A 57,671-nucleotide genomic window follows, 5' to 3' on the forward strand; every position below is an offset into this window, starting at 1 on the left:
CGAAAGACCGGCCGAAGTGGAAGACCGCGCGGTGCCCGGGCATTGGGAAGGCGATCTGCTGGCGGGCTCGAACAACACCTACATAGCCACACTGGTGGAGCGGCACTCGCGTTATGTGATGCTGGTCAAGGTGGCAGGCAAGGACACGGCAAGTGTGGTGTCCGCGCTGATAAAACAGGTGAATAAACTGCCGAAACAACTGCGTGGCTCACTGACATGGGACCGGGGTACCGAGATGGCGAGCCATCGGAACTTCACGATTGCCACGGACGTGCAGGTGTATTTCTGCGACCCGCGAAGTCCATGGCAACGCGGCAGCAACGAGAACACGAATGGGCTGCTGCGTCAGTATTTCCCCAAAGGCAAGCCAGTGGACGGCTATTCGCAGGCAGACCTGAACAAGGTCGCTGCGCAACTGAATGGTCGACCCCGTCAGACCTTGCAATTTATGAACCCTGCTGAAAAACTGGCAGAAACGTTGGGTGTTGCAATGACCGGTTGAATCCGCCGCTTTACACCGCTAGCTCATAAGCGGGTCCCCCGCGCAGTCGCGGTAGTGGTGCATCTGGAATCTGTGCCCCCGCACACTCCGCGCTAGTGACAAAGGGTTCGTTCGCTCCCACTCCGCACTGCGTGCGTCGCGGATGGGTCTGCATGGGAAACCTGGCGTGTGGGTGTGGGTATGCCGTGTTTTTGCTTACCGCCTTCTTCCTTCTTCTTTCTGACTCTCCTAGTCGAGTTGGCCGTGTACCGTCTCGCCCTCGAATAATGTCATCGTCGTCGTTATCTCCGCTATCTGATGGGGCGCCACTTCGCGTATGTCGTTGCTCAATACCGCCAATGACGCGGGTCTGCCGGGGCTCAGTTGGCCTGCCCGGTCGTCAAAGCGCAAGCTGTATGCTGAATTGTGCGTGTACGCTCTCAGCATCGTCGCGATGTCGACGCTTTGCTCCGCAAGGAAGGGGCTGTCGTTTATGTCCCCCGGTTTCGCGCGGCGTAGCGCGGTTTCTATCGCCACCAACGGGTTTTGAGTCGACACCGGCCAGTCGGAACCGCCCGATAACATCGCGCCGTGGCGCTGCAAATCGCCGAACGCGTAGTGGCGGCTCATTCGCTGCTCACCAAGCAGTTGCGTGTACAACTCCCGCAGATCAGGGGCGATGCTGCCCCATACGGCCTGGATCGATGCGATGGCGCCAGTCTGCGCGAAACGCGGGACGTCCTGCGGGTCGATCAGTTGCACGTGCGCCAGCTGCGCGCGGCGGTCGCGGTGGCCACGTTCCTGGTTCAGCGCTTCAAGTGCGTCCAATGCCATGCGTACCGCGCGGTCGCCGATTGTGTGAAAGTGCAGGTCGAAGCCAGCAGCGTCCGCGGCAAATACAGCCTCGCGCAATTGCGCGGGATCCCAATGCGCCGCGCCGTTATGGTCGGCGTCGTCGTAGTTGCTTAACAATGCGCCAGTGTGGCTCTCGAGCACACCGTCGATGAAAATCTTCGCTGTATGCAAGCGCACCCGCCCGCCGTCGTACTGGTGGCGCCAGTCGATCAGCCTCGCAATCTGCGGTGCTAGTGACATATTCGGCGATACCAGCAAGCCCAGGCTCACGTTCGCCTTCAATTCACCACTGTCTCGCGCGCGCACGTAAGCATCCACGAGACGTTGCCCCACCATCGCCTCGAACCACCCCGTAATACCGTTCTCGTGCGCCTGGCGCTGCGCTTTGCGGAAAGCCCGCGCGGATTCGTCCGCGCCCATTTGCGGAAGATGGCGGAACAGTCCGTAGAGCGCCGCTTCATGCACGACGCCCGTAGGTTCGCCCCGTTCGTCGCGTTCGTAGATGCCGCCTTCCGGGTCCGGCGTCGTCGCGCTCACGCCGAGGGTGCGTAGTGCGGCCGTGTTCAGGCAGCCGGAATGCACGTCATGGCCAATCAGCAGCAGCGGACGATCACTCACCATCGTGTCGAGTGCCGCACGGTTAAGTCGGGCGCCGAGCGCTTCGAGCGCAACGTTGCCCGCCATCACCCAACTGCGCTGCGGATGCAGGGCGGCACATTCGCTAACCTGGTGGGAAATGGCGTCGAATGAATGCGCGTCACCCAGATCGCCGTCACACGTCAACTGGAATCCTTCAACCGGGTGCGCGTGCGAATCCGTAAAGCCAGGCACGACCATGCGGCCACGCAAATCAATCTCTTCAGTTTTGCGGAGCGCTTGCGGCAAACCCGCGCGGCTGCCGACGTATGCAATCATGCCGTCGCGTACAGCGAGGCAATCCGCGAAAACCGGCGTCGCGCCGCCGGTGTAGATCGCACCGTTGAAGAAGGTGCAGTTGCGGTAGCGCAGCGCGTCGCGAACGGTGTCTTGGGAAAAGTTGGCCATGATAGTCGTCAGAAGGAATAGATGAACTGGGTCGCCAGAATGTCGTTGGCGCGTGAGTAGGTGCCGTCGTTCATCAGGAACACGGGGTGGTTGGCCTGGTCGTGCCGGTATTCGAACTTCAGCGTGATCTGCTGGGTTGGAAAGAACAGCAGGTCGGCCGTGATGTCGTAGTGCGTGGCGCCCTTGCATTCGGTGCCGTTGTGCGTCGATGCGGCGAAGCACGCGGGATCGATGCCGAAACCGCTCGTCGCATTCACCGACGGATTGCCGCCGGAAAGCCCATACAGAATGTTCGGCGCACCGCCGCCGTTGGCGGTGTCGTTCAGGTAGTCGAAGCGCAGCGTCGCGCCCATGTGGCCAAGCCACGTGGAAGTCCACTTCTTGTGGCCCTGCAGCGAAATGCCATACCAGCGCGCAGTGCCGCCGTCGTAAGCGCCCTTCTGCTGCTCGCCGTAGTCGAGCTGTGCGTTCAGTTGCAGCTTGTCGCGCGTGTAGGTCAGATCGGTTTCGACGTAGCGCATCATGCCGAATGGGGTCGACGCGTTGCATTGATAGCCGTAGCCGCCAGGATTCGCACACGGCGAAAACAAGGTCGAGCGGCCGATCATGCCGGCCACGCCAATGTCGAGCGCCGTCGACAATGCATCGTCGAAGCGCGCGGAGATCGACGGCACCCAGTTGCTCTGCGAGGTATTGTTCGGACCCTTGACGATCGCCGACGCCGTGCGTAACTGCTCGTTCGCGATATACACCTGCCAGAAATGCGTGAAGATCGCGTTGTTGCCCTTCAGGCCGATGCCGACCATGCCCGCCGGCTCGCTGAAGTCGTACAGCAGGTTGTGCGTCAGGGTCAGCATCTGATTCGACGGTAACGGCTCGTAGCCGATGGGGCTCTGCAACAAACCCGCCGTGAAGGTGGTCAGCGAATTCAGCGGTACCGTCACATCGGCTTGCGTCAGGATGTTGTTGCCGACGCTGCCGTGACCGCTGCTCAAGGTCGAGCCTACGCCGCGATTCGGCTGGATGACGATTTCCGCCGCCGGCGCAAGCGGGCCGACGCCGAAGGTCTTCTTGATGTCGAGATAGACATCGCCGATCTGGCTTTCGAAGTAGTCGTAGACGCCCGGGTCGTGATTCAGGAACTGGAAACCGCCTGAATGCTGTGCACGGTTGTAGAGATACAAGGGATCGATATAACCGGTCACGCTCAGACCCGCGAGCGGACCCGTGGTGGCCGCATCTTCAAGCGAATCCGTTTTCAGCGTGAGGTTGTTCACCTGCTCGTGCATCGACTGGAAATCGCGCGCCAATGCCGCGGAGTCCTGCGCGGCAGAGGAAGCTGCAGCAGGCGCCGGTGCGGAAGCGCCCGCTGCTATCTGCGGCGTTGCCTTGATTTTTCCCTGATCCTTCGCCTGGACCTGCAGACTATGAATCTCAGCTTGCAACGACGTGATTTGCGCCTGCAATGCGGCGAGTTGCGCGGCAACCGAAGGGGAAACTGCGGGGTCCGGCTGCGCGGCAAGAGCAGTCAACTGGAACGCAAGTGCGCTCACCAGAACAATGACTTTCAGTTTCATGATGGAAGACGTCGAATGGACGTGTTGATCCGCACCGCGTCGCGAGACGCGGCGGCAGGATGCGTGCTTGTTGTATGAACGCGGGGGGCCGCGGAACTCAGTTACGCTGCAAGCGCACTGATGTCACCCGGTTGCGCGGCCCATCAGATAACCCGTGCGGGCCACTAGTCCGCCTTGTACTGTTGCCACAAGCGCGTCACGAGCCGGTTGACCTCGGTCGGCAAAGGCTTGACCGCGAACAGCTTGTTGAAGTCGGCCGGTGGCGGAAACACCGCCGTGTCGGCCAGCACGTCGGCATGGACCAGTTTCGCCGCGCTCGACACCGCGCTCGGGTACGAAGTGTCGTTAGTCAGGTTCGCGCTCTCCTGCTCGGACAACACGAAGTTGATCCATTTCAGCGCCGCATCGGGATGCGGCGCGTCCTTCGGCACGGCCATCACGTCGAACCAGATCGGACCGCCTTCGTTCGGCAGAATGTATTTGATGTGATAGGCGCGATGCGCATCCAGCGCGGAACGCCGCGCGGTGTTCACGTCACCCGACCAGCCGAGCGCGAGACAGATGTCGCCGTTTGCCAGATCGCCGATATAGCTGCCCGTACTGAACTGCGCGATGTATGGCCGGATACCCTTCAATACGGTCATCGCATCCTGGTAGTCCTTGGGGTTGGCGCTATTCGGATCGCGCTTCATGTATAGCAACACGCTGCCGAACACATCGCGTGGCGAATCGATCAGCGAAATGCCGCAGTTTTTTAGCTTCGCCGCGTTCCTGGGATCGAACAGCAAATCGAGACCATCGAGTTTCGCGTCCTTGCCGAGCGCGGTCTGGACTTTCTCGACGTTGATGCCGAAACCGTCCGTACCCCAGCTCCATGGCACTCCATATTGATGACCGGGATCGTCGGCGGCGAGAAGCGCCATGAGCTTTGGGTCGAGCAACCCGTAGTTCGGCAGCTTCGTTTTGTCGAGAGGCTGGTAAATGCCCGCGGCGACCTGCTTCGCCCAGAACGCGTCCGAAGGCACCACCACGTCGTAGCCCGAGCTGCCGGAGAGCAATTTGGCCTGCAAGGTCTCGTTGCTATCGAACTCCTGATACACCACATGGATCCCGGTCGCCTTCTCAAAGTTGGCGACCGTATCCTTGCCGATCGAATTGCCCCAGTTATAGACATTCACGACGGCTGGGTCCGCATGCGCCGCCGCAGCCAGCAAACATGCCGACAGTGCCCGCATCGAGCGCGCCAGTCTCTTACTCAACCCGCTGATTTCCATCCCCTACCTCCGTCCCCGTTTCGTGATAATGCATCGATGGGCAGAGTCTAGGGAGGCGAAATTGTGCCGTCTGTCCCGACTGAGGGGGGACACGCACGATATAAACGCTCCACACCCGGTTTCCGGTGCTCCCGCGCTTACACCCGTCAAATGGATGGGTAAGCCGCAGTGGGCGTGCTGATTTTTTCGTGTTATCAGTGAGGTTGCCGCGACCCTCCGTTGAAAATATCAGGTCATGACCGCTTCTCCCTCCATCACACCGCTGTCCGTCGGGCAATTGGCGGCGCTGTCGAACGCCTTGGGTCCGCTGGTCGACTCGGCCGGTTCGTCGCGTTTTCTGGCGCAGCTATTCGATTGCGTCAAGCGATTCGTCGATTGCGACTCGTTGCATCTGCAACGGACACGCGCCACACCGCGGGACACAGGTGCCCGGCGCATCGAATGGATCGGCAGCTATGCGCCCGACCATGAAGCCTTGCAACGGACCATGGAGAAGTACTTCGCCAGTTTCGTCGACCGCGATCCGCTTAACGGCCGGATTGGGGATGCCCAGCAGATCGAGTTGATTCACTTTTCCGCGCAGACTATCGAAGACACCGAAATGCGCTGCCTGATCTACGACGTTGCGGATATTCACGACGAATGCGTGGTGGTGCGGCCGTCCAATGGTGTCGTCTATTCGCTGTCCACGTGCCGCGCGAAGCGCTTGCCGGCGTTTTCGCTCTATGACTTGAGCGTACTCAAGCATCTCGGCCAGGTGCTGTTGCCGCTCGCGGAACTGCATACGCGCATGGTCGGTGTGCCGCTCGACGACAACCTCAACCGGATTGCCCCCGCCGACGTATTGCAGGCGTATCTGACGCGCCGTTCGATCCTGCTTTCGTCGCGCGAGACGAGCGTGTGTTCAGCCTTCGTCAAAGGCATGACGACACTCGCGATCGCACAGTCGATGGGCGTCAAGGAATCGACCGTCGAAACCTACGCCAAGCGCGCGTTCGCGAAGCTTGGCGTGAGTTCGCGGCGCGGGTTATTGTCGGCCGTGCATGGGCGTGACGAGGCCACTGCGGCACAGGCGGCAGTCCAGTCGCTCGAGTAGCGTTGTGGGCGATAGGAACCCGATTCTCCGTACTACATACGCTGATTGAAAAACTGACATGAGCAAAATAGAACGCCTGCGTCTTCCGGAAGATGACGCAACGTTTGGAAGCAATCGAATTTTCGATCTTTTCCAATACTCTCCTGCCGTTACGGCCAACGGGCTGGCCTTCATCGCCGGCCAGATCGGGCTGCGCGCAGACGGGTCGATTCCCGCAGAGCCGCGAGACCAGATCGACGTCGCATTCAAGCGTATCGAGGCTGTGCTCCAGCACCTCGGGCTCGACTTCACCGACGTGGTCGAACTTGTTTCCTACCACGTCGACATCGCCTCGCAACTCGCCACATTCCGCGAAGTGAAGGAACACTACATCCGCTCCGACTTCCCGGCGTGGACGATTCTCGGCGTTGCCTCGCTGGCGCGTCCCGAGCTTATCGTCGAGATCAAGGTCGTCGCCGCAACCCGCAAGTGAGCCGCGGCTGCGCCGGATAGTGACTCAGTAGCTCAATCCGCGTGGCACGCGTCAGGGATTGTCAGCGAGCGCCACGGACGGCGGTGCATGGTCGTCCATCGCATTCACCGCGGCGCGGCGCTCAGGCGATTTCATCGAATGCAGAGGGAGTGCCACGAAAAGGCTGACGCGACGCAGAATCTGACGGAAAACCGCCTCGAACACGCGCTTTTGTTCCGCCTCGGTTCCGGTCTCAGCAAGCGGGTCGGCAAAGTTCCACTGGCAAAAGGTAGGATTGCCAGAAAACTGCGGCGCGTAGGACTCCCCTGCTTCATCGCACATCGCGATAACCAGGTCCATTTCTGGCGCGGACACGCCGGCAAACTGCGCCCAGCTCTTTGGACGCAGCTTGGCCACCTCTGAAATCGTCGGACGTAGCTGCGCAAGCGTCAATGGATGCACGTCGGCTGTCGGTTCAATACCCGCGCTGAATGCATTGAATCTGTCGCTACCCAGTTCGCGCAACAAAGCCTCCGCCATGATGCTGCGGGCAGAGTTGGCGCGACACAAAAACAGCACGTTGTATTTCTGATTCATGGAAGACCCCCGTCATACTCTGGCCAATTAGTTTTTTAGCCATTCTGACGGTCGAGTTTTGCGGCTCCATGACAAGTCTTTCGCGAGAACATCGCCGCACGTGCCAGCTGGAATGCCCCGACCGCTTTCGGTACCGAAGTATCGGCGCAACACCGTGGTCAGGAACGCAGCACGCCTTTCAGTCGCCCCAGTTCTGCCGGTCTGGTGTATGACCGGTACAGTTCGCCAACCGTGCCGAATGCTAGAGCGGGCTTGAGCGTGGCGCCGGGAAGTGCGTCTGTAATCCAGTCAAACGCATTCATTTCACGCTGGGCAGCGTGGATTGCAGCGGTGAGCACGGTAAGGGCTCGCTCGGCGGAGTGGCCACCGAGGTCAAGGAAGCAGCTCTCAAATGGATGCTTCGTGGCAGGTTCGACGTGTAACACTGATTTTCGAGCGTCCAAATCAATCTCCTACGCGGATTGCACCTTCTGTATATCAACCGATTGTGACAATTGCGTCGTTCCATTCGGCCAAAGACAGGACCTGAGCCATGCCGGCTCATCCTGCGCGTTTGTTTCGTTGCGCGCGATTCGCGCGCCAGCGAATCAGGCCGCCGGCCAGTGCGGCGAAACCCGCAGTCGCCAGGTAGCCGGCGAGGCGGATGGCGTCCTCACCCGAAAGGCGCGAGACCAGCACAACGACAATGGCGGTTGCAAGCAGAGCGAGAAATGCGATTGCCCATTTCATCTACGTCTCCCCTGTGGTTTGATGTGCTGCCACGTGCACGGCTATCCAGCCGTTTTGCCAAGCATACCGTGAGCCGCGTCCCCTCTCCCACTTCCGCGCGCCTGGTCGAGAATGAACTCGATAAAGCTCGCCGCCGCTCGCGTGTGATGGCGATTCGGCATATAGAGCATGTACATGTTGGTACCAAAGATGCTTAAGCGCCACTCATCCAGCGCCGTCACCACATCGCCGCGACGCAGGTCGTCCTGCACCACATAGTCGGGCACCAGGCCGACCCCGAGACCGGCCAGCACCGCCTGACGCAAGAACAGAAAGTTCTCGGAAATAATCGCCGGTTCCAGCAGCACTTCGTGGCGTTCGTCGCGCAGATATGCCGCCACCCGCAACTGCCTGCCGACCACCGCCGACGTAATCAACGGCGCCGTGCGCAGATCGTCGAGCCGCACCGGCATACCGCGGCTTCCGGCAAAATCCGGCGAAGCACACGCCACGTATCGCACCGGCCCCATGTCGCGCGCAACGAGGTTTTGCGGCGGTTCGGACATCACGCGAACCGCGATGTCGACCTCGTCGCGCATCAGATCCTCCACACGGTTCTCGAACATCACGTCGAGCACGATGCCAGGATAGAGACGCTTGAACGCGATCAGCCAATCCGACATCACCAGTTGCCCGTAGCCGCTCGGCACACTCAATCTGACCCGCCCTTGCAGGCTCTGCCCGAGCGTGGTGACCGACTCGCGCGCGGCCAGCAGCGCATTCTGAATCGTGCGGCCATGCTCGTATAACTGCAAACCGATTTCGGTCGCCTCGACCCGGCGCGTGGTGCGCCTCACCAGTTGCAGCCCGATCGAGCGCTCCAGCTGGTTCAGGTGATAGCTCACGTTCGCGCGGCTCATTTTCAGCCGGCGCGCGGCTTCGCTCAGGTTGCCCGCATCGAGGATATCGACCAGCAGGGTCAGCGAGTTGACGTCCATGACACGGCCTTTGTCAAAATAATTTTGACAGTCTGTCAACGGTCTATGTAATTGTCAATAAACCTTGACCGACCGAGAATTGGACAATTCGCCAGACCCGGTACGCCCCAACCGCGCAGATTTGGCCCGATTTAGCCCAACGGCACATATTCAGGAGACGACACGATGACCCTCACCCCTTCCGCCGACGTTGTCACGCGCGAATTGCGCGGCAAAGTCCTGCTGGTCACCATCGACCACGCGCCGGTCAACGCTTTGTCTGCCGACGTGCGGCGCGGCCTGCTTGCCGCCATTGAAGCCGCGGATGCGGACAAGGCCGTCGAAGCAGTGCTGATCGTCGGCGCCGGGCGCAATTTCATCGCGGGCGCGGACATTCGCGAGTTCGGCAAGCCGCCGGTGCCGCCGTCGTTGCCGGACGTGTGTAATCGCATCGAGGCATGCACGAAGCCGGTGGTGGCCGCCATTCACGGCGCCGCGCTCGGCGGCGGCCTGGAAGTCGCCCTCGGGGCGCACTACCGGCTCGCCGTGGAAGGTGCGAAGCTCGGTTTGCCCGAAGTCCAACTCGGCCTGCTGCCGGGCGCGGGCGGCACACAGCGCACGCCGCGCCTGATCGGCGCGCAGGCCGCGCTCGACCTGATCCTGAGCGGCCGCCATGCGGGCGCGAAAGAGGCCCTCGCGCTCGGTCTCGTCGACCGGCTCGGCAGCAGCGACGACATCCTCGCTGAAGGACTCGCCTATGTGCACGAGCTGCTGGCCGCTCACGCGCCGGTGCGGCGCACGCGCGATGCCGCCGCGCTAAGCGAGCGTGCCGCGAGTCTCGCCGCCGTCACCGCGGCACGCGCGGAAACGGCGAAGAAATCGCGCGGCCTGTTCTCCCCGCTCAAGATCGTCGATGCCGTGGAAGCCGCTGTGGAACAGCCATTCGAAGACGGCCTGCGACTCGAACGCAAACTGTTTCTCGCATGCCTCGACAGTCCGCAGCGCGCGGGGTTGATTCACGCGTTCTTTGCCGAACGCGAAGTGCTCAAGGCGCCGGAAACACGCGAGGCAAAACCACGTGCGCTGAATAGCATCGGCGTGGTGGGCGGCGGCACGATGGGCGCGGGCATCGCCGTTGCGGTGCTCGATGCGGGTCTGCCGGTGACGATGATCGAACGCGACGACGCCTCGCTCGCACGCGGACGCGCGCACATCGAAAAGGTCTACGACAGCCTGATCGCCAAAGGCCGCATGAGTGCCGAAAAGAAAGCCGACGTCATGACGCGCTGGCAGGGCAGCACCACCTACGACGCACTCGCCGATGCCGACCTGGTGATCGAAGCCGTATTCGAAGAGCTGTCGGTGAAAAAAGCCGTGTTCGCCGAACTCGATCGCGTCTGCAAAACCGGCGCGGTGCTCGCCACCAACACGTCGTATCTCGACATCGATGCGATCGCGGCCAGCATCTCGCGCCCCGCGGACGTGATCGGCCTGCACTTCTTCTCGCCCGCCAACATCATGAAGCTGCTGGAGGTGGTGGTGCCGAAGCAGGTCAGCGCCGATGTCGTGGCCACTGCGTTCGAGCTCGCCAAGAAGCTGCGCAAGACACCGGTGCGAGCCGGCGTGTGCGACGGTTTCATCGGCAATCGTGTGCTGGCGGTGTATCGCAGCGCGGCGGACGCGATGATGGAAGATGGCGCGTCGCCCTATCAGATCGACGCGGCCGTGCGTGCGTTCGGCTTCCCGATGGGCCCGTTCCAGGTGGTCGACCTGGCGGGCGGCGACATCGGCTGGGCCACGCGCAAGCGCCGCGCCGCCACGCGCAACCCGAACGCGCGTTACGTGCAGATCGCCGATCGCCTTTGCGAACGCGGCTGGTTTGGCCAGAAGACCGGGCGCGGTTTTTATCTGTACCCCGAAGGTTCGCGTACCGGCGCGCCGGACCCCGAGGTCGAGGCCATCATCGAAGCCGAGCGTGAACGCGCCGGCGTCACGCCGCGTGCGTTCACCGACGAAGAAATCATCCGCCGTTATATGGCCGCGATGATCAACGAAGGCGCTAACGTCGTGCACGAAGGTATCGCGTTGCGTCCGCTCGACGTCGACGTGACCTTTCTCTACGGCTATGGTTTTCCGCGCTATCGCGGCGGCCCGATGAAATACGCCGATACGGTGGGCCTCGCCACGGTGCTAGCGGACATCCGCGAGTTCGCGAGGGAAGACCCGCTGTTCTGGCGAGCCTCGCCGCTGCTGATCGAACTGGTCGAACGCGGCGCCGATTTCGCGAGCCTTAATCAGACAGCTTGAGCCAGACTGCTTGAGACCGCCCGTCATCTGGCGCATGCTCGACCGGTGACGGCCTGGCCGCCATCGGTCAGCCCGCCAGGCGGGCTGCTAAATATCGAGGAACGAACCCATCATGGATCTGAACTTCACGCCTGAAGAAGAAGCTTTTCGCGCCGACGTGCAGCGTTTCCTGCGCGACAGGCTCCCGCAGCGTCTCGCCGATAAAGTACACGGCGGCCGCCGTCTCACGCGCGACGACATGGCCGAGTGGCACGCGATTCTCAACGCCCAAGGCTGGCTCGCGAATCATTGGCCCAAAGAGTACGGCGGCCCAGGCTGGAATGCCGTGCAGAAATTTATCTTCGAGAATGAATGCGCGCTGGCAGGGGCACCGCGTGTCGTACCGTTCGGCGTCAACATGCTTGGCCCGGTGTTGATCAAATACGGCAACGAGGCGCAAAAACGCCACTGGTTGCCGCGCATTCTCGATGGCTCGGACTGGTGGTGCCAGGGCTATTCGGAACCAGGCGCGGGCTCCGACCTCGCCTCGGTCAAAACCACCGCCGTACGCGGCAACGACGCGCAAGGCGAGCACTACATCGTCAACGGTCAGAAAACGTGGACCACGCTGGGCCACTACGCGAACATGATCTTCTGCCTCGTGCGCAGCGCCACCGACGTGCGCAAGCAGGAAGGCATCAGCTTCCTGCTGATCGACATGAATACGCCGGGCATCGACGTGCGTCCGATCATCACGCTCGACGGCGAACACGAAGTCAACGAAGTGTTTTTCACGGACGTACGCGTGCCCGCAGACAACCTCGTGGGCGAAGAAAACAAGGGCTGGACCTACGCCAAATACCTGCTCACGTACGAGCGGACCAATATCGCCGGAGTCGGCTTTTCGGTGGCCGCCCTGAACCGGCTGCGCAAGATCGCCGCAAAGCAGCGGCGCAACGGCCGGCCGCTGGCGGACGATCCATCGTTTGCCGCCCGCATGGCGCGCGTCGAAATCGATCTGGAGAACATGAAGACCACCAACCTGCGTGTGATCGCGGCGGTGGCGGGCGGCGGCGTACCGGGCGCCGAGAGTTCGATGCTGAAGATTCGCGGCACCGAAATCCGCCAGGAGATCTCCTCGCTCACACGCCGCGCAATGGGCCCGTATGCGCAGCCGTTCGTCGAGGAAGCCCTGTACGACGGATTCGAAGGCACGCCGGTCGGCCCCGACGAAGCGGCGAGCGCGGCCGCGCTGTACTTCAATAACCGCAAGCTGTCGATCTTCGGCGGCTCCAACGAAATCCAGAAGAACATCATTTCCAAAATGATCCTGGGACTGTAAGGGGCGAACGCCATGAATTTTCAGCACACCGAAGACCGCCGCATGCTGGCGGACACGCTCAACCGCTTTATCACGGAGCAATACGGATTCGACACGCGCGACCGGATTGCGCGCTCGCCCGAAGGTTTTAGCGCCGAGCTGTGGAATCGATTCGCGGAACTCGGCATTATCGGCGCGCTGTTCGACGAAACGGATGGAGGTTTTGGCGGCGGCGGCTTCGATATTGCGGTGGTCTTCGAAAGTCTGGGTCGCGGCCTCGTCGTCGAGCCGTTTCTCGATACGCTGATCGTCGGCCAGGCGATCGCGCGTGGCGGCAATGAAACGCAGAAGGCCATGCTTGGCGGTCTGGTCGACGGCTCCCGAGTCGCAGCGCTCGCCCATGGCGAGCCGGACGGCCACTACGAACTATCGCGCGTAACGACGCGTGCAGAACGCAAGGACGACAAGTGGACGCTGAGCGGCGCGAAAGCGGTGGTTCAGCAAGGCGAGAACGCTGCCTTCTTTCTGGTCTCCGCGCGCACGAATGGCGCCGACGATGAAGAAGCCGGCATCACGCTCTTTCTCGTTCCGCGCGACACAGCGCGCGTCAGCGTGCGCGGCTATCGCAAGATCGATGGCGGCCGCGCGGCCGAGGTCATCTTCGACAACGTCACGCTGGGCGATGAGGCCTTGCTCGGCAAGACTGGCCAGGGTTTCGCAACGCTCGAGTACGCGATCAGTTGTGGCGTGCTTGCCCTGTGCGCCGAAGCGCTCGGCGCAATGGATGTCGCGAAAGACTACACGCTCGAGTACTTGCGCACACGCAAACAGTTTGGCGTGCCGATCGGCAGCTTCCAGGCCTTGCAACATCGAATGGCCGATCTGCTGCTCGAGATCGAGCAGGCGCGCTCGGCGGTGATCAACGCCGCAGCCGCGCTAAAGTCCGAGCGCACCGTGCGGGAACGTGCCGTTTCAGCGGCCAAGTACAGCATCGGCAGAATTGGCGCGCTGGTTGCCGAGGAGTGCGTTCAACTGCATGGCGGTATCGGCATGACGTGGGAGCTGCCGCTCGCTCACTATGCAAAACGCCTCGTGATGATCGACCATCAACTGGGGGATGAGGATCATCACCTCGAGCGGTACATCGCGCTTGGCAAAGGTTGAGGTCTTGTTTCAAACACAAAGGAAAAAAACCACAATCTGTTAGATACTGGCGAACATCCCGCCCGCGAGGGCGGCTCTCTGACTCATTGAGCATACGCAGCGCAGTTGCAGGAAGCCGGCAGAACCCGAAGTCTCACACCCTATCGGAGGAAACGTGGATTTCCTGAAGACGCTTCTTGAGCAGCAGCCCTTAATGACGTTGTTCCTTACCATCGCGGTAGGTTATTTCGTCGGCGAAATCAGTATCAAGGGGTTTTCGTTAGGAGTCGGTGCGGTACTGTTCGTCGCACTCGCCGCCGGCTCGTTTGCGCCGAAGTCCGCGCCTGCGCCCATGATCGGCACGCTCGGCCTGTCGCTCTTCCTCTACACAGTCGGCGTGCAGTACGGCAAGCAGTTTTTCCTTGGGCTAACCAGCGCCGCCGGCCGGCGCGCGAACATCCTCGCGCTGATCGGCGTGCTCTGCGCGGGCGCGGCAAGCATCGCGATCCAGAAAGTCATGCATCTGAATCCGGGTCATGCGCTCGGCCTCTTCTCCGGTTCCGGCACCAGCACGGCCGCATTGCAGGCCACCATTGCCACGCTCGGCAACGACGACGCAGCGGTTGGCTATTCGGTCTCCTACCCGTTTGGCGTGGCCGGTCCGATTCTGCTGCTCTATCTGGCGTTCATGGTGCTCGCGCCGAAGATCAAAACGGCCCCCAACGCGGGCCTCGAAATCCTCGAAATCGCGCTGCGCAACCCGGCATTCGGCGGCAAGACGCTTGCCGAAACACTCGCGGCCCTGCCCGCCAACGTACAGATCGTCGCGGTGCGCAGCGCGCATCACAACGCGCCGGCCACGCCCGAACTCGTGCTCGCCGAAAACGACGTGGTGCTCGCCGTCAGTCCGGATGAGGATGCGCTCGCCGAGGCCCGCAAGCGCCTGGGTGAAGCCGCGCCCGGGCGCGTGCTACGGGACCGCGGCGATCTGGACTATCTGCGCGTGTTCGCGTCGCGGACGAATGTGGTCGGCCGCACGCTGGGCGAACTGAAGCTGCCCGACGGCTCGATCGTCGCGCACTTGCGCCGCGGCGACGCCGACCTCATGCCGGGCGCCGATCTCATACTCGAATACGGCGACCGCGTCGGCCTGCTGACGCAGCGCGCGACGTTTCCCGCCTTGCGGACCTTCTTCGGCGACTCGATCAAGGGCACGGCCGAGTTCAGCTACATTTCGGTCGGCCTGGGGATGGCGTTGGGGTTTCTGGTCGGCGCGACCCAGATTCCGCTGCCGGGGTTGGGCAAGCTCGCGCTCGGCCTTTGCGGCGTGTTGATCGTGGCGTTGGTACTTGGCAAACTGCGCCGCACTGGCAGCGTCAACTGGACGATGCCGCTGCCCGCGAACCTCGTGTTGCGCAATCTCGGGTTGACGATTTTCCTCGCGCAGGTCGGCATGGCGTCGGGGCCGAAGTTCGCCGCGACCGTTTCGCAGACCGGACTGCTGATGCTGGCGCTCGGCGCGATCGTCCTGCTCGCGCTGGCGGTGCCCATTCTGATTCTGGGTCTGCTGGTGTACCGGCTGCCGTACGACGAAGTGGCGGGTATCGTTGCCGGCGCCTGCGGTAATCCGGCGATTCTTGCTTTCGCCAACAAGCTCACGGCAACGGACAAGCCGGACATCGGCTACGCGATGATCTTTCCGGCTATGACGATCGTGAAGATACTGTTCGTGGATATTGCGGCGGGGCTGTGGTGAGGGATCGCGCGTAAAGCAAGCCCCGTTCGGCTACGTCTCGCCGCGCTTCGCGATGCCAAGCCTCGTTTCGGTTTCGACGGTGTCGAGCAGCGCGTCGACACCGCGTCCACTTCCATGCACGCCAGTCAGACTGGCAAGCCCGGTGTCACGCAAGACGGCGGCACCGTCGCGACGGATTCCCATCTGCACGTCGACCAGTTCATCGCCACTCTCCGCGGCAAGCGCCCGAATATATTGCAGATGCGCAAGCGTCTGCGCGTTCAGGACGGGACTTTCCTTCGAACCCGGACGGTGGTTCGACTTCGAATCGAATATCACGGCCTGTTCTTCGGCAATCCATGCGGGACGTCCGAAGATATTGCCGGTACGCCGGATTCGCTCCACGGGATAACCCAGTGCCTGAATCCGGCGCTTTGCTTCCACGATCTGATCTGGCGAGCGGATGAACGAAGAACCGTTGGGCGTGCGCTGAATGGTAACGACCACGGGCTCGCCCCAAAGCCGATCGATAGCCGCGCCTTTGAAGGCAACTTTCTCCCTGCCGAAATTCTCGAGCACACCCAATCCATGGGAAGACGGACGGCGCAAATCCGACTCTGGTGTTATCGAGCGCCCGTAGCCCCCGGCTATCACCTCGAACGCTGCGCCGGGCGGTCCAGGTGAGCGCTTTGCGCGGACCTCGCGAATATGCATCAGCGGAACCTGGGTAACGTCAGCGAGATCCTCCACGAGCCGGTCGATGTGCTCCTGAGAGAGCGCGCCATCCGGCTCGGCATAGAACGCTAGCGGCTGCCCATACCGGTATGCGCCGGAGGAGACGACCCGGTAGACGATCTCATGCGCGCTCATCACATGTCCGTCCGCATGGATCGCCCCTCGGACGAAGTACGCATCCAGCGGAACGTGGAACGCTTCTCCTGCCTGCCCCCTGGGCAAACGCCCATGTGGCGCGAACAGAATATCAGGCGGCTTGCGCCAGAGGCTCTGGTGGCCGTGCAATAGGGTGCGCGGCCCGTCTGCGGCTTGAGCGGCATCGAGCCCACGTGGTGGAGTGCCCGCCACTTGCACGCCATCGATCATGTCGCGCGTGACAGGACGCGGAAACCGCACCGCGCGTGCCTGGAGCTCGCGGTAGCCGAGCGATGCAAGTGCTTCGCCGACGGCGCCCTCCAGCGCGTCCGGTGTTTGCGAAATCGATGGGCGGTCATTGATGAGCACAAAACCGTTGCCTGGATGCAGACCATACGCATTGACTGCGTCGACGATCACCTTAGTCAGCGGTGCACGTCCTGCAGCGTATGCGCCCTCGCTGCGGATTTCGAGCACCGCGCATCCGTCGATCCGGTTGGACGCGTCATGATAAACGGCGATATCGACGTTTGAACCGTCGAGACTCTGGGCGATGACCGTATTGGAGCGGATCGAATAACTGACGGGAATAAACGGCAATGGCCCGTATCCCGAGCGCCGCGATAACGCAGAAACGGGAGGGTTTTCCGCGGATTGCGGGGATCGTGCGGCACGAAACGTGGCTGCCGACGCGTCGCCGCGTGATCCGCCCGCGGCGCGAAACTCGCGCAAGGCTTCGAGTTCGGCCGGCATCGACGGCGGCGTCGATGGCCGCGAGCCACCGTCCGGCTGCCGCAGTGGCGTTTCTGCCGCAGCCTTTTCGAACGGCGATGTCGGGTCCGAATCGCTGATTCTTTCAGTCATGACCACCTCGCCTCACGCACGACAACGTATTGCTCCCCTCACCGGGCGGTCGTCCAGTGTATGTGCGCGACCGGTAACCGGCGTTCAACATGCGAGGTGATCGCCGAAAAAGCGAAGTGCCCGGGCGACGTCGCCGCTTCACTGCTTCGCATGCCGATACGATATTGCGGCCTGGTCCGAATCTGCGTTCGCCAATGTCTGTAGCGTCGAAGCATCGAGCAAAAGGAGCCCGCCATGCGCGTCGGAGACAACGGAAGCAATCTTCCTGCAGGCCTTACCGCCGCAGATGCCCAGGAACAACAGAAGCCGCAAGCCGCCGGGCGGGAGCCGCGTCCTCAGCCGCAGGACATGTCTCTGCCGGCACGCGCGCCCGGTGCCGCGCGCGGAGCTTCTTTCGGCCGCACCGCCGGCGACGCTGACCGCAAACCCGGCGACGGAGCACCGGCGCACCTCAGCGGAGACGCTGAGGCAGTCGACACGATCGTATGGCCGCAGCTTCAACCCGAGCCAGATCGGCCCGCGGTACTCGGCTTCTATCCGCACCGCGATGACGAATCGAACGGTAGCGGTGGCGTGCGTCGGCTGATTCGCAGCGGCGTCCAGTTCGATGAAGCACATGCCACCAGCGGCGAAGGCGGCAAACGGATCGTATCCGATCGCCGCACCGGTACGATTTCGCAGCAAGACCCGGAGGATCCAGCGGCGCTCGCGCGTGAACGCGGCAACGAATCACGCCGGTTCCTGCGCATGCTCGGCGCGGGACGCCGCTCGACAATCACCTCGATGCACGGCAACCCCGACCTTGATCCGTTCGCACCCGGCGCGCGCCAGGATACGGCACATCTTCTCGATCACGAGCACGGCGTCTGGAGCGCATTGCAAACAAAGCAACAGCTCATCAACCTGCTGGCCGAGCGCCGCCCCGTTGCGGTGTTGACGATGACGCATGACGGCGCCGTGCACCAGGCGCATCGAGCAATGTACGAGCTTGTCGAGGAGACTGTCGGCGAGTTCGCGGCGCACTACGGCATTGCAGCACCCGGCGTGTTCGGTGTGCGCGAAACCGGGTGGGCTACGGACGATCAATTAGCGTCGATCGATCCCGCGCGCGCCGTGCGCGTCGACCTCTCGCGCAGCGAGCAGCGCGCGAAGGTGCGGGCTCTCGTTCAGTCGTTCGCCTCACAGCCGCCAGGCCACCCGTTCCGTTCAGAAGACGCCGGGCTCAACCCGCTACATCGCTTCGACGTCTATCTCGACAGCGCGAGCACGTTGAGCGAGCAAGGAACCCGGAGCGAACGCAACGATAACGTGCATGGCTGGGACTTCCTGCGTCCCGAGGAATACTTCATCGCGAGCGACGCGACAGGGCCCGCGCAAATCGAGGCATTACGCGCTCTGTTCGGGCGCAAGGTATCGATCAGGAAGGTAATTCGGCAAGCGCTCGCGAGCCGCCTGCCGCTGCCTGGCCCACGCAGACGAACGGTGGAGCTGACACCGCCTCGCGACAACGAGGAAGAAAACTGAGCGCGTGGTTCACAAGCCACCGGTCGCAAATAACCCCGGCCAGTTGATCCGCGTTGTGGTTCACGAAACACCATTCGCTATAACGATCGCGACGGTACCGTTCGCGGATATTGCAGCGGCGTCGTGGTGAAATACCACGCTTTGCCCAGCCGGCACGCAAAGCAGCCGGCCAGACCGCATTCAGTACATCTACTTTCGCTGCACAGGAGCGGGTCAGGCTAAGCCGCACCCGTTCCCCATACGTTCCCCTAAATGCTTCATCAGCGCGCTGATTTCCATCCTGCCAATCGCGCTCATCCGCACAGCGCCTTTAGTCGTTGACGCCGATAGGTGTTTATGGATAATGGCTTGAAACAAGATGCTTTCATTCCTTCCGGCCTGCGCTGACTCGACACGACTCACTTGAAACCCTCCTCGCCCAATCAGACCTACCGGCTCGCCACGGGTTGCGCATTTGGCCTATCCGATATCGGACTCGTGCGTCGCAACAACGAAGACAATTTCCTGATTGACGACGCACTCGGGCTTGCCATCGTGTGCGACGGCATGGGTGGCCACGATGCCGGCGAGGTCGCGAGCACCGAGGCGCTGGCGCTGTTCCATCAATTCATCGCGGAAGTCGATCCCCACGCGTTTCATCATGAACCGGGCGACGATCCCGACGCCACCTTGCCCGGCCGATATTCCGCACAATCGGACGGCACCGCGCCGCAACGCACGCATCCGGCCATTAGCGTCGCGACGCGAGCGGTCGAACACGTCAATGAGCAGATCTACGCGATGAATCGCAGCGACATGCGTCCCGACGGCCGCGGCATGGGCACCACGATGACGGGCATCTGGCGTCAGCCTCATTCGGCGACCATGGTGGTGTTCCACGTCGGCGACAGCCGGCTCTATCGCTGGCGCGATAGCCGGATGCTGCAGATCACGAGCGACCAGACGCTCTACCAGAAGGCGCTCGACGCAGGCATCACCGTCAATCTGCCAGGACGCAACGAATTGCTTCAGGCGATCGGGCCATCGCCTCTGGTCGAGCCTGAGGTACACCGGCTCACGCCGCGGCCGGGTGATCTCTATCTGCTGTGCTCGGACGGTCTGCACGGCATGCTGAACGACCAGCAGATTGCGGATGTGCTACGCCACGCTACAGCGGACACACTGGCGGCCTGCAGCCACCAGCTCGTCGAACTCGCCAAACAGCATGGCGGCAAGGACAACATCACCGTGGTGCTGGTGAGGTTCGACGCGTAGCGTCCGGACCGGCCGCCAGCGCGGCCCGCTTTGCGTAGGTAAGCAGAACATTGCTCCTCACGCTGCTCGCAAAGCAAGTTTGTTCAACGCGTGGTGCCGCGGCATAAAACCGTCCATCCCGACGCTTCCCATCCGGCGCCCACCAAGCCGCCGAACTGTTGCTCGCGAGGCAAGCCCTCGGATGCGACCAACACGGCTTCGCCAGCCGCACCGCCATCACTCCACCAGAAGCTGCACCCGGCCGCACAGTTCGCCACCAGATCGTTCATCAGCGCGTGCACACCGTCTACGAGTTCAGCGCCCGAGAAGGACGCCAGCGGAAGGCACACCGCAGTCTCCCCCGTACGCACCGCTGGTACCGCGGGCGCGACCAACTCAGTGAGTGCCGCGTCGAAAGCGTCGATCTGGAAGCGTTCGTCGAGCGTCGAGCGCGCCAGCACGTCCAGACGGTCGTACCACTCGCCGCTCGCGCCAATCCATTCAGCCACATCGACACCCACGTCGCAACTCGCCGCTATGGTCAGCGGAAAATAGCGCCCGACACGATCGATGCCCGGCATCATCACGCCCGCCCAGACACGCTCGCCACACACCCCTCGCCCAAGCACAAAGCGCCACACCGGACTCGTCAGATACGCGCCGAGCCACGCGTCACCCAACTGCTGCCGGCTCGCGTGCAGCCCGCGCTGCAGCCAGTCGTCCCAAGGATCGAGAAAGGACGCAGGCAAGCGTCGTGACAGAAAATCCCCATGCGTAATGGCCTTGCCGAAAAAACCCGGTGTCTCGAACCGTTCGCTCATAGCTTTGCCGGACACGTGAATTTGTTGAGCGCGTCGAGATTGAACGGATTCACCACGCTGCTCGCGCGCAGCTCCAGCGTGACCTTGCGGCCGTCGAGGTCCAGCGTGAGGTTATAGCGGTCGCGCTGCGCGGTCGGCTCCAGCACGCCCTTGTCGATCATCCTGAACCACGCCCATGGGCCGTCCGTGGAATATCCGCTGCTGCCACCCGCCCCCGGCGGCGCATAGTCGACCCGCACCGAGCTCGATACTTTTCCGTTAGGCCACTGGAACGCTGTCGAACGCGTGGGGCCGTGCCCGTACGTGAGCGTCTGTCCATCGATATCGAGCGTGAACTGCGTCACGGCAGCGTCCATCGTGACGGGCTTCAACTCGAAGCGCGCCGATGCCATCTTGCCGCCGCCCGAAAAGAACGCATCGCGAATCTGCGCCGCGCGCTGGAATTGGGTGAGCACATCTTCTGGAATGCCAAGCGATACGTTGCCGAACGGCCGCCAACTCCAGCGCGTCTTCGACATATCGACGTAAGGCATCAGGTTGTGCTGGAAGAAATCGTCGATCAGGCCGCCCGGCGAGAACACGCGGCCGAAGTCGTCCTGCGTCACTGCGTTGCTGGCGTTACGGACGAGCGGATAACGGCCGTCAATCGCCTGGTGGCAGAACGACGCGACGTTCGCCACCCACAGCGAACTCAAGCGCCCGCGCTCACTGCCGAGCGTCAGCGACGATCCCGCGTCCGCCACGCCCGTAAGCATGGCAGCAAGGGGCGCGGGCTTGCCTTCGGCGCCCTGTTTCAGCTTGACCAACGCATCCGAGGCGGGCGCAGGCGCGCCCTGGCGTTTCGCGGTATTGGCGGCATCGAGATAGACGAACACCTCGTTGAGCGCGGCAAGCTGCGAATCGAGTGGCGATGCGCCGCCCGCACCCGCCGCCGCGAGCTGGTGCAACGAATCGAAATGAAGATCGACGGGATTCTGCAGCGCGGCCGCCGGCGCGGGCGCCGCATCGTCGGACGCGGCCAGCGCACTCTCCAGCTTCTTCTTGACGCTGTCGAGTTTGCCCTTGGCGGTGTCGATCAGGGTGCTTTGTTTGACGTCCCCTAGTGTGGTTTCCTTCGCGGCCACGCTGAGGAATTTCTTCAGCGGCGAGGTGGGCTGCGCGAGCACGTTCACCACCCGCGCGGCCTGATCGAGATCGTGAAACGGCACGATGCCGACGTCAGAGAGGAACGCGTCCCAGCGTCTGATGTAGTCGTCGTAATAGAGTTCCAGCACCTGCGCGTTCAGTTGCTCAACTGCCGCCGGATCGGTGACCGCCTCATCCTTGCCCAATATCCAGTTGTCCTTGACGACGTCGGCCACCGCGAGATCGCGGCGCGCGAGGAATTGCCGGTAACCGTCGCGCGTATAGAGGCCGGGGACGCCGCGCGTCATCGGCTCGCCGCTCTTGCGCACGAACACGAGTGCCGCATCACGCCCTGCCGCGCTGGCCGGCGAGACTTCCGGCAAACTCGTGTGCTGCAGATTGCGCACCAGCGACGCATAGACCCGCTGTTGCAGCGGAATCTTCGCCAACGCCTGGCGGGTCGACGCGACCAGGTCGGCGTCGAGCGTGACCGGGCCGTCGTCCTGCAGATGGTCGAGCAGCGCGCTCATATGCGCCGACAAATCCTTGCGCTGGTCGTCCGTGACATGACCAGCGAGGTTGCGGTCCCAATCGTAATCCGTCCACGCGCCAACCGATTCGGCGTCGAAATGGCTCGGATCGCCCAGCATCAGATAGACCCGCAGCGTCTCGTACAGATACTGCGGGTTGTTCGCTTCGCCACGCCGCAACTGCTCTTCCAGACGGCCCACCACTCTCGGCAACAGGGTTTGACGCAAAAGACGCTGATACAGGGCCTGTGCGGCAGAGCCGAGCTTGTCGCCCTGATACAGGCCCAGCGTCATCAGAAACGGCGCACCGCTGTTGCGATCCGCGTAGCCGCCGGGAATATCGCGCGCGGCGTCGAGCAGCGGCAACACGCTCAGCACGCCCGCTCCCGGCACGAGGTTACGCGCCTGCGCATCGATCGCGTCGACCTGCGACGCGACCTCGCGGACGTATGATTTGTTGCGCACGTAACTGGTCACGAGCCCTGCCGTCACCAGCACGATCAGGACAGCGGCCAGCATCCAGGCGCCGCGTTGCAGCCATGCACGGCGCCGCTCGACACGCAGGTCCGCACCGGCGAGGCCCGACTCCTGGAACAGCACGTCGCGCAGCAGCCGTGTAATGAAATAACTGCGGCCGCTCGCCGTATTCGCCACCAGCACCTGGCGATCGACGCCGAAGCTCGCCGCCAATGCGCCCATTACGCGGTCGATCGGGCTGCCCTCCTGGGTGCCGCTGGTGAAATACACGCCGCGCAGCAGCGCGTTTTCTTCATAGCGGCTCGACTGGAACACGTCGCCGAGGAAACCGGCCAGCAGGTCGCGCAGCGAGGCGAGTTGCTGCGGAAAGCCATAGATCAGCGCGCGCCGCCGCACGTCCCGCTCCTGTTGCAGGCGGTCGAGCACGCGCGCCTGCAGGCGCGCTTCCAATGCGTCGAACTCAGCCGGAAAGGTGGCGAGCAACTGATCGACGTTCGCCGCGTCGGCGACCGGAAACGTCATGCCCCACACACTCGTGCGCTCCTCGCGCCCGAGGTCGTCGAAGAACTCCACAAAGCCTGCCATCAGGTCGCACTTCGTGACCAGCACGTAGATCGGAAAGCGGATGCCGAGGCGTTCGTGCAATTCCTTGATCCGCTCGCGGATCGCCTGCGCCTGGGTCTTGCGATCCGCTTCGGACTGCCGCAACAGATCGGCGACCGAGACCGCGACGATTACGCCGTTGATCGGCCGGCGCCGGCGGTATTTCTTCAGCAATTGCAGGAAGCCCGTCCATGCCGCCTTATCGGCTTCGGAATCGCTGTCCTGCTTCGTGTAGCGGCCGGCTGTGTCGAGCAGCACGGCTTCGTCGGTGAACCACCAGTCGCAGTTGCGCGTGCCGCCAATGCCGCGAATCGCCTCGCGGCCGAGTTTGTCGGCCAGCGGGAATTTCAGGCCCGAGTGGACCAGCGCGGTGGTCTTGCCCGCGCCCGGCGCGCCGACGAACATGTACCACGGTGTCTGATACAGATACTGACCGCCAAAGCGGCGGCCGCCGCGCGCCTCACGCAGAATCGTCAGCGCTTCCTGGAAGCGCTGGTTGAGCGCCGACACTTCGGCGGCCGAACGCGTGTCTCCCGCGGACGGCGCGGGCGACGCCGATGCTGCATCGGCGGCCGGCTGCGCGGCCACGCTCTGCATCAGCTTCAAACTGGCAATGCGCCCGATCAGCCATTTGCCGACGAAGAAACCCGCCCACAGCACAAAAATAATCGCAATCAAGGTGACGCGGCTCGACACCGATTCCAGCGGCGCATTGCCGTTGAACGCCACGAGCGGCCCGTCGAACCAGACGATCAACGCGAGCGCGAGTGCGCCGAAGAACGCCAGCACCCAGGCACGGATGAACCAGCTAAAGAGACGTTTCATGACAGGTGACCTGGCAAAAGACAAAGCGGAAACATCGCGGCAACCACGTCATTCATGGCGCACCCGAGGTGAAAACGGTCACATCCACGCGCCGGTTGCGCGCGCGGTTCGCCGCGCTGTCGTTCGGCACGAGCGGTTCGGTGTCGCCACGCCCCTCGGCGGCGAAACGCTCGGGCGCGCCGGTGCGTGCGGCCAGCACCTGCTTGACTGCTTCGGCGCGGGCCTGCGACAAATGCCAGTTCGACGGGAAACGTGCCGACACGATGCGCTGGTCGTCCGTATGCCCCGCCACCACGACGCGGCCCGGCACGGTCTTCAGTGCGTCGCCGATGCGATCGAGCAGCGGATAGAAACTGCGCGACACGTCCGCGCTGCCCGAACCGAACATGCCGTCGCCATGCAGCGTGACCGTCGATTTGCCGGGCGTCTCGGCCACACTGACGAGCCCCTGGCTGATCTCCGGCGCGAGAAACGTAGCGAGGCGCGGCTTCACGGGTTCGAGCGCGACGGCGGCCTTCGGCGCGGCGGCAGGTTGGGCCACCGCCGTCTTCACGCCGTGCAGCGCGGCGAATACCGGATCGGACGCCCGGTTCAGACTGATCGAGAACGCCAGTTGCAGCCCCATCAGAATCACGCCGGTGAGCGCGGCGAGCACCCACATCGGCAGCATGCGCATCAGCGGATTGCGCTTGTCGACGACACCTTGCCAATGCGGCGACAGATCGCGTTCGAGCGGGCCGCGCCGCTCGCGGATCATCGCCAGCAAGCGCTCGCGCAACACGTCGAGTTGGGCACGGCCGCCTTCGATCAGGCGGTAGCGCCCTTCCATGCCGAGCGCGAGGCACACGTACATCAGCTCGAGCACTTCGAGGTTGGCGCGCGGGTCCTGCGCGAGCCGCTGCAGGATCATGAAGAATTTCTCGCCACCCGAGGCCTCGTTGTGAAACAGGATCAGCAGGCTGCGCCCGGACCACGCACCTCCGCCGCCCCACGGCGTGCTCGACACGGTCTCGTCGAGAAAGGTGCACAACGCGTAGCGCGCCGCCGACAGCGTTTCGACGCTGAGGTTCGCCGCGCGGGCCTCGTTCTCGAACTGACGCACGCCATCGACCAGACGGCGGCGCAAGTCTTCGAGATCGGAATGCGTCGACATATGGCGCAACGGCACGATCAGATCGAGCAGCGGATTGGCCGCGCGCAACAGCGGATTGAGCCCGCTCGTCGAGATAGGTCCGGATGTGGGCGCATCGGTCTGCGCCGTTGATTGCACTGGTGACGGGCTGGGCGCGGGTATCTCACCAGGCGCTGCGGGCGCGCCCGGCGTTGCGCCCTTGCCGCCCGGACGCGGCACCAGGAACGTCGCGTCCTGATCCGCAGCGAAGTCGTCTCGACTCATGATCGGCTATCTCCTGATGGCCCAGAACGCCAGTTGCAGACCTGGGAATTCGCCCGCTACGTGCATCGCGAAGCCGGCCGAGGTGGGCAGCAGCTTCCACAGATCGTTGCTGCGATCGAGTTCGAAGTACGTGAAGCCGGCGTGAAACGGCAACTGCCGTGGCGCAACCGGCAGCGCGCGCAAGGCGATGCCGGGAAGCTGCAGGTTGACGAGGTCGCGGATCTTTTCGACCGGCCCGATCTTGACTTGCTGGGCGAAGCTGTTGCGCACGGTTTCTGCGGGCATCTGCGCATTGACCGCGAGCACGAACATGGCGGACTTGTAGAGCTCGGTGTCGGGCACCACCGCGACATGCACGCCGAATTTTCGGGCGTCGAGCGGAATCGGTACGACGGCGGAGTCCATCACCATACTCAAGGACTGCCGAAGATCCGCGATCACCGGCATGAAGGTTTCGGCGAGCCGGTCATGCCTGTACACCGGGTATTGCGCGGCGCGCTTGTTCGCCTGCGAGAAGGTCGCCAGTTCGCCCGCCAGCGCCACCGCGACGCGGAACAGTTCTTCCGGGTGCAAGCCGGTCATGGTCGCCAGATGCGCGATCAGCGGCTCGGCGCGGTTGACGAGTTGCAGCAGCAGAAAGTCCTGAATCTCGGCAGCGCCGCCTGTGCCTGGCGCGGTCAAACGGCTCGCAAGCGCCTCGCCGCGCTGGCGCAGCAGCCCGGTGAATTCGTCGGCGAACGCGGCGAGCCGGGGCGCCACCCGGTAGTCGAGACACGGCGGCGCGTAATCGGGATCGAGCACGACACGGTTGTCCGCGCGCCGCTCGATCACGCGTGCGACGCCCAGACACGCATGCGCATTCACCACTTCGGATTCGAACGCGAGTCTCAGGCGCAGCTTGCCGATCTGCAGCAGCGCGGCGCCCGTGCCGTCGGCGTTGCTGTCGTTCACCTCGTATTCGAGCGTGCCGTAGCGCGCGAAACCATCGGCGGACGGTGCAGCCGTGGCCTCCGGAATACCGGGCCGGCGCACCGGCAGCGCGAGCACCACGAGCGCGTTGCGCGCGTCATCCGGAATGTCGATGCCGGGCGGCGGGGCGTCGTCGGCGGAAAGCGCGAACGGCGTGCCGTCAGGCAGCACGCCCGCGCACTCAAGAATCGCCAGCTTGCCGAGCGCGAGTTGCGCATCGTCGAGTTTGAGCGTGGTGAAGCCCCAGCCATACGGCCGCAGTCCGGCCGCCCGCGATTCGACCAGCGCGTGAAGATAACGATCGTGTTGCTGGAGATGCTGCGGCTGCAGAAACATCCCCTCGGACCAGATGACTTTGTTGTTCCAGGACATCGCGTGTGCTAACTCCGGTGATGCTGCGATTCATCAATTCGTCTCTTTGCCTGACGAGTTCGGGACAACCCCTGCCCGCTCGTCGACGGCCAACGCGCGCGGCGCAATCTACGAATGGGGCGCGCCGCCCTGGCTCGCTGCCGCTGGTGCCGCTGGTGCCGCCGCCGGCGCGCCTGCCGCGAGCGCGACGCCCAATGCTTCGAGCCGAACCTCGACCTGTTTGACGTCGGCCGGCCAGACGTCGACGACCGCGCGCCAGCTCGCCGAGTCGACGTCGCGATACGCGGCCAGCACGGCGATCTGCCGAACGTCCTTCGCACGCTCCAGCACCACGACGCGGGTCGCGCCGGGCTCGACCTGAAGGTCTTCGCGCGCGAGCAGGTCTGCGCCTAGCAACGCGCTGTCGTGATCGAACAGCGCGAAGAAATCGGCGTTGGTGAACTTGCTTGCCGACTTCAACTGGTAGAGCCGCACCGCAACCGGCGACGGCCTGCCGGTGACGTCCGGATTGAGTTCGGCGGCGGCTTTCAGCGTGACGTTGATAAGCTGCGGTGGCGGTGCGGCGGGAGCCGGTGGCGGCGCAGGCGGCGGCTTCGCTTTGCCGATCAAGGGCAGCTTGTCGAGCATGCCGCAGCCGGCCAATAGCGACGCTGCGCCCAGGACCAACAGCCGGCGCCTGCAATCGATGCGCCGTGGCCGCGCGGGCGGGTTCTCACGCGGCGTTGCCGGCGCGCGACGGAACAGGTCCAAAGGAGAACGAGTTTTCATTTGGAACGTATGCGTCCGATCTGGTCTTCGTAAGCGCTCGCGAAACGTTCGCCGAACAGGCGCTGAAAGTCGTCGTCGGCCTCGCGCACCATCTCGTCGTACATTTCGACCTGACGGTCCCACATGCGCGCCTTGCGGTTGCCGCCGAGCATCTTGTCCATCACGCTCGGCGCCGAGACGCGCTTCTCGATCGCCGCCGGGTCGAAACGCTTGAGCACGTCGAGCAGCGCCGCGCGCATGCCGGCGACCATCGCGAGCTCGTGCGCCTTGATGTCGTCAAACGAGGCCCAGATCGCCTTGAGCGGCGGCAGATAACCCACGCCGCGCCCAGACAGCATCTGCATCAGCGCGCTATCCACATCCGGGAAAAATTTCAGCGGATTGTTATCGCGCACGCCGATCACCGTCATGTCGATGCGAATCTCCTTCTTGGTCAACGCCCGGGCCATCAGCACGTCGATGGTTCCACCGAGCGATTCGCGCAGCATCTGGCCGACCAGTTCGGCGAGGTCCACCGTGCTGCGCGAGCCGAGCGGCAGGTCGGGAACGCCAAGGCCTTTGAGGAGCGCCTGCAGAATCGCATCCTGCGTTGGCGCGGGAGCGGATGTGGGTGCTGGCGCTGATGCAGGCGTTGGCATTGCCTGGCCCGTTGGCGCCGGCTGGACTGCCTGCGCCGCCTGCATGGCGTGAACGGGGACTGCAGGAATCGCAGTGGCCGCCTGCCCGGCGGTTACCTGGGCGACAGCAAACGCCCCCGCGTGCTCCACTTGAGTGGAAACAGGCGGCACGCCAGCTTGCGCTCCCTGTGAGAGCACATTTGGCTGGGGCGGTACTTCCACAAGCGTGACTTCTGCCATCGGCTTGACGGGCTCCGCACGCGCACTCACGGGCGGCGTACCCGCATGCTGATTCTGCGAGCCAGCCGAAAGCAGATCCGTTCGCTCATCACGCGAAACCGCCAACGATGCAGGCGGAACTGACGGGGCCGCCTTAGGTGCGGCCGGCATAGGCGCGGCCGGCACAGGCGTGACCGGTCCCTGCCCCGAGCGCCCGAGAATCGTGAATTCGGGCAGCAGCACCGGCGCGGGCGCCGCCGCCGATGTCTCGCTCGCGCTTCGCTCATGCACCTGCTGCTGCGTCGCCGTCACCACATCATGAACGTCGCGGCCACCTTGCCCCAAATCCGCAAACGGATCGTAGTCCGTAGGAATTCCCATCGACGCGCCAGAGAACGGCAACGACTCCGGCGCCGCATGTGTGCCCATCGAGCCGCTGTAGCCCGGCGTCCGCTCGAGCGACGGACGTTCGAACAACGCGTCAGCTAGCGGCCCCGCGTGCGAGTTCAACGGCCCATTGAGTCCGAGCGGATCGTCCGCCGGCCCACTGCCGATCTGCAACGCGTCGAGGCCCGGCGGCAACGCCAGCGGATCGGGCAACGGCAAAGCGCCGCCCGAACCCAGCAGATCGTCGAGGCCATGGCGGGCAGCAAGCGGGGATGGAGACGCTGCCACAACCGCGGGCGCATCGGCCTGCACCACCACGCTCAACAGATACTCCCCCACCGCGAGATCGTCGCCGTGCGTCAGCCGCGCCTGGCGCGAGCCGCCCAACGGCCGCCCGTTCAGCACGCTGGGATTGCTGCCCACGTCCTGAATCAGAAAACTGCCCTCGCGGAACTCGATGCGGGCATGCGCACGCGAGATCAGTTTGTCCGGGTCCGGCAGGACCAGGTCGTTGTCGGTCGAACGGCCGATCGTGCCGCCGTCCACCCCGAATTTCCTTTCAATCGCCTCGGGCGCCGCCGCGTTGCGATAGTGTTCCACGCGAAGTATCAGGAACATGACGGATTACCTCGTGCCATCGTCGGCCTCCGTGGGCGCGTCGGGCGCTTGCGGCGCGGCCGCTTGCGCGGACCCTCCGCTATTCGCGCCGCCACCGTTGATATTAACCATCGCCGAGCCGACGATGGCGACCGTCGTACCGGAGATCGAGACGCCGTCCGGCGCGAGTACGATCGTGTTGCCGCCGACCTTTAAAGTCAGCATCTGATCCGCCTCCAGCGTGATGTTCGCGGCCTTGAGATCGATACGGCTGCCCGCGCTCAGCGCGATATTGCCGCCCGACTTGTGCTGCGTGTCGCCCGTCACGTCAAACGAAAGCGTCCCGCCGATCTTGCCGTTGTGCGCGCCCTCCACCGTGTCGTGCCGGTCGCCCGTAACCTTCAGATAGTGGTTGCCCGCTATCGAGAGATGCCGGTCCTTGCCCACGGATTCGAGCGAATCGTTCTTGACGGTGTTGTCCTGGTTACGGCCCGCGAAGAGAAAGAGTTGCTCGCTGCCGCCCTTGTCGTCGAAACGCAGTTCGCTGTACGTGTCGCCGCCTTTGAACGAATCGCTCCTGATCGCCGAGCGGCTGGCGTTATCGGGCAGCGCGTAAGGCGGCATCATGCCGGCGTTGTAGACCGTGCCGGTGACAAGCGGCCGGTCGGGATCGCCCTCGAGAAATTCGACCACCACCTCCTGCCCGACGCGCGGCAGGAACAGCGCCCCCCAGCGCTTGCCGGCAAACGACTGGGCGACGCGCACCCAGCACGAACTGTCGCCGTCGCTGACGCCGGAACGGTCCCAGTGAAAACGCACCTTGACGCGGCCGTATTGGTCGGTCCAGATTTCCTGGTCGTTGTTGCCGGTCACGAACGCGGTCTGCGGACCACGAATCGAAGGCCTGGGGGTCGTGAGCGGTGTGCGAAACGCATGCGTGCTGTCGAGCGCGTCGAACGTGCAGGAAAACCTCAGGCCCTCCGCCGCACCGCCGGCCGACTCGTAGCCGCCGTATGCAATCGTGTAGCAAGCACCCGTCACGAGGTATTGCGTGTTCTGATCGGCGCGCGGATGGTCGTACAGTTTGAACAATCCGCCGGGGTTGACGGCGCCTATATTCGAGCAGCCGCTAACGCGCTGGGCCCGCGCCTCGATCGCTTCGAGGCGCGTGCGAACCACGGTCTCCGCAGCCGCCCGGGTCGCAAAACCGCCCGGATAATCGAAGCGTGCCGCCGTGGCATTCTCGTAGTTCGATTGCAACGCAGCCTGCGCAAGCGGGATACTGGCCTCGCGATTGGTTGCCATCTCGAAGTTGAAATCCGCGGCGCTCTGCTCGTGCGTCTGCAACGCGCCCTGCAGCGTCCATTCGTCGATGCATTCGATGCCCCGTGTGCCGCTCACGCCACCGGCCATGTAACGGATCGATGCGGCACCGTCGAGGGCGTTGTGCGCCGCGTACGAATCGGCGAGCACGAGCGTGTGGCTCGATGCGTCCTGACGGAAGAAGTAGTAGATGCCAGCCGACTCCATCAGCCGGCTCACGAACGCGAAGTCGGTCTCACGGTACTGCACGCAATACGGCAACGCTTCATACGTGTTGGAAAGCGATGCATCGAAGCTCGCCGGATACTCGTTGAACACGTCCTTGATGATCTCGACGACCGTCTTGTTCTGGAACACCCGGCAGTTGTGCGCGCGCGTGAGAAACCACAGCCAGTGGTGCAGCGTTGCCTGATAGGTCGCAAAACGGCCGCGCCAGCCGGTATGCGAAAACTGCGTGACGTAGCCATGAAAATACCGCGGGTTGCCGCCCGGCCGGTCGATACGCACACTCATCGGCTGTCCGAGAATATCGGGCAGCGCGATCGCGTCGCTTTCGCTCAGCAGGTCGAGCCGGTATTCACTGAGCCGGCCGAGTTCGTCGCTGCCGTTCATGCCGGCAAACAGCAGCACGTCTTCGCCGAGCGGGCTCGACACGGCGCACGGGCGGTTCTTCTGAGTAGTCATGGAGGTGGTCGCTAAGGTCGCCACGCGTCAGCCTTTAGGGAATCATCGTTTTGACGGTGCCCGGCGCGACGAAGCTGATCGCGCCGCCCCAGGTGCATAGGCAGGTCGACGTGTTGTCGAGTGCCGGAAAATTGCCGATCGTCACCGTCGGCGCGCCAGGTGTCCAAGGCGCCACCGTCGCGGGTACGCATGGCATCGGCGTCAGCACGCCGAGCGCGGCCGCCGTCGCGGCGGCGACCGTCGGGTTCGCGATCGAGTTGCAGGTGCCGAACGGCATGATGTTGACGAGCGGAATGTGATCCATGATGTTGGCGGCGGGCGGCCCCTCCGCGAGCACCTTGTTGGTGGGCAACACCACAAGGCTCGACGGCGCCGCGCCGAACGAGCACTTCAGGGTCGCGCCCATCGAGACCTGGCTAGCCATGGCAGCGCCGCTCCTCAATCGAATGCATAACTGAACTCGCCGTTCGACACGGTGATGTGCGCACGGCGCACCGGTTTGCCGTCCATCAAGCGGGTCAGAAATTCGCCGCTGATGGCGGGCAGCAGACTGTTCGTGAGGATCGCGTCGATCATCCGGCCGCCGCTTTCCAGCTCCGTGCAGCGGCTCGCGATCAGCTTGACCACTTCGTCGTCGTAGGTGAACGGCACTTTGTGGCTTTGCGCGACGCGCCGCGCGATACGCCCGAGTTGCAGCCGGATGATCGCGCCGATCATCTCGTCGTTCAGCGGGTAGTACGGGATCGTCACGAGACGGCCCAGCAGCGCTGGCGGAAACACCTTCAGCAAGGGTTCACGCAGGGCCTTGGCGATGCCTTCGGCGTCGGGCATCAACTCCGGGTCCTTGCACAGGCTCGTGATCAGATCGGTGCCGGCGTTCGTCGTCAGCAGGATCAGCGTGTTCTTGAAGTCGATCACGCGGCCTTCGCCGTCTTCCATCCAACCCTTGTCGAAGACCTGGAAGAAGATTTCGTGCACATCCGGGTGGGCCTTTTCCACCTCGTCGAGCAGCACGATGCTGTACGGACGGCGGCGCACCGCTTCGGTCAGCACACCGCCTTCGCCGTAGCCCACATAGCCCGGCGGCGCACCCTTGAGCGAGGAGACCGTATGCGCTTCCTGGTACTCGCTCATGTTGATCGTGATGACGTTCTGCTCGCCGCCGTAGAGCGCCTCGGCGAGCGCCAGCGCGGTCTCGGTCTTGCCCACGCCCGAGGTACCGGCCAGCATGAACACGCCGATCGGCTTGCCCGGATTGTCGAGCCCCGCGCGCGAGGTCTGAATACGTTTGGCGATCATGTCGAGCGCGTGGCGCTGACCGATGATCCGTTGCGACAGCGTATCGGCCAGTTTCAGCACATTCTCGATTTCGTTCTTCACCATCCGGCCGACCGGAATACCGGTCCAGTCCTGCACCACCGACGCAACCGCCTGGTGATCCACAGTCGGCAGAATCAGCGGTGTCTCGCCCTGGTGCACGGCAAGTTGCGCCTGCAACGTTTTCAGTTGGGCGAGCCATGTCTCGGCACTGCTGGTATCCGCCGCGCCTTCCACCTTGCCGGTTGCGTCGCGCAACTTGCCGCGCAGCTCGAGGATGCTATCCACCAGCGTCTTTTCCGTTTGCCAGCGCGCGTCGAGTTCGGCGAGCCGGGCACGTTCGGCGACGAGCTTTTGCGTCGCGAGCGTCTCACGCTCGAGCGTATCGACACCGACCGCCGTCTCGCGCCCGATGATCGCCAATTCCGTTTCAAGCGCGGCAATGCGCTTTCGGGCATCGTCGATCGTGGCGGGTGTGGCGTGCTGGCTGACCGCAACCCGCGCGCACGTCGTGTCGAGCAGACTCACGGCCTTGTCCGGCAATTGGCGTGCCGGAATGTAGCGATGCGACAGCTTGACGGCGGCGTCGAGCGCTTCGTCGAGAATCTGCACGCGGTGATGCGTTTCCAGCGACGAGGCAATGCCGCGCATCATCAACAAGGCCTTTTCCTCTGACGGCTCCGGCACCTGCACGACCTGGAAGCGGCGCGTGAGTGCCGGGTCCTTCTCGATGTGCTTCTTGTATTCCGCCCAGGTGGTCGCCGCAACGGTGCGCAGCGTGCCGCGCGCGAGCGCCGGTTTGAGCAGGTTGGCGGCGTCACCGGTGCCCGCGGCGCCGCCCGCGCCTACCAGCGTATGCGCTTCGTCGATGAACAGGATCACCGGCTTTTCCGAGGCCTGCACTTCTTCGATCACCTGCCGCAGACGGTTCTCGAACTCCCCTTTCATGCTCGCGCCCGCCTGCAACAGACCGACGTCGAGTGTGAGGAGGCGCACATCGCGCAATTGCGGCGGCACGTCGCCCGCCACGATGCGCTGCGCGAATCCTTCGACCACCGCGGTCTTGCCGACGCCGGCCTCGCCGGTGAGGATCGGATTGTTCTGGCGCCGGCGCATCAGGATATCGATTACCTGGCGAATTTCCTCGTCGCGCCCGACGATCGGGTCGAGCTTGCCGCTTCTCGCCTGTTCGGTCAGATCGAGCGTGAAGCGTTTCAATGCTTCGCCCTTGCCGAGCGCTGCCGGCGCGAGCGCGCCGCTGGCTTCGCCAGGCGCCGCCGCGCCCATCTGGAAGTTGTCGGTCGCCGCGAGGTTCGCTTCAGGCGAGCCGCCGGCGATTTCATCGAAGGCGTCGGCGAGCGTTTCGCTTTTGACCTTCTCGAACTGGCGGGAAATCGCATGCAACGAATGGCGCAAGCCAGGCGTCTTCAGCAACCCCACCATGATGTAGCCGGTGCGCACCTGCGACTCGCCGAACATCAGCGTGCCGTACACCCATGCGCGCTCGACCGCCTCCTCGACCTGCGAGGACAGATCGGTCACCGAGGTCGAGCCGCGCGGCATGCGATCGAGCGCCGCCGTTAGGTCGCGCGCGAGCACGGCGGCGTCGAGGTCGAAATGGCGAATGATGCGATGCAGGTCGGAGTCCTGCAATTGCAGGATCTGATGAATCCAGTGGGCAAGCTCGACGTACGGATTGCCACGCAGCTTGCAGAACACCGTACTGCTTTCTATCGCCCGGTAAGCGAGCCCGTTCAACTTTCCGAACAACGCGACGCGACTGATCTCAGCCATGAATGTCCTTTAGAGCGTGTGGGTGCCTACGTTTAATGAAATGTTCTTTCTCCGACACCGGAGACTTGTCGCCTCAGGATCGCGAAGGAACCGGATAGAACAGCAACTGATCGGCATCGCGGGTCCGCTCGCGACTCCCGATCCAGGTCGTCAGCCCAAGCCGCGCGGTGCGCCCGAGCCGCAACGGCGGCACGTGTTCCTTCCTGAGCACGAGCCGCACATCCCAAGCGAGCGCATCGCCCGCGTATTGCCGAACCCAGTCGATCAGGCGTGCGAGATTCGCGCCGCCTGGCAAGAGCGTGCAGAACTGCTCGAAATCGAGTGGACCGATGCGCAAACGGAATTTGTGCTGGACGTTCCATACCGCGCTGCCGAGCACGGTGCTCACGCCCAGCCGTTCGGCGTTCACCCCCGTCTTCAGCCGCGTGCGCTCGTCGAGCGGCAGGCGCATCCAATGACCGACGAACGGTTCGACCCGCACCGCCACACGAAAAAAATCCGCGAGCAGCGCGGCAAGACCCTCGGCATTGCGGCGCTGATCGGCAAGACGGCCGGCGTAGTGAAGCTTCGCGACGCCGGGCACGGTCGAACGATGCTGCAGCGACGGCATGCCGAGCCCGACGAGCGACGCGACATACATCGCGAACCGGTCGGCTTCGGGGCGGTCGAGACTGACCGCGGGCTGCGCATTGGCCCATGCGCAATAGAACAGCGACAGCATGCGGTGGTGAAACACGTCGAGAAACCGCGCCATCGTCGGGTCGGACGAATTGCGCAGACGATCGCGGATGTACTCGGTCAGATGCAGCGGCAACGGCCCGTTCGGCCCGCTCAGGCCGAGAAAATTGACCTCCATGCGCGGCGCCTTCTCGCCGCGCCATTCGAGCTTCTCGATCATCGCCGGCTCGAACGCAAGCGTCACCGCCTGGGCGAGCCGCACCGGATCGTCGGCGGCGCGCTGCGAGCGGCCGAGGCGCGGCTTGTCTGGGTACGCGGCCTCGATCAGCCTCAGCGCCGCGTAGAAGTCGAAGCGCCGTGGCTCATCGGCAAGCGGCGCGAGGCGCGCTACAGGATCTCGCATTGCCCGCTCCTCGCCGGCCATTTCATGATGTCGCCGCGCGTAGTCGAACGCACGACGGTCTCGGTGAAAGTATTGAGCGACGTGTACTTGGCGAAGAACTGTTCGAGCACGCCGCCGAACAGAAAAATACCCGCGCCTTCGAAGGCGCTTTCGTCCATCGTCACGGTGACCTGCAAGCCTCGCCCGTAAGCGATGTGTCCCGGTGCGGGAATGCGCCGCACGACAGGCTGCGACGACACCGAGCGCACGCCTTCGATCTGCCGGTGTCCGACCGTGTCGGCGACACCCACATATAGGCGCAGCAGATCGCGCAGCGCCGAAGCACCTTCCTTCTCACCTTGATCCAGCAAGGACAGATAGTTCAGCGACAGATGGCTGACCGCGCGCCACGCCACCTCCCCTTCCGCATACGAAGGCGCCGGCGCCGTGGGTCCCGCGACGCAGCGCACGGACTGAACGGGGGCGCTCGCCTCCAGCGTGAAGTCGGTCTTACCGAGACCAAGCGGCATGGAAAGCGGCAGATCGCGATTGGTGCACAACAGCTCGGCGCCGAGCTGGCGCAGGTCGCTGCGATACGGCGCCTCCAGCGGATCGACCAGCGAGACGAACATCTCGCTGCCGATATAGCTCGAACGCGGCCCCTGGCGCCGCTGCCGCTCGGACAGCACGCGGCGCGCGCGACGCACCTGGTAGTACGCGCCCGCCTCGCGCTCGTTCATCAGGTCATTGGCCGCATAAAACGGCCGGAACACCTGCTGCTCGTCCTTGCCGCTGCCATAGCCGGTGACGGACACCACCTGATGGATTTCGAAATCCATCGGACGCGTGCGGTCGGGAATCAGGTGGAATTCGGCGTGCTGCTTCGTCAGCTGAATGCGGTCCGACCGCTTCGGAAACAGATTGATCGCCGGCGTGCAGAACAGGCTGAATGTCTCCGCGCCGACGCCGCCTTCGAGCGACGGCTGCAAGCGGTCGAACAGAATCACCAGATCGAGCTCGTTGTCCGCGCAGCGGCTGACGGCGCGCCCAAGGCCGCCTAGCTCGACGAACTGGTAACGCTGCGGAAACGCGAAATACTCGTGCAGCAACCTGTAGCCGTGAAACGACCGGGGTCCGTGCGGCAGCAGGGCTTCGTCCGCCGAGAATCCCACGCGGCCGATCCGCGCCCGGTCGATCACCTCGTGCCACACCGCGTTGCCGTTGGCATTGGTTTTGGCCGGCATCGCGATCAGCGCCAGCGCATGACCGAAGATCTGCTCGTACAACTGCGCGGGCAGCGCGTCGCTGCCGCGCAGATGCAGCGTCAGGCGTTCGAGCGACAGTTCGTTGAGCGCAAGACCGGCGGTTGCGCGCAAGCGCAATCTCAACCCTGCGCGTACAGTGCCGAGCCGCGAAAAATCGAGCCCGGCAATCTCGCCCGCGTGCGCGAAATACTGCGCGTCGGCGATCTCAAGTGGCCAGAGTGTGGTGTCGTGCGCGGTGCGGTATTCGCACGGCGTCTGGTCGTTCTTGCCGAGAATGCTTTTCAGCACGGTGCCGCGCGGCAGCGTGAAGCCCGATGCGAGACTGCCTTCGGCCAGGTCCGGCGCGAACTGCACCACCGCCATAGAAGGCGTTGGCGCGAGGTAATGCGGATAGACCAGTTCCAGCAGATGTTCCGTGAAGCGCGGAAACTCCGCGTCGATTTTCATCTGCACGCGCGCGGCGAGAAAGCTGAAACCTTCCAGCAGGCGCTCGACATAAGGGTCGGCGCACGCAAAGCTTTCAAGCCCGAGACGTCCCGCCACCTTCGGAAACTCGCGGGCGAATTCACCGCCGGTTTCGCGCAGATGCTGGAGTTCGCGCTCGTAATAGCGCAATAGGCGCGTGTCCATCAGGAAAACACCGCGTCGAAATCGGTTACGCGGATCTCGCCCATTTCCAGGTCGAGCTCGGTCTTCAGGAACAAACGCTCAGGCACGGGTTGCCCCCACAGTTCGCCTTCGAGTTCGAAAACGAGCTGGTTGTGCGAGCTCTGGTCGAAAGCAATCGGCCGCACCTGCACCGTGTTGCGCAAGATGCGCGGTTCGAAGTCCCAGATGGCCTGGCGCATGCGGCGCGCAACGCCCTCGATGTCGATGCCCGAGGCAGTCTGCCCGGAAAAATCGGGCATGCCATAGTTGACGACCGATTGCGCCGCGAGCGGAAATGCTTCGAGATCCTGCAGAATTCCAATGCCACTGGAATTGAAGAGCCACGCGAGATCGCGCAGCACCGCCTGACGCAGCGTACGCATCGACAGCACGCGGCGCTCGCGCGATTCCTGCGTGTTATCCGGTTCGTCGTCGGTCAGCCGGTCGAGCAGCGACGGCTGAAGACGTTCCCGGGCGGTCAGTTCGGCCATGATCGCCTCACTGCAGCGGCGCTGCGGGCGCCGCGTCGATCTGAATCTCGCGCACATCCATCAGCGAGTGGTCGTCCGCATCGGTTGCGAAGACGCGCTGTCCGATACCGACAAACACACCTTCGTGCGGTTCGTGCCATTCGGTACGGCGCGCGAGTTTCAGCGCGTCGTTGGCCGCGGCAAGCGTGCCGTCGTAGCGGGTCGGCACGAAGGCGACGCTCTCGCCGCCGCTCGCGAAGGTCACTTGAGCGGGCATCCACACGGTGTCGCGCAGATCCGCGGGCGCGTCGAAAGCGATCCGGGTCAACCGGTGAAACGGCACCCAGTAGTAATGGCCGTTGACGATCATCTCCATCAGCGGGCCGAGACGCGCATCCGCATCGGCAATCCATTCGAACGGCTCACCGTCGAGCGTGCCGCTGCTGGCCGGGGCCATCTCGAGCGCTTCTTCGCGAATGTGCGCAGCCTCGGCGAAGGCGCCGGCGGCATCGCGCTTCAGCGCTTCGAGCATCAGTGCAATCCACGCTTCAGGTTCACCGAAGATGACCGGCGTACGCCGGCCGGCGAACACCTCCGCGCGCAACGCCTCGCAACGCAGCGCCTCACGGTAGCTCTGCACCATGGCCAGTGCACCGGCGTCCAGCTCGCCGCACACGGCAAGCTGCGTATTCGCGCGTTCCCACTGGCCGAGCACGGCAAGCAGTTGAAACAGGAATACGCGGCTTTTCGGATCGGCGGGATTGGCGCGTACCTCCTGCGTCAGCGCGGCGAGTGCGTCGTCGAGCCGGCCGCTTCGCAACAGATCCTGAGTCGTCATGGCGTGTCTCGTGAGTTCTCCAGCACGCGGCGCGAGCGCCGCGGCATGAAGAGCGGTGAAGGTCGGTGAAGATCGGTGTCGCTGAACAGCAGGAATCAGTACGACGCCTTGTTCGTGCTCAGGTCCCACTTCTTCGGCGTACCGGTCTTCACCGTGGCGCCGTCGAACTGGTCGTACTGGAACGAGATCTTCGCGAAGTTCAATGAGAACGATTCGGACGGCCGGTCTCCGCCGCTCGACAACGAATAGGCACTGACGATCGCCTCCTCGAGTTCGATCTTCAGGTACACCTGGTCGGTCTTGTCCGCGCCGCCCGTCTGGATGAAATGAATTTCGGCCTTGCCGAGCGACTTGCCATAGGTCGCCTGGGCAAACAGGTCGGCCGAGGCGATATCGGTCGGCTTCGAGAAGGTCACTTCCGAGAACGACGGATTGCTCGTATCGCGATCGGTCGCGCCGTCGCTGCTCGTGGAGATCGCGCGACCGACGCCTAGTTGCATGGAGTTGACGGCGATCCAGTCGGTATGGCCTTCGACCTTGGAGGTGCCTTTGATCTGCGTTGCGAAGTTCAGGAGAATCATTTTTTTCCTCTTGATAAGTGAGCAACAACCCGATGGACACCGGGCTGCCGAAGCTTGCTGATCCGATTACTTCTTGGCCGACGGCAGCTTCGAGACGAGCCGCAACGACACGGTCAGTCCTTCGAGCTGGTAATGCGGGCGCAGGAAAAACTTCGCGCCGTAATAACCCGGATTGCCTTCGACTTCTTCCACCACGACTTCCGCACCGGCGAGCGGTTTACGCGCCTTGTCGGCCTCGGTCGCGGTGGCCGGATTGTTTTCCACGTACTGGCCGATCCAGTTGTTCAACCAGATCTGCATATCGCTGCGCTCCTTGAACGAACCGATCTTGTCGCGCACGATGCACTTCAGGTAATGCGCGAAGCGGCAAGTCGCGAACAGATACGGCAGCCGCGCCGCGAGGTTCGCATTGGCGGTCGCGTCGGCATCCTCATATTCGGCAGGACGCTGCAACGACTGCGCGCCGATAAAGGCGGCGAAGTCCGTGTTCTTCTTGTGAATGAGCGGCATGAAACCGTTCTTGGCCAGTTCGGCTTCGCGGCGGTCGCTGATCGCGATCTCGGTCGGACAGGTCATGTCGACACCGCCGTCGTCCGACGGAAACGCGTGCACCGGCAAGCCTTCGATCGCGCCACCCGATTCGATGCCACGAATCTGCGAGCACCAGCCATAGGTCTTGAACGAACGGTTGATGTTGACGGCCATCGCATACGCCGCGTTCGACCATGTGTAGTTCTTCGGATCGCCGCTCGTTTCTTCCTCGAAATCGAACTCCTCGACAGGATTCGTATTCGCGCCGTACGGTGCGCGCGACAGGAAGCGCGGCATCGTCAGGCCGACGTAGCGCGCGTCGTCCGAATCGCGGAACGAGCGCCATGCGGCATGCTCGGGTGTCTGGAAGATTTTCGTCAGATCGCGCGGATTGGCGAGTTCCTGCCACGAATCCATCAGCATCACTGACGGATCGGCAGCACTAATGAACGGCGCATGCGCCGCGGCTGCGATTTTCGCCATCGAACTAAGAAGCTCGACATCCGGTGCGCTGTTGTCGAAGTAGTAATCGGCAACCAGTGCGCCGAACGGTTCACCGCCGAACTGACCGTATTCTTCTTCGTAGATCTTCTTGAACACCGGGCTTTGGTCCCACGCGGTGCCTTTGTATTTCTTGAGCGTCTTGCCCAATTCGTTCTTCGAAACATTGAAGACGCGGATCTTCAGCATCTCGTCGGTCTCGGTGTTGTTCACCAGATAATGCAAACCGCGCCAGGCGCTTTCGAGTGCCTGGAATTCCTCGTTGTGCAGGATCTGATGAATCTGCTCGGTGAGCTTCTTGTCGATCTGCGCAATCAACGCGCCGACGGTGGCCAGCACGTCGTTCGACACGAGATGGGTGCCGGCGAGCGCCTGCACCGCGAGTGTCTTGACGGCCTCTTCGACGGCTTCTTTCGCCTTGTCGGTTTTCGGTTTGAATTCCTTTTGCAGCAGGCTCGCGAACTCGCTGAGCTCAACGGTCTCGCCGCCAGGCGACGCTTGTGATTCGGTACTGGTCTCGGCCATGTGAAACTCCGTCGGTAGCGATTGGGGTTATTCCTGGGGCTTTGGCGCCGAGGTGAGCGCCTGCATCAACGCCGGTTGCTCGAGCAGTTGCGCGATCAGTGTTTCCGCGCCGGTCTTGCCATCCATGTAGGTCAACAGATTGGCGAGCTGCGAGCGCGCTTCGAGCAACTGGTTGAGCGAGCCGACCTTGCGGGCGATTGCCGCGGGCGAGAAGTCGTCCATGCTCTCGAAGGTCATATCGACGGAGAGATTGCCTTCGCCCGTGAGGGTGTTCGGCACCTGGATCGCCACGCGCGGCTTGGTCGCTTTCATCCGCTCGTCGAAGTTGTCGACGTCGATCTCGAGAAACTTGCGATCCGCTACCGGTGCGAGCGGGTCCACCGGCTTGCCGGACAGATCGGCAAGCACGCCCATCACGAACGGGATCTGCACTTTCTTCTGCGATCCGTACACCTCGACGTCATACTCGATCTGGACGCGCGGCGCCCGGTTTCGAGCGATGAATTTCTGACTGCTTTCCTTGGCCACGATGACTCTCCGCTTACGAAGGGGTTGCTGGGATTACTCCGACTGAATGCCGCCCACCTGGCGGACGGATGCCATGCTCTCCGGCGCGAGGTCCGCGACGATTTCGAGGAAACTCATCGTCACGAGGCGCCGTGCGCGCAGCAGCATCAAGGGCACGGGGCTCGACGGCTCGTGGCGCTCGTAGTACGCGCAGAGTTTGTCGAGCAGGCGCGTGACGTCGTCGCGGCCGGTGATTTCGTCCTTGCGTGCAGGGGCGTTCGCGCCGGATTGAGCCGCGTCGCCGTCTGCATGGTTTGCGCCAGCCTCATCGCTTGCCTCGGCTGCATCCACCGGTGCGCGGCGTTGCACGCGCTGAGCCGTGAAATCGCGGGCGCGTTTGAGCAGGCGGGTGAGTTCGGTGAGGTCGATGGCGCGCGCGGCGCCCACCCGTTCCGTGAGCTGCGATTCGATATGTTCGATACGTACGCACGCTTCTTCGAGTACCGCCGCCGATTGCTGCAACACGCCGAGATCGACGTTCAGGAATATCCCTTCGATCAGCGTCATCGTCGGCGCTTCCTCGCCTGCCGGAGCCGGCATCTCGCCGTTGGCGATTTCGATGTCGCGCAGGCTGACGCGCCCTGCCACGCCGGCGTCGACGAGCGGCGCGGTCTTCAGCGTACGCAAAACCGTGGTGGGTTCGATCAGCGCGGCGAGCGCGTTGACGCGCATCGTCGGATCGTTGCCGTCGTCCGGATCGAGTTGGGGATGCACGTGGTCCCAGTTCGCGTCGAGCAAACGGTCCAACACGACGAGACCTTGCGTGAACCCGGCGATGCCCTCGGTTTCGAGCAGCGCGCGGGTCAGGTGGATCGCAATGCGCATATCGCGCGTGCGGGTAAACAGCGCGAGGCAGGCCTTGCGGATCGCCTTCCAGTCAGGCGGCTCGCCCGCAATGACCGTCGCGCCGAATTGCGCCTCTTCCTTGCCCTTGGCGAGTTCTTCGAGCTCGAGAAAAGCCGCGTCGTATTCCAGGTCGCTGCCGCACGGCGCGTCCACGGATAACTCGGTCAGGATTGCATCGGCATCGAACACATTCACCCCTTTTTCTGATTGCGGGATGAATTATTGAGACGGTGCGTTTCCCAAACGTTTCCGTGGTGGCTTGCCTTTGATCCAGATACAGTTTGTGCTGGAACTACGTGTTCAACAAACTCAAAAGCAGAAGCATCGCGAAGGACACCGAACACTTACCGCTTGCTCACATCCGGCACATCCACCCCCGCCGTGCGCGCGACGTTGTACCAGCGGATCGACTCCGCGTAATCGCGTGGCACGTCACCCGAACCGTTTCCGTAGATGTCGCCTAGCTGTTTGGCTGCCTGGCCGCTGCCGCCACGCGCCGCGCGTTTGTAGAGTCGCACCGCGTCGTTGAGTTTGCCTTCGCCTTGCAGCTTCGCCGCCTGCGCAAGCAGATCGGCGGACGACACTTTTGGTTCTGCGGCAGCGGGCGATTCAGTCGGCTTGGCGGCGAGCGTGGGTGCTGCCGTGCCGGGTGACGTTGCCTGCGCGTTTGCCGCGTTTGACTGCGAAGGCGCTGGTGACACAGACGTCGCAGCGGCATGCGTCGCCGGCGCGCTGCTCGCCGGCGCAGCAGTTTGGGCCGCGGTCGTACGCGGCGTCTGAGTCGCAGCAGTGGCGGTCGATGCCGCCGTCGGCGCCGCATTCGGCCTCGCAGCTTTATTCGCACTCGCGACCGCTTCTGACGCGCGGTTCTTCGCGAGCGCCTCGCGCGCGCGGCGCTCGGCGTCGGCGGCGGAAGCCGCTTTCAGACGTGCGGCTTCGCGCTGCGCCGTGTTGGCGCCGCTTGCGTTGCTTGCACCGTTTGTGGCCGTGGCCGCGCTTGTGGCGCCCGAGGCGCTCGCATTGTCCGTCGCGCTTGCCGTTGGCGCTGTCGCAACCCGCGCCTGGGCGCCGGACGCTGCACCTTGCGATGACGATGCGTCCAAGGGTTTCCCAGCCACGAGCGACGATGCTCCATTCGCACTGACCGGCGGTGTCACGCTAGCAGCGGACTCACCACCGCTCACCGGCGCGCTCTGCCTGAGCATGAAGTACCCGCCGCCGCCCACAGCCAGCACCGCCATCGAGGCGACCGCGATCAACGCAGTCCTGCTCCGCTTCTTCGCGACCGGCGCAGTCCGCATCGATCCATCGCCAGAATCCCCGGGCAGACCAGACTGACCCGGCCGGTCAAACGCGAGCCGCGTGCCGCCTTCCGCCACACCCTCGCCACGCACGGCGGACCGCGACGCCGACGAATCGTCGCCATGCAGCTTTGCCAGTTTGCGGCGCGCGAGATCGGCATAGGTTCCGTTCGGAAACTTCGCGATATAAAGCTCGAATTCGTCCGGATCGCTACTGTCCTTGATGGTCTTCCAGAACTCGATCTCGACCGCGCTCGAATCGTTCGCGACGCGCGCGCCGCGCGCCGCGCCGGTCTCACCCGGCGGCCTTGCGCGTGCAGCGGCCACCGCGAGCATGGTCGCCTCGTCCTCGTCGATCGCCTGACCGGCAAGCGCGCGCTGCAAATCTTCCTTGAACGCCCGTGCGTATGGGTAGCGCTCCTCAGGATTCTTCGCGAGCGCGCGGAACACGATTGCGTCGAACACGGGATCGAGCGCCGGATTCTGCACCGACGGCGGCACCGGATCGTCCTGAATGATCTGCCGTTGCACGGCCCAGTGCCCGTCGCCGACAAACGGCCGCTTCATGGTCAGCAACTGATACAGCACGATACCGACGGCGAAGATGTCCGAGCGCGTGCCGACCGGATTGCCCATTGCCTGTTCGGGCGACATGTAGCTAGGTGTCCCGACCATCGTCCCGGCCTGCGTGCCATCGCTGCCGGTATCCGACAGACGCGCGACACCGAAATCGGTCAGCTTCACGCGCATCTGCGCGTCGAGCATCACGTTTGCCGGCTTTACGTCGCGATGCACAATGCCTTGCTCGTGCGCGTAGCCGAGTGCGTCGAGCAATTCGCCGGTCATCCGCACGGCGTCCTTCACGGCGAATTGCGTACCCCTGTCGAAGTACGCCTTGAGCTCCTCGCCGCGAATCAACTCCATCACGATGTAGGCGACGTTGTTCTCTTCGCCGAAATCGAACACGCCGACGATATGCGGATGATTCAGCCGCGCGACGGCCTGCGCCTCACGTTCGAAGCGCACCTGATATTCGGCCGCCATTTCCGGATCGGAAAGCTGGCTCTTGAGAATGGTCTTGATCGCGACAGGCCGGTTCAGCTTCGGGTCGACGCCTTCATAGACGACCCCCATCGCGCCGCGCCCAAGCACGCGCCTGATCTGATATCTGCCGAGTTGTTGTAGCTCTTCCATCGCTGCGGCCGCTCAAGGCGGCGTGCCTCCCATGAAAACGTGCGGAAGATCGATCGACTCACCGGACTCGCGCGCCCGGCGCTGCCAGTACACAGCACACGCATAATCGCGTGCGACGTCGCCCTCGCCGCCGTACAGGTTGCCAAGACGTTTTTGCGCGGGGCCATAGCCCGCAACGGCTGCGATGCCGTACCAGCCGAGCGCTTCTTCGAGCCGGCCGGCCGCGTCGTACAACTGCGCGCAGTGATAGGCGGCGAGCCGGTCCAGCGCGGCGCTGGGTTGCGCGGCGCAGCGCGGATCGTCCATGTGCGCGAGCGGCACACGGTGAGGTGCCTCGGCCGGTTTCTTCTGCTCATGCGCGGACGGCGGTAACGGATAGCCGAGCGAGCAGGCCACTTGTGGCTCCGCGGCAACGTCGGAGACCGTCGTCGCGGCAAGCACAACGGCAATCGCGGCGTTCCTCAATGCGGCAGCGGCGGACGCGGGCGAAATCGTCCACTTCAGGAGGAACGTTGCAAGCAGCGTTGCAAGCGATGCAGCAAGCAATTGCATGAGCCATCTCACGGACGCGTTCACGGACAGACCTCCGCCGCACGCAAGCGCACACTCTCGTCGCGCGGCTCGGCCACGGCATGATCGGCGAGCCGGCACGGCGCCGGCATGCGCACCTCGAGGTCGCCCTCATGCGGATAGGTCTGAACCTGCTCGAGGTCGCCGGCGAATCCATACTTCACCTTCAACGTGAATTCGTCCTCCTGATGCATCTGGTTCACCATCGCCGACTGAATCCCTGCCTGCACCGAGGAAATAGCGCTGATCAGCACGTTGTTGCCGATACACGGGCCCATGTTGACGCGCGCGCAGTTGACCTTCGTGCCGATCGAGAAGCGGGTCTGCTGGCCGTCAGGCAGCAGAAAAAACGCATCGTAGCCAGACACGAGCGACAGCTTGCCGACGTTGTTCAAAACGAACTCGCCCGGCAGCGCCGCGCCGATATTCTGGTTGTCCTTCGCCGTGAGCGTGATGCTGTTCGCGCTCACCGACGCGCCGCTCGCCGTGGTGACGGGACCGCCCGCGACAATCGTGAGCGCGTCGCCGACCACGGTGCCGCCGAAGGTCGTGGCGCCGCCGCTCGTCGTCGACAAGGTGCCGGCCGTGCCGGAGACGGTGAGCGCGCCGCCCGCCGTCACGTTCATCGTGCCCGGCGTCGACAGCGCTAGCGCGAGATCCTGCGCGCTCTTGAGCGAGCCCCCCGCGGCACGCGCCGTGACCAGCGCGCCGAACGTGTTGGCAAGATCGAGGATCAGGTTACCGTTCGGCGTGCTGAGCGTAGTCGCGCCAGTCACCTGGAGCACACCGCTCTGCGTGATGTCGCCGCCCGCGCTCGCGTTCAGCGAAGCCACATTGGACGCGCCGAAGTTCAGCGCGCCCACGCTGTTCACGCTGGCCGGTCCGCCGCTCAATTGCAGCGAGCTGCCGAATTGATTGGCCTGGTTGAGCGTAATCGCGGCGCCACCGGTCGTCGCGATCGAGGTCGTCCCGCTGACCGTCGCGGCAGCAGATTGCGTAACGGCGCCATCCGACTGCAATGTCAGACTCGCAAGCGTCGTTGTGCCGAGCTGGATGCCGCCCGTATCGGCACTGAGGACGAGCGACCCGCCGCCGGTGAACGTGCTCGCGCCGGTGAAATGATTAAAGGCGTTGGCGGCGTTGAGCGTGGAGCCGGCACTGATGTCGAACGTCGCGCCGCGCACGTTGAGCGCACCCGACAAGGTGTTGAGTCCACCGCTTGCGACAAGCGTGCTGCCGTTGAGCAGGCTGAGGTTGTTGCCAAGCGTGGTGCCGGCGAGCGCGAGCGCCGCGCCGCTGCTCACGGTCGCGAGACCGCTGCCGAGCGACCCCCCGGCGCCCATGGCGAGCGTGCCTTGTGCGATCGACGTGCCGCCGGTATAGCTATTGGCGCCGTTTAACGCAACGAGTCCTGCGCCCTGTTTGGTCAGCGACTGTCCTGTGCCGTTGTCGCGAATCACACCGTTCACGGTGAGCGTTGCGTTTGACGCCGCCGATACCGTGCTGCTGCCGCTCAGTGTGATGGGCCCATTCGCGACGCCATTGCCGGCCGTCGTTTCCAGTGTGCCGCCCGCCAGCGTGACGGCATTCGCGAGCGTGTTCTGCAGATCGAGCGAAGCACCGCTGCCGACCACGATCGCGCCGCCCTGCGCGCCTGCCGTGCCGCTGCTCTTCAGCGCGAGCGTACCGCCTGTCACGGCGGTGCCGCCGGAGTACGTCTGGGCCGTATCGAAGCTCAGCGTGCCGGTGTTCTGTTTGCTGACCGCGCCGCCACCGCTGATCGCGCCGTTGAAGGTGCTGTCCGACGCCTGGTCGAAGATGAGGTTTGTCCCGCCGGCGAGCGCAATGTTGCCGTTCAGGCTGGCCGAATTGCCTTGCAGCGCGCCGCCAGTCACGCTTGTACCGCCCGTGAAGCTGCTGACGCCGTTCAGCGTCACTAGGCCCGCCCCACTGGCGACCAGGGCTCCCGCCGATGCGCCGTTGCCGAGCGCGCCGTTGATCGTAAGCACGGCGTTGCTTCCGGTCGAGAAGATGTTGCTGCCGTTGAGCGTCACGGCGCCGTTCACGATGCCGTTACCGGTGGTCGTCTCCAGTGTGCCGCCGTTCAACGTCACCGCATTCGCGACCGAATTCTGCACGTCCAGTGCCGCGCCGCTGCTCACCGTGATCGCGCCGGCCGAAGCACCGGCCGTACCGTTTCCGGTCAGGGCCAACGTGCCGTTCGTCACGCTCGTGCCGCCGGTGTAGGTCTGACTGGTGCCGATCGTCAGCGTGCCGCCATTCTGTTTCGTGACCGCACCGGCGCCGCTGATCGTGCCGCTGAACGTGCCGTTCGATGCCTGATCGAACACCAGCCCCGTCCCACTGGCGAGTGCGATATTGCCTTGCAGGCTGGAGGTATTACCCTGTAGCACGCCGCCTGTCACCGTCGTGCCGCCGCCATAGCTCTGCGCGCCATTGAACGTTAGCGTGCCGGCGTTCTGCTTTTTGACCGCACCCGTCCCACTGATCGAGCCGGTGAACGTGCCGTTCGATGCCTGATCGAACACTAGCGAAGCGTTGTTCGTGATGCTGCCCTGCAGACTCTGCGTGTTGCCCTGTAACGTGCCACCGCTCACCAGCGTGCCGCCGCCGTATGTGTTGACGCCGGTCAGCACCACCGTGCCCAGTCCACTCACGGTGAGCGCGTTCGGTGAACCGCCGCCGCTAATTACTCCACTTACCGTTAGCGTCGCGCCGGAACCGGTTGCAAAAGTGCCGCTGTTGCTCAACGCGACCGGTCCGCTCACGGCGCCGTTGCCGGTCGTCGTTTCCAACGTGCCACCGCTCAGCGTCACTGCATTGGCAAGTGTGTTCTGCACGTCCAGTGCTGCGCCGCTGTTCACCGTGATCGCGCCAGCTGGAGCGCCGGCCGTGCCGCTGCCCGTCAAGGCCAAGGTGCCGCCGTTGATTGTCGTGCCGCCGCTGAACGTGTTGATGCCGGTCAGCATTACCGTGCCCGTGCCGTTCACCACCAGCGCGCCTGCTGGTGCACCGTCGACAACGATGCCGCCAACCGTCAGCGTCGCGTTATTGCCCGTCGAAAACGTGTTGCCGCCGTTCAGCGTCACCTGGCCGTTCACCATGCCGCTGCCGGTCGTCGTTTCCAGCGTGCCGCCGTTCAGCGTCACTGCATTCGCAAGCGTGTTCTGCACGTCCAGCGCGGCTCCGCTGCCTACCGTGATCGAACCTGACTGTACTCCGGCCGTGCCGCTGCCCGTCAGGGCCAGCGTGCCACCGGCGACGTTCGTGCCGCCCACATAGCCTTGCGTCGAGTCGAATGTCAGCGTGCCGGTGTTCTGCTTTGTGACCGCACCCGTCCCACTGATCGTGCCGGTGAAGGTGCCATTCGATGCCTGATCGAACACTAGCGAAGCGTTGTTCGTAATGGTGCCCTGCAGACTCTGCGTATTGCCCTGCAACGTGCCACCGCTCACCAGCGTGCCGCCGCCGTATGTGTTGACTCCCGTCAGCACCACCGTGCCTGGCCCGCTAACGGTAAGCGCATTTGGAGAAACGCCGCCGCTGACTACGCCACTCACCGTTAGCGTTGCACCAGCACCGGTTGCAAAAATGCCGCTGTTGCTCAACGCGACCGGTCCGCTCACGGTGCCGGTGCCACTCGTCGTTTCCAGCGTGCCGCCGTTCAGCGTCACTGCATTCGCGAGCGTGTTCTGTACGTCCAGTGCGGCCCCGCTGCTCACCGTGATCGCGCCAGCCGGAGCGCCGGCTGTGCCGCTGCCCGTCAGGGCCAGGCTGCCGCCGGTAACGTTTGTGCCACCGCTATAACCTTGTGCTGTGTCGAACGTCAGCGTGCCGGTGTTCTGTTTGGTGACCGCACCCGTCCCACTGATCGTGCCAGTGAACGTGCCGTTCGATGCCTGATCGAACACTAGCGAAGCGTTGTTCGTAATGGTGCCCTGCAGACTCTGCGTATTGCCCTTCAACGTGCCACCGCTCACCAGCGTGCCGCCGCCGTATGTGTTGATGCCGCTCAGCACGACCGTGCCAGGTCCGCTAACGGTAAGCGCATTTGGAGAAACGCCACCGCTGACTACGCCACTCACCGTTAGCGTTGCACCAGAACCGGTTGCAAAAATGCCACTGTTGCTCAACGCGACCGGTCCGCTCACGGTGCCGGTGCCGCTCGTCGTTTCCAGCGTGCCGCCGTTCAGGGTCACGGCGTTCGCAAGCGTGTTCTGTACGTCCAGTGCGGCCCCGCTGCTCACCGTGATCGCGCCAGCCGGAGCGCCGGCTGTGCCGCTGCCCGTCAGGGCCAGCGTGCCTCCTGTAACGTTTGTGCCACCGCTATAACCTTGTGCTGTGTCGAACGTCAGGGTGCCGGTGTTCTGTTTGGTGACCGCACCCGTCCCACTGATCGTGCCGGTGAACGTGCCGTTCGATGCCTGATCGAACACCAGCGAAGCGTTGTTCGTAATGGTGCCCTGCAGGCTCTGCGTATTGCCCTGCAACGTGCCACCGCTCACCAGCGTGCCGCCGCCGTATGTGTTGATGCCGCTCAGCACGACCGTACCCGGTCCACTCACGGTGAGCGCATTCGGCGACACGCCGCCACTGATTACGCCACTCACCGTTAGCGTTGCACCGGTACCTGTTGCAAGAATGCCGCTGTTGCTCAACGCGACCGGTCCGCTCACGGTGCCGGTGCCGCTCGTCGTTTCCAGCGTGCCGCCGTTCAGCGTCACGCCATTGGCAATCGTGCTCTGCACGTCCAGCGCTGCGCCGCTGCCTACCGTGATCGCTGAAGTGCCGGCCGCCTGGTTGTCCTTCAGCGTCAACGTGCCGCCCGTGACGCTCGTGTCGCCGCTATAACTCTGTGGACCGTTGAAGATCAGCGTGCCAGTGTTCTGCTTCGTCACCGCGCCAGCGCCGCTGATTGTGCCGCTGAACGTCCCGTTCGATCCCTGATCGAACACCAGCCCCGTGCCCGTAGCGACATTGACGATTCCTTGCAGGCTGGTGGTGTCACCCTGCAATGTGCCGCCCGTTACGCTCGTGCCGCCGCTATAACTCTGTGGACCGCTGAAGATCAGCGTGCCGGTGTTTTTCTTCGTCACCGCGCCAGCGCCGCTGATCGTGCCGCCGAACGTCCCGTTCGATGCCTGATCGAACACAAGGCCCGTGCCAGTGGCAACATTGATACCTCCTTGCAGACTGGAGGTATCACCCTGCAACGTACCGCCCGTCACACTCGTGCCACCGCTATAACTCTGTGTACCGCTAAAGATTAGCGTGCCAGCATTCTCTTTCGTCACCGCGCCGGCGCCACTGATCGAACCACCGAAGGTGCCATTCGATGTCTGATCGAACACCAGCCCCGTCCCACTGCCGACATTAATGCTTCCTTGCAAGCTGGAGGTATCGCCCTGCAACGTGCCGCCTGTGACGCTTGTCCCACCGCTGTAGCTCTGCGTGCCATTGAAGATCAGCGTGCCACTGTTCTGCTTCGTCACCGCGCCCGCGCCACTGATCGTGCCGCTGAACGTGCCATTCGCCCCCTGATCGAACACCAGTCCCGCGCCAGTGGCAACGTTGATACCTCCTTGCAAACTGGAGGTATTGCCCTGCAACGTGCCACCCGTTACGCTCGTGCCACCGCTATAACTCTGTGGACCGCTGAAGATCAGCGTGCCGATGTTTTGCTTCGTCACCGCGCCGGCGCCACTGATCGAGCCACCGAAGGTGCCATTCGATACCTGATCGAACACAAGCCCCGTCCCACTCGCGACATTGATGCTTCCCTGCAGACTGGTGGTATCGCCCTGCAACGTGCCACCCGTGACGCTCGTGCCGCCGCTATAACTCTGTGGACCGCTGAAGATCAGCGTGCCGGCGTTCTCTTTCGTCACCGCCCCCGCGCCACTGATCGAACCAGTAAAAGTGCCGTTCGATGCCTGATCGAACACCAGTCCCGTGCCAGTGAGAAGATTGATGTTTCCTTGCAGACTGGTGCTGTTGCCTTGCAGCGTGCCGCCCTGGACCGTCGTGCCGCCGCTATAACTATTGGCTTGACTCAGCTGAAGCGTGCCGGCGGTCAACGTCAATCCACCGGTGCCCGAAATCGAACTGCCTGCGGACTGGGTAATCAGGTCGCCCGTATTGTTCGAGCCGAGGGTGATCGCTCCCGAACCGGAACTCAGGTTGCCGAGCGTTATGCCACTGGTGCCCTGCGTGCTAGTGTCGGTGCCGGCTTGCATCGATATGCTGCCGCCGTTGGTCGACAGCGAATGGCCGCCCATATCGATCGCCCCACCGGCCATGAGCGATATTGATGCCACAAACGTCGGCGCGGACCCCGTGTTGAGCGCCAGGTCCGCCATGAAGATGATGGAATTTGTAGCAGCAAGCGCGAGGTTGGCAGTCAACGAAAGCCCCACCAGCGTCGACGTCAACACATACGAATCGCCCGTACCACATGTGCCCGGATCCGCGGTCACAATGCACAGGTCCGTCGGATCGAGCAGCAGCGTGCCGCGCCGACCATTCGGCGCGCTCAGATCCACTGTGCCGTCCACGGTCAGCAGACCTTTGCTCGAAATTTCCGCGTTACCGCCATTGCCGGCGTTGGCCCCGCCGCGCGAGACGATCGCTCCGGAAAACTGCGTGCGGTCATTGGACCAGACGACGACCTGCCCGCCGTTACCCTGATCGGTTGCGCTAGCGTCCAGCATGGCCCCTTTCGCGATCGTCGTGGTCGACGCATTCTGCAATGGCCCCGCGCCATGCTCGGCGCCGCCCACCAGGATCGCACCGCCGCCGGCAGGACCGGACGCGTCGAGTTTCGCCGTACCGGCGAGCGCCAGTTGATCGCCGCTCACCGTAATGTTGCCGCCGTGACCACTCGCGCCCGCACCGCTCGCGTCGAGTGTTCCGCTGATCGATACGATGCCTTGAGCGCCGCCGTTCAGTTGAATGTCTTCGCCATCCGAACTGATTGAGCGCGCGCGAATCACCCCGCTGCTGTTGATGACCGTATCGAGCGCACTGTCACGCGCCTGCGCGCTCAGCATCACCGGGCCACCGGAGACAATGGTGCCGCTGTGGGTAATGCTGGCCTTGAACGCACTGGCGTCGACATTCACCGACAAGGGACTCTCGGCATCCAGCGTCATGCTGACCCGGTCTCCTGCAGCCAGTGCAACGCCGCCCGCTGCGCTCACGTTGCCGGCGTTGACGATCTGCGGCGCGATGAAAACGACCGCACCGTCGCGGGCGTTCACCGAGCCCTGATTGACAATGCTGCCCGCAGAACCGCCGTTCTGAAATGTGTAGCGCCCGGCAAGAAAATCGCTATCGGAGATGCCGAGTGTCGACGCGACGAAACTGCCGGTGTTCACCGACGCCCCCGGCGCGAACAACACGCCCGCCGGGTTGACCAGAAAGACCTTGCCGGTCGCCGTGAGGCTGCCGAAGATCGACGAAGGCGAACCGCCCACCACCCGATTGAGTGCGACGGAACTGGCATTCGGCTGAACGAACGTGACGCTGTTACCGTGACCAATTGAAAAGCTCTGCCAATTGATGATCGCGTTACTGCTGCCCTGGTTGACCACCAGTTGCTGGCCATTGGGTTGCGTCACCGTAACGTTGCCCGACACCACCTTGGCGCCGCTGGGCAAAGTCTGCGCGAGAGCGGCCGCACTCGTCAGCAGCAACGCGGGTCCCCATACGAGCGCGAGCACGCTGGGCGCCCACGAAAAGGCGCGCGTGCCGCAATGGCTCTCGTTGAAGCAACGATCGGAGCGACCCGCGTAACTCATCGATCCGTTTTTCCGCGACATCCCGTCTCCCCAGCGCACGGACCTCGGGTCCGCATCAAAAGAACTGCACCCACTGCACCCAGACGCGCGGCGTGTTGTCGTGCGTGTCGGAAGTCGGCTTCCTGCCGCCGTGCCATGCAATGCTGGTGCGGAACAGGTACTTGTTCGGCGCGCCGAAGTTCATGCCGACGCCGTAGCTCAGCAGGCGCACGCTGTTGGACAGGCCTGGATCGGGCGCCGGTGCGTCGCCCGGTTTGGCGTTCGACAGGATGTAGCCGAAATCGAAGAAGCTCGTCAGCACAAAACCGCCCGCGCCGATATGCAGACCCGGCACCGTGTAGCGCAATTCGAGCGTGCTGGCGAAGCCGTCGTCACCAATCGCCTCGCCTTCTGGGTAGCCACGCACGCGGTTCGCACCGCCAAGCGAGAACTTTTCCGCCGCGGTCAGATTCTTCGAGGCGGCCTGGCCAGACGCGGAGAAGAACAAGGCGAGGTTCGGCGCGAGTTGCTGAAGGCGTTGGTAGTCTCCATAGAACTTCGTGAAGAAGCCGTTGGTGTGATAGCCATTCACGCTGGCGTCATCGGTTTTCTCGGCATCGCTGCCAAATCCGAGCGTGCCGAACATCACACCGGCAGTGTAGACGTTGACATAGCCTGTGCCGCGCGAATCGCCGTTCACCTGAGCCTTCAGCCCAATGATGTTCTTCTGCTGCGCAGGCGCACCGCTCTGCTTGTCGTTCAACTGCTCGTAGGTCAGACCCACCTGCGCGAACAGATTCACGTTCTTGCTGCGCTCGATAGGATGGAGTACGAATAGATTGACGACGTCCGCCGTGCCGTGCGCGTTCAGGTCCGCGAACTCCTTGCCGAGCGAATAGTTGAGCCTGCCGTAGTCGACACCCACGCGTGTCCCGAGGTGTCCCACCGGCACGAGGTAGCTCACGTCGCCGAAATCGCTCAGGTTCTGGTTGGTGATGAAGCCCTGCACCGTCAGCAGATCGCCAATCCCGAGCGGACTCACGAGACTGGTTTTGAGCCCTAATCGATAGGCGCCCGCATAGCGGTTGCCGTAATTGTCCACGTCGACTTCGCCGGTGATGCGTTTGGGCTTTTCGGCCAGCACCTCGACTTCGAGATCGGCCGTGCCGACCTGCGCGCCGCGGTTGAGAGTCGAACGAATCACCGCGCCTGGCAGATCGCGAATCAGCAACAAGGGGGTTTCGACGGATTTCTCCGTAATGATGTCGCCTTCCTTCAAACGCGCGTGCAGCATGCCCAACACCTGATCTTCCGTCACGCGTGCTTCGGGCGGATAAGGATGCTTGACGGTGATCTTGCCCAGGCGCCCTTCGAGGATGCCGATCGTCACGACACCATCCGAAATGTTCTGCTTCGGCAGAAACGCGACGGCGAGGAAGTAACCACGCTGGCGATAGAACGCCTTCACCTTGTCGACGATCTCGTTCAGACCGTCCAGGTCTACCTCGTGAAACGCATACGGTGCGAGCAGGGCGGTCAGTTCCTCGCTCGAGATAACGGTGTTGCCGGTAAAGCGAAAACCCTGGGGCGTGAAGCGCAGATCGGGGGCTTCGACCTTCGGCGTCGGCGGCGTCTCCGGCGGCTTGACGACCACGTTCGGGTCGGCCGGCGGCACCTGTGGAGGCGGCTTGATCGCCTCGATCAATTGCCCCGAAGTCGGTGGCGTCGGCGCAGTCTGCGGGAATGCAGGCCATGCGGCACACAGACCTGCCGTCAGCAAGGCTGTGCGATGCAACACGTCAAAGCGCGTCGGCGTCCTGCACGGGAAAAATGGCATTGGATAAAAACCCGGACGGTCGTTTTATGTTTCTTTCGCGTGCGATGCGCCACGCCCCCTGTCCTGCAATTCGCCGCACCTTGAACGAACTGCCTGCAAAGTTCAGCGAGTTGCCGCCATGATGGGAAAGCCGCGTTTCCGAAACGTTTCCGTCCTTGATAGAAGCGCCTCAGCGCCTGTAATACCGATGCGGATGAGCACGGCGGCACGCACAGCGCGAGCATCCTTGCGACGCTCGTTTCACCGCTATGCGTTCGATTTCGGCACACCTTCGAGTGCGAGCCGCGCACTGGCAACGCGCTGATGCGCCCATTGCCGCCGCTCGCGCGAGAGCGATTGATAGGCCGCTTCACGCAGCATCGGATGGCGGAACGCATAGCAGCCCGCCCCCGTCGCCACGATGAGCCGCGCTTGCAGCAGCATGGTCAGTAGCGAATCGATCTCGGCGACACTGCGCCCCGCCGCGTCGGCCAGCAACGCAGCAGTGAAATCCCTGCCGCTGGCAGCGGCGAGTTGCGCCAGCGGTTTGGCGGCGCCCGCGGAATCGATGCGCCCCATCAGCAATTCGTGCAGAGACGGCGGCACGGCATTGGCCGGCATGCGCTCGGCATCGGTCGCCGCGCGGGCGAGCGCCATCAGGTAGAGCGGTACCCCGTCCGCACGCTTCGCGATTTGCGCCTCCGTATCGGGTTCGAGCGCGGCGCCCTGAGTGAGCGACGCGATGAGTTCCATACTCGACTCTGGCGACAGCGGTTTGAGCTGGATGCGGGCGATCGCGGTCGTCGACAGCCATGGCGCAGCAAAGTCGTCGCGCCCCACGAGGATCGGCAGCCGCCGGTGCAATGGCGCCTCAACGAGGCGCGCCACCAGTTGCAACGTGCCAGGGTCGGCCCATTGCAGATCATCGAGACAGATGAGGCCGCCATCCGGCACGGTTTCTTCGAGCAGCGCGAGCAGATGGGTCACAACCGCTTCGGCCTGCCGTGAGGCGCATTCGAGTTGGTTCAAGCGATCGCTGAACACCTTGCTCAAGGCTTCGAGCGCCGCTTGAGCACGTGGCGTGTCGGGTATCGTGGCATCGCGCAGCCAGCGTCGGAACGGATGATAAAGTGTCGTCGCCAATTCGGGCCGGCAGCGCAGTTCGATCGCCGGCACGCCCCGGCTCTTCACAAATTGCCTGACCAGTGATGATTTGCCCGTACCCGCGTCGCCCGTCATCAGCAACGCGCGCATCGATAGCTGAGCGCACTGGCGCAATGCGTGGTTCAACTGCGTCAATTGCGCGTCACGTCCGATCAGCGTGCCGCGCTCGCGCGCCGGCAGCGCGGCGTCGAGCGGCATCGCCAGCAGCGCTTCCACTCTCTCGCCGGTGGAGGCATCGCTGACGAACACCTGGCGCACGGCACGGAAATCGCATTCCGGCAGCAGCTCGGCCGTCGCGTCGCTCATGAGCACTTCGCCGGCGCGCGCGCTGTTGGCGAGCAAGCCGACGATGCGCGTCAGCCGGCAACCGAGATCCGGTTGATTCTCATGGGCCGCGCTGAGCGTCAGCCCGGTGTGGATACCGAATACGATGTCGACGCTGCCGCGCTCGGGTGTACCGATCGCCCCATCCGCCTTGATCGAATCGCGGCATTCGAGCGCGGCTGTCACGGCCTGACGGACCGCGCCTTCATGCGTGACCGGAAAGCCGAAGTACGCGAACATGCCACCGCCTGGCGCGTGCACGATATAGCCGCCCGCTGCCTGCAGAATCGCTTCGCAGCGTTTGCGCGGCGCGACAAGCGCGGCGGCCCAGCTATCCGGATCGTCGCAACGCGGCACGGTCAACTGGCAATACGCGACCGTGATCAGGCGACGCTCCGCCGCCTCGGCAAACATCGGCGCAACCGAGCGTGTCGGCGTCGCGACGAGCGCGAGCGTGTCGCGGTGCGGGGGGACGTCGAGTGCAGCCCGGCAGTGTTCGAGTTCCGCTTGCGCCTCGGTGCGGCGACCGGCGCGCATCAGCAAACCGATCAGCAACTGCCACGCGGATTCATCCCAAGGCTCTTCAACCGTCAGACGGCGAGCGTGGGCGGCCGCACGGGTGAACTCGCCCTGCTGCGCAAATCCTTCAGTCAGGAATCGCCGCAGGCGCGAGATCGCACAACGGTAAGCGACGCGACGCGCGTCCATCCAGCGTTCGAATTCACCGGCGTCATCAATCTGGATATCGGCGAGGAATTCCCCCCGGTAAAGCGCCGCAGTTTCCGACAATGCTTCGAGCTCGGCCGGCGCT

General features: G+C 63.6%; 38 protein-coding genes (1 of these 38 running past the window's edge). 9 read left to right on the plus strand and 29 right to left on the minus strand.

Annotated elements, in window-relative coordinates:
• Nucleotides 1–502 (plus strand): IS30 family transposase (locus BCY88_RS19950; protein ID WP_120345929.1); only part of this gene is annotated, 502 nt, incomplete at its 5' end.
• Nucleotides 503–730: 228 nt separating this feature from the next.
• Here BCY88_RS19950 and BCY88_RS19955 read toward each other — a convergent pair.
• The 3 genes from BCY88_RS19955 to BCY88_RS19965 all read right to left on the minus strand — a co-directional run bounded on the left by BCY88_RS19955 (nt 731) and on the right by BCY88_RS19965 (nt 5,231).
• Nucleotides 731–2,380 carry an amidohydrolase gene (locus BCY88_RS19955; protein ID WP_120345930.1) on the minus strand — a complete coding sequence of 550 codons (1,650 nt, stop codon included), beginning with the start codon at nt 2,378–2,380 and terminating at the stop codon, nt 731–733.
• A gap of 8 nt (nt 2,381–2,388) precedes the next feature.
• Nucleotides 2,389–3,957, minus strand: coding sequence for a DUF3138 family protein (locus BCY88_RS19960; protein WP_120345931.1), 1,569 nt, complete (start codon nt 3,955–3,957; stop codon nt 2,389–2,391).
• Nucleotides 3,958–4,121: 164 nt separating this feature from the next.
• Entirely contained in the window at nt 4,122–5,231 is a 1,110-nt protein-coding gene (locus tag BCY88_RS19965; protein ID WP_120345932.1) for an extracellular solute-binding protein, read from the minus strand.
• A gap of 235 nt (nt 5,232–5,466) precedes the next feature.
• Between BCY88_RS19965 and BCY88_RS19970 the strand changes: the two genes are divergently transcribed.
• Nucleotides 5,467–6,327, plus strand: coding sequence for a helix-turn-helix transcriptional regulator (locus BCY88_RS19970; RefSeq protein WP_120345933.1), 861 nt, complete (start codon nt 5,467–5,469; stop codon nt 6,325–6,327).
• Nucleotides 6,328–6,385: 58 nt separating this feature from the next.
• The gene (locus BCY88_RS19975) at nt 6,386–6,799 is read left to right on the plus strand and encodes a RidA family protein (protein WP_120345934.1); all 414 of its coding nucleotides are present in this window, start codon (nt 6,386–6,388) and stop codon (nt 6,797–6,799) included.
• Between the two features lie 51 nt (nt 6,800–6,850).
• Here BCY88_RS19975 and BCY88_RS19980 read toward each other — a convergent pair whose 3' ends face one another.
• The 3 genes from BCY88_RS19980 to BCY88_RS19995 all read right to left on the minus strand — a co-directional run bounded on the left by BCY88_RS19980 (nt 6,851) and on the right by BCY88_RS19995 (nt 9,081).
• Nucleotides 6,851–7,375, minus strand: coding sequence for an arsenate reductase ArsC (locus BCY88_RS19980; protein ID WP_120345935.1), 525 nt, complete (start codon nt 7,373–7,375; stop codon nt 6,851–6,853).
• Between the two features lie 540 nt (nt 7,376–7,915).
• On the minus strand, nt 7,916–8,104 hold the full coding sequence (locus tag BCY88_RS19990; RefSeq protein WP_120345937.1) for a hypothetical protein: 189 nt from the start codon (nt 8,102–8,104) through the stop codon (nt 7,916–7,918).
• 41 nt (nt 8,105–8,145) lie between these two features.
• On the minus strand, nt 8,146–9,081 hold the full coding sequence (locus BCY88_RS19995; RefSeq protein ID WP_120345938.1) for a LysR family transcriptional regulator: 936 nt from the start codon (nt 9,079–9,081) through the stop codon (nt 8,146–8,148).
• 165 nt (nt 9,082–9,246) lie between these two features.
• Here BCY88_RS19995 and BCY88_RS20000 point away from each other — a divergent pair, with 165 nt between their 5' ends.
• The 4 genes from BCY88_RS20000 to BCY88_RS20015 all read left to right on the plus strand — a co-directional run bounded on the left by BCY88_RS20000 (nt 9,247) and on the right by BCY88_RS20015 (nt 15,566).
• The gene (locus BCY88_RS20000; protein WP_120345939.1) at nt 9,247–11,367 is read left to right on the plus strand and encodes a 3-hydroxyacyl-CoA dehydrogenase NAD-binding domain-containing protein; all 2,121 of its coding nucleotides are present in this window, start codon (nt 9,247–9,249) and stop codon (nt 11,365–11,367) included.
• Nucleotides 11,368–11,479: 112 nt separating this feature from the next.
• Nucleotides 11,480–12,688 (plus strand): acyl-CoA dehydrogenase family protein, encoded by a 1,209-nt coding sequence (locus BCY88_RS20005; RefSeq protein WP_120345940.1) that lies wholly within the window; start codon nt 11,480–11,482, stop codon nt 12,686–12,688.
• Nucleotides 12,689–12,700: 12 nt separating this feature from the next.
• Nucleotides 12,701–13,831 (plus strand): acyl-CoA dehydrogenase family protein, encoded by a 1,131-nt coding sequence (locus tag BCY88_RS20010; RefSeq protein ID WP_120345941.1) that lies wholly within the window; start codon nt 12,701–12,703, stop codon nt 13,829–13,831.
• Between the two features lie 154 nt (nt 13,832–13,985).
• Nucleotides 13,986–15,566, plus strand: a complete 1,581-nt coding sequence (locus tag BCY88_RS20015; protein WP_120345942.1) for an aspartate:alanine exchanger family transporter — start codon at nt 13,986–13,988, stop codon at nt 15,564–15,566.
• Nucleotides 15,567–15,596: 30 nt separating this feature from the next.
• On the opposite strand, the gene BCY88_RS20020 is transcribed toward BCY88_RS20015, so the two are convergent.
• Nucleotides 15,597–17,279: a hypothetical protein gene (locus BCY88_RS20020; protein WP_120345943.1), complete on the minus strand. Its 1,683-nt coding sequence runs from the start codon at nt 17,277–17,279 to the stop codon at nt 15,597–15,599.
• 234 nt (nt 17,280–17,513) lie between these two features.
• Between BCY88_RS20020 and BCY88_RS20025 the strand changes: the two genes are divergently transcribed.
• Together BCY88_RS20025 and BCY88_RS20035 are read left to right on the plus strand one after the other, a co-directional pair.
• Nucleotides 17,514–18,803, plus strand: coding sequence for a PIG-L deacetylase family protein (locus tag BCY88_RS20025; protein ID WP_120345944.1), 1,290 nt, complete (start codon nt 17,514–17,516; stop codon nt 18,801–18,803).
• A gap of 402 nt (nt 18,804–19,205) precedes the next feature.
• Nucleotides 19,206–20,057, plus strand: a complete 852-nt coding sequence (locus BCY88_RS20035; protein WP_120345946.1) for a PP2C family protein-serine/threonine phosphatase — start codon at nt 19,206–19,208, stop codon at nt 20,055–20,057.
• A gap of 83 nt (nt 20,058–20,140) precedes the next feature.
• Here BCY88_RS20035 and tagF read toward each other — a convergent pair whose 3' ends face one another.
• From tagF to BCY88_RS20145, 22 genes are all read right to left on the minus strand, one after another.
• Entirely contained in the window at nt 20,141–20,857 is a 717-nt protein-coding gene (gene tagF, locus BCY88_RS20040) for a type VI secretion system-associated protein TagF (RefSeq protein ID WP_120345947.1), read from the minus strand.
• Nucleotides 20,854–24,417: a type VI secretion system membrane subunit TssM gene (gene tssM, locus BCY88_RS20045; protein ID WP_120345948.1), complete on the minus strand. Its 3,564-nt coding sequence runs from the start codon at nt 24,415–24,417 to the stop codon at nt 20,854–20,856. Before tssM ends, tagF begins: the two co-directional genes overlap by 4 nt.
• A 52-nt stretch (nt 24,418–24,469) precedes the next feature.
• Complete coding sequence (locus BCY88_RS20050; RefSeq protein ID WP_120345949.1) at nt 24,470–25,813, minus strand: DotU family type VI secretion system protein; 1,344 nt, start codon at nt 25,811–25,813, stop codon at nt 24,470–24,472.
• A gap of 6 nt (nt 25,814–25,819) precedes the next feature.
• A complete protein-coding gene (gene tssK, locus BCY88_RS20055) occupies nt 25,820–27,154 on the minus strand; it encodes a type VI secretion system baseplate subunit TssK (protein WP_120345950.1) in 1,335 nt (444 codons plus the stop codon).
• Nucleotides 27,155–27,262: 108 nt separating this feature from the next.
• Nucleotides 27,263–27,922: a type VI secretion system lipoprotein TssJ gene (gene tssJ, locus BCY88_RS20060; protein ID WP_120345951.1), complete on the minus strand. Its 660-nt coding sequence runs from the start codon at nt 27,920–27,922 to the stop codon at nt 27,263–27,265.
• A complete protein-coding gene (gene tagH / locus BCY88_RS20065) occupies nt 27,919–29,763 on the minus strand; it encodes a type VI secretion system-associated FHA domain protein TagH (protein WP_120345952.1) in 1,845 nt (614 codons plus the stop codon). The genes tssJ and tagH overlap by 4 nt, the downstream gene beginning before the upstream one ends.
• A 6-nt stretch (nt 29,764–29,769) precedes the next feature.
• The gene (locus tag BCY88_RS20070; RefSeq protein ID WP_120345953.1) at nt 29,770–31,749 is read right to left on the minus strand and encodes a type VI secretion system Vgr family protein; all 1,980 of its coding nucleotides are present in this window, start codon (nt 31,747–31,749) and stop codon (nt 29,770–29,772) included.
• Nucleotides 31,750–31,783: 34 nt separating this feature from the next.
• Nucleotides 31,784–32,173 (minus strand): DUF4280 domain-containing protein, encoded by a 390-nt coding sequence (locus BCY88_RS20075; protein ID WP_120345954.1) that lies wholly within the window; start codon nt 32,171–32,173, stop codon nt 31,784–31,786.
• Between the two features lie 14 nt (nt 32,174–32,187).
• Nucleotides 32,188–34,860, minus strand: coding sequence for a type VI secretion system ATPase TssH (gene tssH, locus BCY88_RS20080; protein ID WP_120345955.1), 2,673 nt, complete (start codon nt 34,858–34,860; stop codon nt 32,188–32,190).
• Between the two features lie 73 nt (nt 34,861–34,933).
• Nucleotides 34,934–35,941, minus strand: a complete 1,008-nt coding sequence (tssG, locus tag BCY88_RS20085) for a type VI secretion system baseplate subunit TssG (protein ID WP_220669678.1) — start codon at nt 35,939–35,941, stop codon at nt 34,934–34,936.
• Nucleotides 35,926–37,815 carry a type VI secretion system baseplate subunit TssF gene (gene tssF / locus BCY88_RS20090; protein ID WP_120345957.1) on the minus strand — a complete coding sequence of 630 codons (1,890 nt, stop codon included), beginning with the start codon at nt 37,813–37,815 and terminating at the stop codon, nt 35,926–35,928. The genes tssG and tssF overlap by 16 nt, the downstream gene beginning before the upstream one ends.
• A complete protein-coding gene (gene tssE, locus BCY88_RS20095; protein WP_120345958.1) occupies nt 37,815–38,324 on the minus strand; it encodes a type VI secretion system baseplate subunit TssE in 510 nt (169 codons plus the stop codon). The genes tssF and tssE overlap by 1 nt, the downstream gene beginning before the upstream one ends.
• A 7-nt stretch (nt 38,325–38,331) precedes the next feature.
• A complete protein-coding gene (locus tag BCY88_RS20100; protein WP_120345959.1) occupies nt 38,332–39,141 on the minus strand; it encodes a type VI secretion system accessory protein TagJ in 810 nt (269 codons plus the stop codon).
• Nucleotides 39,142–39,236: 95 nt separating this feature from the next.
• Nucleotides 39,237–39,722: an Hcp family type VI secretion system effector gene (locus tag BCY88_RS20105; protein ID WP_030101579.1), complete on the minus strand. Its 486-nt coding sequence runs from the start codon at nt 39,720–39,722 to the stop codon at nt 39,237–39,239.
• A gap of 66 nt (nt 39,723–39,788) precedes the next feature.
• Nucleotides 39,789–41,279 (minus strand): type VI secretion system contractile sheath large subunit, encoded by a 1,491-nt coding sequence (gene tssC, locus BCY88_RS20110; RefSeq protein ID WP_120345960.1) that lies wholly within the window; start codon nt 41,277–41,279, stop codon nt 39,789–39,791.
• Between the two features lie 27 nt (nt 41,280–41,306).
• Nucleotides 41,307–41,810: a type VI secretion system contractile sheath small subunit gene (gene tssB, locus BCY88_RS20115; protein WP_220669679.1), complete on the minus strand. Its 504-nt coding sequence runs from the start codon at nt 41,808–41,810 to the stop codon at nt 41,307–41,309.
• Between the two features lie 30 nt (nt 41,811–41,840).
• Nucleotides 41,841–42,887 (minus strand): type VI secretion system protein TssA, encoded by a 1,047-nt coding sequence (gene tssA / locus BCY88_RS20120; RefSeq protein ID WP_120345962.1) that lies wholly within the window; start codon nt 42,885–42,887, stop codon nt 41,841–41,843.
• A gap of 149 nt (nt 42,888–43,036) precedes the next feature.
• The gene (locus BCY88_RS20125; RefSeq protein ID WP_120345963.1) at nt 43,037–45,187 is read right to left on the minus strand and encodes a serine/threonine-protein kinase; all 2,151 of its coding nucleotides are present in this window, start codon (nt 45,185–45,187) and stop codon (nt 43,037–43,039) included.
• Nucleotides 45,188–45,199: 12 nt separating this feature from the next.
• The gene (locus BCY88_RS20130; RefSeq protein WP_147408533.1) at nt 45,200–45,739 is read right to left on the minus strand and encodes an SEL1-like repeat protein; all 540 of its coding nucleotides are present in this window, start codon (nt 45,737–45,739) and stop codon (nt 45,200–45,202) included.
• Nucleotides 45,740–45,759: 20 nt separating this feature from the next.
• Complete coding sequence (locus BCY88_RS20135) at nt 45,760–53,577, minus strand: beta strand repeat-containing protein (RefSeq protein WP_183081406.1); 7,818 nt, start codon at nt 53,575–53,577, stop codon at nt 45,760–45,762.
• A 55-nt stretch (nt 53,578–53,632) separates the two neighbouring features.
• Nucleotides 53,633–55,354, minus strand: coding sequence for a ShlB/FhaC/HecB family hemolysin secretion/activation protein (locus tag BCY88_RS20140; RefSeq protein WP_183081407.1), 1,722 nt, complete (start codon nt 55,352–55,354; stop codon nt 53,633–53,635).
• A 285-nt stretch (nt 55,355–55,639) separates the two neighbouring features.
• Nucleotides 55,640–57,671, minus strand: partial view of an ATP-binding protein gene (locus BCY88_RS20145; protein WP_183081408.1) — the 3' portion only. The gene runs 452 nt beyond the window's last position; the window shows 2,032 of its 2,484 coding nt (coding positions 453–2,484); its start codon lies off the right edge, out of view; its stop codon occupies nt 55,640–55,642.

Origin of the sequence: Paraburkholderia fungorum (genome assembly GCF_003610895.1) — a bacterium.
Taxonomy (GTDB): Bacteria; Pseudomonadota; Gammaproteobacteria; order Burkholderiales; family Burkholderiaceae; genus Paraburkholderia; species Paraburkholderia fungorum_B.

Bases quoted from the DNA above. Each gene is read 5' to 3' on its own strand.
- tssK (WP_120345950.1), bottom strand. From the start codon at position 27,154: ATGTCCTGGAACAACAAAGTCATCTGGTCCGAGGGGATGTTTCTGCAG.
- BCY88_RS19955 (WP_120345930.1), bottom strand. From the start codon at position 2,380: ATGGCCAACTTTTCCCAAGACACCGTTCGCGACGCGCTGCGCTACCGC.
- BCY88_RS20075 (WP_120345954.1), bottom strand. From the start codon at position 32,173: ATGGCTAGCCAGGTCTCGATGGGCGCGACCCTGAAGTGCTCGTTCGGC.
- BCY88_RS19980 (WP_120345935.1), bottom strand. From the start codon at position 7,375: ATGAATCAGAAATACAACGTGCTGTTTTTGTGTCGCGCCAACTCTGCC.
- BCY88_RS19975 (WP_120345934.1), top strand. From the start codon at position 6,386: ATGAGCAAAATAGAACGCCTGCGTCTTCCGGAAGATGACGCAACGTTT.
- BCY88_RS20050 (WP_120345949.1), bottom strand. From the start codon at position 25,813: ATGAGTCGAGACGACTTCGCTGCGGATCAGGACGCGACGTTCCTGGTG.
- BCY88_RS20100 (WP_120345959.1), bottom strand. From the start codon at position 39,141: ATGACGACTCAGGATCTGTTGCGAAGCGGCCGGCTCGACGACGCACTC.
- BCY88_RS19960 (WP_120345931.1), bottom strand. From the start codon at position 3,957: ATGAAACTGAAAGTCATTGTTCTGGTGAGCGCACTTGCGTTCCAGTTG.
- tssC (WP_120345960.1), bottom strand. From the start codon at position 41,279: ATGGCCGAGACCAGTACCGAATCACAAGCGTCGCCTGGCGGCGAGACC.
- BCY88_RS20130 (WP_147408533.1), bottom strand. From the start codon at position 45,739: ATGCAATTGCTTGCTGCATCGCTTGCAACGCTGCTTGCAACGTTCCTC.
- tssM (WP_120345948.1), bottom strand. From the start codon at position 24,417: ATGAAACGTCTCTTTAGCTGGTTCATCCGTGCCTGGGTGCTGGCGTTC.
- tssG (WP_220669678.1), bottom strand. From the start codon at position 35,941: ATGCGAGATCCTGTAGCGCGCCTCGCGCCGCTTGCCGATGAGCCACGG.
- BCY88_RS19970 (WP_120345933.1), top strand. From the start codon at position 5,467: ATGACCGCTTCTCCCTCCATCACACCGCTGTCCGTCGGGCAATTGGCG.
- tagH (WP_120345952.1), bottom strand. From the start codon at position 29,763: ATGTTCCTGATACTTCGCGTGGAACACTATCGCAACGCGGCGGCGCCC.
- BCY88_RS20135 (WP_183081406.1), bottom strand. From the start codon at position 53,577: ATGAGTTACGCGGGTCGCTCCGATCGTTGCTTCAACGAGAGCCATTGC.
- tagF (WP_120345947.1), bottom strand. From the start codon at position 20,857: ATGAGCGAACGGTTCGAGACACCGGGTTTTTTCGGCAAGGCCATTACG.
- tssF (WP_120345957.1), bottom strand. From the start codon at position 37,815: ATGGACACGCGCCTATTGCGCTATTACGAGCGCGAACTCCAGCATCTG.
- tssE (WP_120345958.1), bottom strand. From the start codon at position 38,324: ATGGCCGAACTGACCGCCCGGGAACGTCTTCAGCCGTCGCTGCTCGAC.
- BCY88_RS19990 (WP_120345937.1), bottom strand. From the start codon at position 8,104: ATGAAATGGGCAATCGCATTTCTCGCTCTGCTTGCAACCGCCATTGTC.
- BCY88_RS20125 (WP_120345963.1), bottom strand. From the start codon at position 45,187: ATGGAAGAGCTACAACAACTCGGCAGATATCAGATCAGGCGCGTGCTT.
- tssH (WP_120345955.1), bottom strand. From the start codon at position 34,860: ATGGCTGAGATCAGTCGCGTCGCGTTGTTCGGAAAGTTGAACGGGCTC.
- BCY88_RS19965 (WP_120345932.1), bottom strand. From the start codon at position 5,231: ATGGAAATCAGCGGGTTGAGTAAGAGACTGGCGCGCTCGATGCGGGCA.
- BCY88_RS20005 (WP_120345940.1), top strand. From the start codon at position 11,480: ATGGATCTGAACTTCACGCCTGAAGAAGAAGCTTTTCGCGCCGACGTG.
- BCY88_RS20070 (WP_120345953.1), bottom strand. From the start codon at position 31,749: ATGACTACTCAGAAGAACCGCCCGTGCGCCGTGTCGAGCCCGCTCGGC.
- BCY88_RS20010 (WP_120345941.1), top strand. From the start codon at position 12,701: ATGAATTTTCAGCACACCGAAGACCGCCGCATGCTGGCGGACACGCTC.
- BCY88_RS20020 (WP_120345943.1), bottom strand. From the start codon at position 17,279: ATGACTGAAAGAATCAGCGATTCGGACCCGACATCGCCGTTCGAAAAG.
- BCY88_RS20025 (WP_120345944.1), top strand. From the start codon at position 17,514: ATGCGCGTCGGAGACAACGGAAGCAATCTTCCTGCAGGCCTTACCGCC.
- BCY88_RS20105 (WP_030101579.1), bottom strand. From the start codon at position 39,722: ATGATTCTCCTGAACTTCGCAACGCAGATCAAAGGCACCTCCAAGGTC.
- BCY88_RS20000 (WP_120345939.1), top strand. From the start codon at position 9,247: ATGACCCTCACCCCTTCCGCCGACGTTGTCACGCGCGAATTGCGCGGC.
- tssJ (WP_120345951.1), bottom strand. From the start codon at position 27,922: ATGAAAACTCGTTCTCCTTTGGACCTGTTCCGTCGCGCGCCGGCAACG.
- BCY88_RS19995 (WP_120345938.1), bottom strand. From the start codon at position 9,081: ATGGACGTCAACTCGCTGACCCTGCTGGTCGATATCCTCGATGCGGGC.